At 68.5% G+C, this 43,397-nt stretch carries 37 protein-coding genes; 11 read left to right on the forward strand and 26 right to left on the reverse strand.

Features of this window, described 5'->3' with window-relative positions:
• A partial coding sequence (locus tag IBL25_RS08140; RefSeq protein WP_238940284.1) for a thiamine pyrophosphate-binding protein occupies positions 1 to 1,220 on the reverse strand: 1,220 nt, incomplete at its 3' end.
• Positions 1,221 to 1,360: 140 nt separating this feature from the next.
• Here IBL25_RS08140 and IBL25_RS08145 point away from each other — a divergent pair.
• Positions 1,361 to 2,308, forward strand: a complete 948-nt coding sequence (locus IBL25_RS08145) for a LysR family transcriptional regulator (RefSeq protein WP_187778056.1) — start codon at positions 1,361 to 1,363, stop codon at positions 2,306 to 2,308.
• Between the two features lie 2 nt (positions 2,309 to 2,310).
• Here IBL25_RS08145 and IBL25_RS08150 read toward each other — a convergent pair whose 3' ends face one another.
• From IBL25_RS08150 to IBL25_RS08245, 20 genes are all read right to left on the reverse strand, one after another.
• On the reverse strand, positions 2,311 to 3,327 hold the full coding sequence (locus IBL25_RS08150; protein WP_187778057.1) for a Bug family tripartite tricarboxylate transporter substrate binding protein: 1,017 nt from the start codon (positions 3,325 to 3,327) through the stop codon (positions 2,311 to 2,313).
• Between the two features lie 178 nt (positions 3,328 to 3,505).
• Complete coding sequence (locus tag IBL25_RS08155) at positions 3,506 to 4,468, reverse strand: Bug family tripartite tricarboxylate transporter substrate binding protein (RefSeq protein ID WP_187778058.1); 963 nt, start codon at positions 4,466 to 4,468, stop codon at positions 3,506 to 3,508.
• Between the two features lie 29 nt (positions 4,469 to 4,497).
• Positions 4,498 to 5,217 (reverse strand): class II aldolase/adducin family protein, encoded by a 720-nt coding sequence (locus IBL25_RS08160; protein WP_187778059.1) that lies wholly within the window; start codon positions 5,215 to 5,217, stop codon positions 4,498 to 4,500.
• A gap of 144 nt (positions 5,218 to 5,361) precedes the next feature.
• Positions 5,362 to 7,296, reverse strand: coding sequence for an FAD-binding monooxygenase (locus IBL25_RS08165; protein ID WP_187778060.1), 1,935 nt, complete (start codon positions 7,294 to 7,296; stop codon positions 5,362 to 5,364).
• Positions 7,297 to 7,432: 136 nt separating this feature from the next.
• On the reverse strand, positions 7,433 to 7,870 hold the full coding sequence (locus IBL25_RS08170) for a MarR family winged helix-turn-helix transcriptional regulator (RefSeq protein ID WP_187778061.1): 438 nt from the start codon (positions 7,868 to 7,870) through the stop codon (positions 7,433 to 7,435).
• A gap of 100 nt (positions 7,871 to 7,970) precedes the next feature.
• Complete coding sequence (locus IBL25_RS08175; RefSeq protein WP_187778062.1) at positions 7,971 to 8,951, reverse strand: CobW family GTP-binding protein; 981 nt, start codon at positions 8,949 to 8,951, stop codon at positions 7,971 to 7,973.
• A complete protein-coding gene (locus IBL25_RS08180) occupies positions 8,948 to 10,549 on the reverse strand; it encodes an amidohydrolase family protein (RefSeq protein ID WP_187778063.1) in 1,602 nt (533 codons plus the stop codon). Before IBL25_RS08180 ends, IBL25_RS08175 begins: the two co-directional genes overlap by 4 nt.
• Before the next feature lie 14 nt (positions 10,550 to 10,563).
• Positions 10,564 to 11,391, reverse strand: coding sequence for an ABC transporter permease (locus tag IBL25_RS08185; RefSeq protein WP_187778064.1), 828 nt, complete (start codon positions 11,389 to 11,391; stop codon positions 10,564 to 10,566).
• A 4-nt stretch (positions 11,392 to 11,395) separates the two neighbouring features.
• Complete coding sequence (locus tag IBL25_RS08190; protein WP_194433648.1) at positions 11,396 to 12,430, reverse strand: extracellular solute-binding protein; 1,035 nt, start codon at positions 12,428 to 12,430, stop codon at positions 11,396 to 11,398.
• A gap of 3 nt (positions 12,431 to 12,433) precedes the next feature.
• Positions 12,434 to 13,495 carry an ABC transporter ATP-binding protein gene (locus IBL25_RS08195; RefSeq protein WP_187778065.1) on the reverse strand — a complete coding sequence of 354 codons (1,062 nt, stop codon included), beginning with the start codon at positions 13,493 to 13,495 and terminating at the stop codon, positions 12,434 to 12,436.
• 19 nt (positions 13,496 to 13,514) lie between these two features.
• Positions 13,515 to 14,324, reverse strand: coding sequence for an ABC transporter permease (locus IBL25_RS08200; protein ID WP_187778066.1), 810 nt, complete (start codon positions 14,322 to 14,324; stop codon positions 13,515 to 13,517).
• 15 nt (positions 14,325 to 14,339) lie between these two features.
• Positions 14,340 to 15,062 (reverse strand): haloacid dehalogenase type II, encoded by a 723-nt coding sequence (locus IBL25_RS08205; RefSeq protein ID WP_187778067.1) that lies wholly within the window; start codon positions 15,060 to 15,062, stop codon positions 14,340 to 14,342.
• Between the two features lie 13 nt (positions 15,063 to 15,075).
• The gene (locus tag IBL25_RS08210) at positions 15,076 to 16,314 is read right to left on the reverse strand and encodes a metal-dependent hydrolase family protein (RefSeq protein WP_187778068.1); all 1,239 of its coding nucleotides are present in this window, start codon (positions 16,312 to 16,314) and stop codon (positions 15,076 to 15,078) included.
• Positions 16,315 to 16,317: 3 nt separating this feature from the next.
• On the reverse strand, positions 16,318 to 16,812 hold the full coding sequence (locus tag IBL25_RS08215) for a GAF domain-containing protein (RefSeq protein ID WP_202986719.1): 495 nt from the start codon (positions 16,810 to 16,812) through the stop codon (positions 16,318 to 16,320).
• Complete coding sequence (locus tag IBL25_RS08220) at positions 16,809 to 17,708, reverse strand: branched-chain amino acid ABC transporter permease (RefSeq protein ID WP_187778069.1); 900 nt, start codon at positions 17,706 to 17,708, stop codon at positions 16,809 to 16,811. Before IBL25_RS08220 ends, IBL25_RS08215 begins: the two co-directional genes overlap by 4 nt.
• Complete coding sequence (locus tag IBL25_RS08225; RefSeq protein WP_187778070.1) at positions 17,705 to 18,571, reverse strand: branched-chain amino acid ABC transporter permease; 867 nt, start codon at positions 18,569 to 18,571, stop codon at positions 17,705 to 17,707. Before IBL25_RS08225 ends, IBL25_RS08220 begins: the two co-directional genes overlap by 4 nt.
• On the reverse strand, positions 18,571 to 19,770 hold the full coding sequence (locus IBL25_RS08230; RefSeq protein WP_187778071.1) for an ABC transporter substrate-binding protein: 1,200 nt from the start codon (positions 19,768 to 19,770) through the stop codon (positions 18,571 to 18,573). Before IBL25_RS08230 ends, IBL25_RS08225 begins: the two co-directional genes overlap by 1 nt.
• A gap of 1 nt (position 19,771) precedes the next feature.
• Positions 19,772 to 20,506 carry an ABC transporter ATP-binding protein gene (locus IBL25_RS08235; RefSeq protein WP_187778072.1) on the reverse strand — a complete coding sequence of 245 codons (735 nt, stop codon included), beginning with the start codon at positions 20,504 to 20,506 and terminating at the stop codon, positions 19,772 to 19,774.
• Positions 20,503 to 21,273, reverse strand: a complete 771-nt coding sequence (locus IBL25_RS08240; RefSeq protein WP_187778073.1) for an ABC transporter ATP-binding protein — start codon at positions 21,271 to 21,273, stop codon at positions 20,503 to 20,505. The genes IBL25_RS08235 and IBL25_RS08240 overlap by 4 nt, the downstream gene beginning before the upstream one ends.
• On the reverse strand, positions 21,270 to 21,866 hold the full coding sequence (locus IBL25_RS08245; protein WP_187778074.1) for a TetR/AcrR family transcriptional regulator: 597 nt from the start codon (positions 21,864 to 21,866) through the stop codon (positions 21,270 to 21,272). The genes IBL25_RS08240 and IBL25_RS08245 overlap by 4 nt, the downstream gene beginning before the upstream one ends.
• Before the next feature lie 1,247 nt (positions 21,867 to 23,113).
• Here IBL25_RS08245 and IBL25_RS08250 point away from each other — a divergent pair.
• From IBL25_RS08250 to IBL25_RS08275, 6 genes are all read left to right on the forward strand, one after another.
• Entirely contained in the window at positions 23,114 to 24,385 is a 1,272-nt protein-coding gene (locus IBL25_RS08250) for a right-handed parallel beta-helix repeat-containing protein (RefSeq protein ID WP_194433650.1), read from the forward strand.
• A 343-nt stretch (positions 24,386 to 24,728) separates the two neighbouring features.
• Positions 24,729 to 25,568: a WecB/TagA/CpsF family glycosyltransferase gene (locus IBL25_RS08255; RefSeq protein WP_187778091.1), complete on the forward strand. Its 840-nt coding sequence runs from the start codon at positions 24,729 to 24,731 to the stop codon at positions 25,566 to 25,568.
• Between the two features lie 593 nt (positions 25,569 to 26,161).
• Positions 26,162 to 27,136: a LuxR C-terminal-related transcriptional regulator gene (locus tag IBL25_RS27525; protein ID WP_187778076.1), complete on the forward strand. Its 975-nt coding sequence runs from the start codon at positions 26,162 to 26,164 to the stop codon at positions 27,134 to 27,136.
• Positions 27,137 to 27,155: 19 nt separating this feature from the next.
• Entirely contained in the window at positions 27,156 to 28,490 is a 1,335-nt protein-coding gene (locus tag IBL25_RS08265) for an outer membrane beta-barrel protein (RefSeq protein ID WP_187778077.1), read from the forward strand.
• 113 nt (positions 28,491 to 28,603) lie between these two features.
• Positions 28,604 to 29,215: a polysaccharide biosynthesis/export family protein gene (locus tag IBL25_RS08270; RefSeq protein ID WP_187778078.1), complete on the forward strand. Its 612-nt coding sequence runs from the start codon at positions 28,604 to 28,606 to the stop codon at positions 29,213 to 29,215.
• 50 nt (positions 29,216 to 29,265) lie between these two features.
• Entirely contained in the window at positions 29,266 to 30,081 is an 816-nt protein-coding gene (locus tag IBL25_RS08275; protein ID WP_187778092.1) for a transglycosylase SLT domain-containing protein, read from the forward strand.
• 65 nt (positions 30,082 to 30,146) lie between these two features.
• Here the strand turns inward: IBL25_RS08275 and IBL25_RS08280 are convergent, their stop codons facing one another.
• The 4 genes from IBL25_RS08280 to IBL25_RS08295 form a co-directional block, all read right to left on the reverse strand.
• Positions 30,147 to 31,487: a UDP-glucose dehydrogenase family protein gene (locus tag IBL25_RS08280; protein WP_187778079.1), complete on the reverse strand. Its 1,341-nt coding sequence runs from the start codon at positions 31,485 to 31,487 to the stop codon at positions 30,147 to 30,149.
• A gap of 205 nt (positions 31,488 to 31,692) precedes the next feature.
• Entirely contained in the window at positions 31,693 to 32,790 is a 1,098-nt protein-coding gene (locus IBL25_RS08285) for an NAD-dependent epimerase/dehydratase family protein (protein ID WP_187778080.1), read from the reverse strand.
• A 36-nt stretch (positions 32,791 to 32,826) separates the two neighbouring features.
• Complete coding sequence (locus IBL25_RS08290) at positions 32,827 to 33,969, reverse strand: UDP-glucuronic acid decarboxylase family protein (protein ID WP_187778081.1); 1,143 nt, start codon at positions 33,967 to 33,969, stop codon at positions 32,827 to 32,829.
• A 53-nt stretch (positions 33,970 to 34,022) separates the two neighbouring features.
• Entirely contained in the window at positions 34,023 to 35,489 is a 1,467-nt protein-coding gene (locus IBL25_RS08295; protein WP_187778082.1) for an exopolysaccharide biosynthesis polyprenyl glycosylphosphotransferase, read from the reverse strand.
• A 649-nt stretch (positions 35,490 to 36,138) separates the two neighbouring features.
• Between IBL25_RS08295 and IBL25_RS08300 the strand changes: the two genes are divergently transcribed.
• The 4 genes from IBL25_RS08300 to IBL25_RS08315 are packed head-to-tail and all read left to right on the forward strand — an operon-like array spanning position 36,139 to position 41,913.
• Positions 36,139 to 38,397 (forward strand): GumC family protein, encoded by a 2,259-nt coding sequence (locus IBL25_RS08300; RefSeq protein WP_187778083.1) that lies wholly within the window; start codon positions 36,139 to 36,141, stop codon positions 38,395 to 38,397.
• 3 nt (positions 38,398 to 38,400) lie between these two features.
• On the forward strand, positions 38,401 to 39,378 hold the full coding sequence (locus tag IBL25_RS08305; protein ID WP_187778084.1) for an NAD-dependent epimerase/dehydratase family protein: 978 nt from the start codon (positions 38,401 to 38,403) through the stop codon (positions 39,376 to 39,378).
• Complete coding sequence (locus IBL25_RS08310) at positions 39,375 to 40,637, forward strand: glycosyltransferase family 4 protein (RefSeq protein WP_187778085.1); 1,263 nt, start codon at positions 39,375 to 39,377, stop codon at positions 40,635 to 40,637. The genes IBL25_RS08305 and IBL25_RS08310 overlap by 4 nt, the downstream gene beginning before the upstream one ends.
• Positions 40,627 to 41,913 (forward strand): MATE family efflux transporter, encoded by a 1,287-nt coding sequence (locus tag IBL25_RS08315; protein ID WP_187778086.1) that lies wholly within the window; start codon positions 40,627 to 40,629, stop codon positions 41,911 to 41,913. The genes IBL25_RS08310 and IBL25_RS08315 overlap by 11 nt, the downstream gene beginning before the upstream one ends.
• Positions 41,914 to 42,018: 105 nt before the next feature.
• On the opposite strand, the gene IBL25_RS08320 is transcribed toward IBL25_RS08315, so the two are convergent.
• A partial coding sequence (locus tag IBL25_RS08320; RefSeq protein WP_187778087.1) for a right-handed parallel beta-helix repeat-containing protein occupies positions 42,019 to 43,397 on the reverse strand: 1,379 nt, incomplete at its 5' end.

Raw genomic sequence — 43,397 nt, forward strand, 5'->3', positions numbered from 1 at the left:
CGCAGGGAGGCGGCGAGGCCGGCAATGGTCAGCGCCCCCTCCCCCACCGGCGGCGGCGCCTCATCGCCGGCCGGTGCGGCGGTGCCTGGCGCGGCACGCTCCGGCAGCAGGCTCAGCAGCCCGCCCACCACCACATCCGGCTCATTGTCGAAATAGAGGTCGGCCGGCGGCAGGCCGCCGTGGTCGAAGCTCCAGCCATTGTGGATGCGCTGGTCAGGCGAGACCTGCACCACCCTGGGCCCGTTGTTCTCGGCTCCGGCGGCGCGCAGCGTGCCGCCCAGGTCGATCCAGTCCAGCGCCAGCACCACATCGGCCTCCCGCAGAGCCTCCTGCAAGGCGGGCGAGGCGAAGGTGCCGGGGGCGCCGATATGCAGCGGATGGTCGGTGGGAAAGGTGGCGCCGCATTTCAGGTCGGTCGCCACGCGGGCGCCCAGGCGCTCGGCCAGGTGCACGCGCGCATCCCATTCGGCTTCCGTGCGGCCGGTGCGGCCCATCAGGATCACTAGGCGCTGCGCGCCGGACAGCAGCGTGGCGGCCCGGGCCAGCAGCGCCGGGTTGGGCGCGGGTGGCGGCGGCGGGGCGTAGCGGCCAGGGTCCGGCGGCGGCGGCAGGGCCTCCAGCGGCGCTTCCTGCAAGGCGGCGTCGAGATTGACATAGACAGGGCCGCGCGGCGCGCTGTCCATGATCTGCTGCGCCCGCAGCAGCGCCTCCCGCGCCGCAGGCACGGAGGCCGGCTGCGCGTCCCATTTCACATAGGGCCGCACCAGCGCGCCCTGGTCCTGCGCGGAATGGATCCAGTCGATCCAGGGCCGCCGCTTCGCCGCGTCCACCGGCCCGGTGGCGCCGATCACCAGCACCGGCACGCGGTCGCACCAGGCGTTGAAGATGGCCATGGTGCCATGCATCAGGCCAACATTGCTGTGCAGCGCGGCAGCGATCGGGCGGCCGCTGGCCTTGTAGTAGCCATGCGCCAGCGCGACCGCGTGTTCCTCGTGCAGGCAGACCAGCATCTGCGGCGCGGTATTGCCCAGGCGGTTGACCAGGCTGTCATGCAGCCCGCGATAGCTGGCGCCGGGGTTGAGCGCGATGAAGGGAATCTCCAGCGCACGCAGCACATCGGCGATGGCGTCGCTGCCCCAGGCGCGGTTGTCGCTGGCTGCCGGTGGCAGCGGCCGGTCCATCGCCTCGGCCCGGTCCAGCATCTGTTCGTCGCGCGGCATGGCCCGCCTCCTTCCCGTGTTGCTGGCAGGGTGGCAGGGACAGGGCGGCAGACCAGAACCGATCCGGTCTGGCAGCCCAAGCATTCGTTTACGTGACGCCCGCCCTGGCTGTAGCGTCTGGGATAGGGAGAAACGAAACCTTGGCCGATATCCGGCAATTGCGCTACTTCGTTGCGGCCGTGGAATGCGCCAGCCTCACCAGCGCCTCCGAGCGCCTGTCCGTGGCGCAGCCCGCGCTGGGCCTGGCCATCCGCAAGCTGGAAGCAGAATTCGGCGTGGCCCTGCTGGTCCGCCATTCACGCGGCATCGCGCCTACCGAGGCCGGGCGCGAATTGCTGCGCCGCGCGCAGAGCGTTCTGCAGGAATTCGACGGGCTGCGGCTGGCGATGCGCGAGCTGGGCAATGGCACCACGCCGCGCGGCCGGGTGGTGCTGGGCGCGACCCCCAGCATCGGCAACCTGCTGGGCGCCGACCTGCTCTCCCATGCCGCGGAAAGCCTGCCGGAAGTCCGCATCGCGCTGATCGAGGCGCTGAGCGACCCGCTGGTGGAGCGGGTGGCGGAAGGCGCCTGCGACCTTGCCCTGCTGCGCGACCTGCCGGAGGCGCACCGCGCCGTGCGCGGTGAGGCCCTGGCGCGCGAGGCCATGCACCTGGTCGAGCGCGGGCCGGCGGCAGGGGGCACTGCGCGCCCGGGCGGCGTGGTGCGGCTGGGCGAACTGACGGCCATGCCCCTGGCCCTGCCCTGCCTGACCAACGAGCCGCTGGCCCGCCGCCTGCTGAACGCGGCCAGGACCGCCGGCCATGAGCTGAACGTGGCCTATGAGGTGCCGGCGATGGCCATGATGCGGCCGCTGCTGCTGGAAGGCCGCTGCGCCGGTATCCTGCCCTATGGCACCTTCCTGCCCGAGATCCGCGCGGGGCTGCTGACGGCGGCGCGCATCATCGACCCGCCCATCGAGCGCGTGGTGTTTCTGGCCTATTCCAGCGGGCGGCCGCTGACGCGGGCGGAACATGCGCTGCGCGGGTTGATCCGGGCCGAGGTGGCGGCGCTGTCCAGGACCAGCCCCGCGCCCTGGCGGATCGACTGACCTCAGCCGAGTTCGATCTTCGCCTCCCGCACCAGCTTTTCCGCCTCCACCCGGCCTTCCTGCAGGAAGCGGGCGAAATCCGCCGGGGTGCTGCCGATCGGCTCAGCCCCAAGCTGCGCGAGGCGGGAGAGCACCTCGGGGTCGCGCAACACCTCCGCCAGGGCGGCCTGCACGCGGTTCACGAAATCGGGCGGCGTGCCGGCGGGGGCGAAAAGCCCGGTCCATTCATCCAGCGCGGTATTCGGATAGGTTTCAGAAAGCGTCGGCACATCCGGCTGCAGGGCGGTGCGGGTAGGGCTCGCCACAGCCAGCATCCGGGCGCGGCCGGATTGCACCACCGGCGCCACCGAGAGCAGCGCCACGAAGACCGCGTCCAGCGTGCCGGAAGCGAGGTCCCGCGACGCCTCGGCGCCGCCGCGATAGGGCGTGTCGTTCAACTGGATACCGGCGCGGAGTTGCAGCAGGGCACTGGCCAGATGCGCGGCGGTGGCATTGCCGGCATGGCCGCAGCTGATCTGGCCCGGTGCCGCTTTGGCCATGGCCACGAAGCCCGCCAGGTCCCGCGCCGGGGAATCCGCCTTCACCGCCAGCGCCAGGGGAATGCGCGTCACCTGCGAGATGGGCGTGAAGGCGGTGCGGTAATCCAGCGGCAGGCCGCGCAGCACCAGCGGATTGACCAGATGCACGATGGTGTCGAGCAGCAGCGTATTGCCGTCCGGCCGCGCCTGCGCCGCCGCCGCGGCACCGATGGAGCCGCCGCCGCCCGAGCGGTTCTCCACCACGATGGAACGGCCCAGCACGGCGGAAAGCCTGTCGCTCATGGCGCGGGCGGAACTGTCGGTGGCACCGCCCGGCGCGAAGGGCACAATCAGGCGGATGCTGCCCGAGCCCTGCGCCTGGCTGGCGGAGATCAGGCCCGGCATGGCCAGCGGCGCCAGCACGGCACCGGTGAGCAGGGCGCGGCGGCGCAGGATGGCGGGTTTCTCGGCGCGCGCGTCAGGGGGCGGCGTATCGGTCATGGCTCGTTTCCTTGGCGGTCGCGGTTCCGCGTGTTCTGCCAGCGTCATGCTAACCCCGCCGCGCCGGGTGCTGCTAAACCGTTCCTGTCTGGCTGATCGCCTGCGCCCGTGCTGGCTCGCGTGCGGGTGGCAGGGCGCCAGCCGCCATCCGGCTGGCGCCCTGGTGGCGGGAAGCGCCTTACTCCGGCTCGATCCCGGCAAGCTGGGCAATGCGGCCGTTGCGCTCGTACTCGGCCTGGATGAAGCGCGCGAAGGCCGCGCGGTCCTCGGCCACCGGCTCGGCGGATTGGTCGGCGACACGCGCGCGGATCTCGGGGTCGCGCGAGAGGGCCTGCACGGCGGCGTTCAGGCGCTCTGCCTCCGCTTCCGGCAATCCCTTCGGTGCCCAGAGCGCATACCACAGGGTGAAGTCCAGCCCCGGCATGCCCTGTTCCGCGATGGTCGGGATCTGCGGCGCGCGGGCCGAGCGCTGCGGCCCCATGATGGCGAAGGCGCGCAACTGCCCGCCCTCGATCTGCGCCAGCGCCGAGCCCAGCGGCGCCACCATCAGCGTGGCATTGCCGGAGACCACATCCGTCAGCGCCGGCGCCGTGCCGCGATAGGACACCACCAGCGCCTCCACCCCGGCCTCGCGCTTGAAGCTTTCCGTCGCCAGGTGCCCCATGGAGCCCAGGGCGGAATTGGCGAAGGTGAACTTGTCCGGCTGCGCCCGCATGGCCGCGACCAGCGCGGCGACCCCACCTTCCGGCGTCTGGCGCGGATGGCCCACCAGCACCATCGGCGCCACGGCGATGCGCGCGACCGGCGTGAAATCGGCGACGGGGTCATAGGGCACGTTCCGCATCACCCGGCGCGCCATCAGGTGAATATCGGCATTCACCAGCAACGTCTGCCCATCCGGCGCCGTGCGGGCGACCTCGGCGGCGCCCAGCGTGTTGCTGGCGCCGGAGCGGTTCTCAACAACCCAGGTCTGTTGCAGTGCCTCGGCCAGCTTGGTGGCATAGATGCGGCCGAGCACGTCGATGGCACCGCCCGGCGCGGCCGGGACGATGAGGCGGACAAGGCGGCGCTGCGCGCGCGCCACGCCCGGAAGGCCCAGCAGCAGCGCCGCTGCGCCGAGAGCCCGGCGTTGAAGGAGCATGGACGTTCATCCCTGGTTCTTTTTCTGGTTCAGATTCCGGAGAAGCCGGCGCGCGCCCGCCAATAGGCCCAGGCCCGGTCCAGAGGGCGCTCTCCCATCAGCATCTCGGAGGTCAGGCGCGTCTCGCCTTCCGTCAGGTAGCGCGGCGTGCCCATGGCCATGGCGCGCGTCTGCAGCTCGGCATTGTCCTTCATGCGGACGCAGACAAAGACAACGGCAGGCAGGGAATAGGCGGCGCAGCTGGCGCCATGGTTCCGCAGCAGCACGGAGGTGCCATCGCCCAGCGCCCGGGCGAGGCTGTCGGCGCGCGGCACATCGTCGATCAGCATATTGGTGTCGCCGAATTCGTCGCGGCTGTCCCAGACCGGCACCGGGCCACCGAGAACGGAGGCCATGTGGAAGACCGGACGCAGCGGCACATCCACCACCGTATAGGGCAGCACCGCCGGGCAGTGGTGATGCACCGTGGCCTGCACATCCGGACGCGCGGCGAAGATGCGGGCGTGCAGCACACTTTCCAGATAGGGCCTCAGCCCTTTCGGATCGACCGGCACGCCGTCGAGGGTGAATTCCAGCAGGTCGTCGCGGCTGACCAGCTCCGGCGAGCGGGAGCGAGAGACAAAGAAGCGGTCCGGCCGCTCCGGGTGCCGCACGGCCACATGGCCGAAGTCATCGAGCACGCCTTCATGCGCCAGGATGCGGTTGGCGATCACCAGATCGCCGAGCAGCGCGTGCAGGTCGCGCGTCATGCAGCCGGCCCTTGATCCGCATAGGTCGAACGGCGCTTCATGAACAATTCCTCCTGTGTTTTGCGAAGATCGTATGCACCGGCCCGGCGAAGGGTCAATGACCTTACGTCATCGTTCTGATTGTGTCAGGTCATGGAAGGCGCCTCAGGCATCCAGCATGAACCTGGCAAAGAACTCCGCGAGCCCCGCGTGGTCGTCCAGCGGCAGGACATGCGCCACATGCTGGTCCGGCCGCACAATCACCACGCATCCACGCGCGCGGTCGATGCCGCGAAGCGCGAAGATATTCGGACCGTTCTTCAGGTCCGGGCAGAAGATCTTCTCGTAATCCGTCAGGCCGTGGCGCCCCTTGGCCGGGCGCAGCAGGGCGGGCATGGCGCCGTAGTCGATATCGCGGTGCGGCTGCTGCAGCACGGCGCGCAGGTCGATCACCGCATCGATATCCGCGCCGGCCGGCGTGTGGCGCCGCAGCGGCGAGGCGGCATCCTGCTCCAGGAAGCGGCAGAGGGCCTGGAGGCGAGAAGTCGGGTCCGCCGGGTCCTCCGCCGCGGCGAAGGCAAAGAGGCGCCAGCGGCCATCGGCCTTGATTGCATGGCCGAGATGCATCGGCTTGGCATCCGCCAGCCGGATCACCGGCGCGGAATGGAAGCGCATGCCGATGGTGAAGCCTTCCGCCAGATGCTGGTGCGTCCCCTCGCCCGTGATCAACGAGGGCGTGTAGCGCATGGCCGTGCCGGCGGTGAAACGCCCCTGCTGGATGAAGTACTTCTGGAATTCCGCCGGATCGACGCCTTCGCTGTTCGGGTCGTTGGGGTCCTTGGGCGGGGCGGAGAACATCTCCGCCAGCTTGCGGTCGAAGGCGATCAGCTCGGCGGCTATGGCATGGCGCTCGGCGGAATAGGTGGCGAGCAGTGCGGGCGCGGCCTGCCCGCGCAGCACGGCGGCCAGCTTCCAGCCCAGGTTGAAACTGTCCTGCATGGACACGTTCATGCCCTGGCCAGCCTTGGGGCTATGGGTATGGCAGGCATCGCCGGCGATGAAGACGCGCGGCACCTGCCCGCCCGCCCGCTCCTCGGGCACATCGTCGAAGCGGTCGCACATGCGCTGGCCGATCTCATAGACCGACCACCAAGCCACTTCCTTCACCTCCAGCGTATAAGGCCGCAGGATGCGCTGCGCGGCGGCGATCAGGTGCTGGACGTCGATCTTGCGGCTGGCGACACGCTCATTCTCGTTCAGCTTGTCCAGCTCGATATAGAAGCGCGCGAGATAGCCGCCCTCGCGCGGGATGATCAGCATATTGCCTTCATGGGCGGAATGGATCACCGACTTCAGCCGCAGATCGGGGAAGTCGCTGACGGCGAGCACATCCATCACACCCCAGGCCTGATTGGCGGAATCGCCCTTCAGCGCGACGCCCAGCGCGTTGCGCACGGCGCTGCGGGCGCCGTCGCAGCCCACCACGTAGCGGGCGCGGATGGTCTCCACCTCGCCTTCATGGCCGGCATCCAGGCGCTCGAAGCGCAGGGTGACGGGGTGGGAATCCGCCTGCCCAGCGGGCGCCACCTCCAGCCCGATCAGGCGGCGCTGGTAATCCGGCAAGACTGGCGCCGCGCCGCGCCGCATCACATCCAGGTAGAAGTCATGCACCCGTGCCTGGTTGAGGATGACATGCGGAAATTCCGAGAGCCCGTCCTCCACATCCTGGATGCGGCCGCTGCGGCGGATGGCGGCGCGGGCGGTGTCGTCCGGCTTCCAGAAGACCGTCTCGTTCACCCAATAGGCTTCGCGCATCACCCGCTCGACGAAGCCGAAGGCGTTGAACATCTCCATGGTGCGGCAGGCGATGCCATCGGCCTGGCCCAGCATCAGCGGCCCCGGCTTCTGTTCCACAATGCGCGTCGAGATATCGGGGAAAGCGGAGAGCTGCGCCGCCAGCGTCAGCCCGGCCGGGCCGCAGCCGACGATCAGGACATCCGTGGCCTCCGGCAGGGGCGTGAGCGCGGCGGCGGAAGCCGGCGCCTCGGCCGGCGACATTTCCGGGTCCCCGGCGCGGAAGCCATCGAGGTGGAACTGCATGCTCGTCTCCCTGCACAGCCGTCATGGCGGAGGGCGAGCGGCGCCGGATGCGGCCAGGGTATCGGCGGGCGGCACATCATCCTCCTGCGCGCTTGCTCTCCGCGCAACAGGATGAATACATAAAGTATGTATACGGTCAATCTTCCGGAGAAGCACGGCCCACGAATTTCTTGAGCAGGGCGACGAACTGCGCCTGCTCGGTCGCCGAAAGGGGGCGCATCATTTCCACCTGCGCGGCCACCACGCGCGGGGTGACGCTTTCCAGCAGCGCCTTCCCGGCCCCGGTCAGGGTCACGCTCTTCACCCGCCGGTCCTGGCGGGAAGGCTGGCGCGCGATGAGCTTCTTGGCCTCCAGCCGGTCCAGCACCCCGCCCAGCGTGGCCTTGTCGAAGGCGATCAGGTCTGAAAGGCGGGTGGCGTCGATGCCGGGCTGGGAGGCAATGGCCTCCATCGCCGCATATTGCACCGAGGTGAGGTCGAAGCCGGCAAGGTTCGCGGCGAAGACGGCGCCCGAGATCTGGTGCGCCCGGCGGATCAGGTGGCCGGGCATCTCATGCATGGCATCGACGGACATCAGGCGTTCCACAGCGAGGGGGCGGGCGAGCAGAGCCTCTAGAACAGATGGCGTCAGGAGGGAAACCGTGGCGGCGCGCCCTGCCCCCTGGAGGCTGTGCTCAGCCCGGCACGCAGGTCAGTGCCTTGCCGGGGCGATAGGGGGCGACCAGGACTGGCGCAGCGGGATTGACCACGCGGAGGTCCTGCGCCGAGAGGTCCCGGGCGATCACGACCAGCGCTTCCGGCAGGTCCTGGCCGCCGCTCATCGGCGCGGGGGGGCTGAAGAGGGTGCCGACAGCCTGGACCAGCAGGGTGGCGCCCGTTCCGGGATGCCGGATAAAGCCCTTCACCCGCAGCAGGCGGTCGCCACAGAAGGCGGCGAGGTCCTCCATCCAGTCCAGCCGGTCTTCCCAACCGGCTTCCGGAGCGAAGGCAACGCGCAGCACGGAGACGCGGGGATGCGCCCGCTCCGGCGCCATGGGGCCCGCTGGCAGGGCGGCTGGGGGCGCGGGGGCGAAGGCGGCGCGGGCGCGGGCCGCGCGGTCCTGCTCCAGCACCAGGGTGGCGAGGGGATTGATGGCGCCGGCCAGCGCCTCGGCCGCGCCGGTCCCGGCGAGGTCCGGCTTGGTGATGACAATGGTGCTGGCGGCGGCGAGCTGGCTGGCCACCTCGTCGAAGTGCCGCGCCTGCTCCGCCGCCTGGCTGGCATCGCAGGTGGTGACGACCCGCACCGCGAGGTTGAGCGGCGCCAGCGGCGCCAGGGAGCGCAGGATCGGCCCCGGGCGCGACAGGCCCGAGCCTTCCAGCACGATGCGGCGGAAGGGCGGCAGGCCGGCCTTCTCGCGTTCCTCCACCAGGGCGCGGATGGTGAAGACGAGGTCATTGGTCAGGGAGCAGCAGACACAGCCATTGGCCAGCATGGCCATGGGGATGGTGCCGCTTTCCGCGATGATGGCGCCATCCACGTCGATCTCGCCCGCCTCGTTGACGATGACGGCGGTTTGCGCGGCTTCCGGCAGGGCGAGCCAGTCCACCAGCAGCGAGGTCTTGCCGCTGCCCAGGAAGCCGGCGAGCAGGATGAACTCGGTGCGCGCGGTCATGGCGCCGCCGCCTCCCGCTCCTTCTGCGCCGCCACCATGGCGCGGATATCGGCCAGCAGTTCCTCGACATCGAAAACCAGCCCGGCGCGGATGGTGTGGCGCAGCGCGCGGCGCCATTCGGCCTGGCCGGTCTCGTCGTTCAGCCGCAGCGCGCCGGTGCCGTAGAGCAGCTTCCAGTCCTCCAGCGGGTTCTCGTCCAGCACCAGCAGGTCCGCCAGCTTGCCGACCTCGATGCTGCCGGTCTCGCCATCGATGCCCAGAAGCTCGGCGCCGAGGATGGAGGCGGAGCGCAGCACCTCCAGCGCGTTGAAGCCGGCTTCCTGCAACAGCTCCAGTTCCCGGATGAAGCCGTAGCCGAAGATCTGGAAGATGAAGCCGGAATCGCTGCCGGTGCAGACGCGGCCGCCCCGGTTCTTGTAGGCGTTGAGGAACTGCATCCAGAGCCGGTAATGCGCCTTCCATTCCACCTCGTTGGTGACGGACCAGCGGTACCAATAGGCGCCATGGCCTCCGCGCGCGGGCTGGAAATAGCGCCACATGCTGGGCCAGGTGAAATCGTCGTGCCAATCCGCGCGCCGGAAGCGCATCAGGTCGCGGTTGGCGTCGTAGATCGTCATGGTCGGGACGAAGGTGAAGCCGATCTCCAGGAACTTCTCCAGCACCTCGTTCCACTTGGCGCTGCCGGGCTCGGCGGCCTGCAGAAAGGTCTGCCCGGCGGAGGAGAAGCGGAAATACTCGTCGTTGTAATTGTAGCCGGGGGGGTAGTTCTGCACCACGCGGTCGTCGTAGAGCGCTTCCGGCAGGCCGTAGTAATGCTCCGCGCTGGTCAGGCCCCATTGCGCCGTGGTCAGCGCGTTCATGCGCGTCACCGCCTGCTGCGCGTGGTGGCAGCCGGAGCGCAGGCCGAGCCTGCCGCATTCCTCCAGCGCCGCGCGCATGATGGCGGGGGGCGCGCCGAAGAACTTCACGCCATCCGCGCCGGCATCCTTGGCGCGGCGCAGCCAGTCCCGCGCCTCCTCCGGCGTGTGGATGGTCTTGAGCATGTCGTTGACGGCGGGAAAATAGGGATGCGCCAGGATGCGCGGCGCGGCGATGCGATTGGCCGCCGAGGCTTCCCGCTGCTCCACCACCCAGTCCAGCCCGCTGAAGCAGCCCATCTCCCGCACCGTGGTGACGCCATGGGCCAGCCAGAGCTTGTAGACGTAATCCGCCGGCGCGACATCGCCATGCAACGCGTGATAGGGCACGCCGATATGGGTGTGGCAGTCGATCAGCCCGGGCGTGACGAACTTGCCGTGGCAGTCGATCTCATGGTCCCCGGCGGGCGGGCGGCGGGAAGGGTTGATGGGCTTGCCCGGCGTGCCGACCGGCGTGATGGCGGTGATGCGGTCGCCCTCCACCACGATATCGGCCGGGCCCCAGGGCGGCGCGCCGGTGCCGTCGATCACCGTGGCGCCGCGCAGCACCAGGCGGCGGTAGGGGCCGGTGCCGCGGTCGCGCCCCGTGGCGGCGGGCACCGGCGGCATGCCGAGCTTGGCATTCTTGGCCGTGATCTCGGTGCCGACTTTCGGCGCTTCCGCCGCGCTCTTGTCAGACATGGTGTTTCCTTCCCTTAACGACGGTAGCGGCGGCCCAGCACAGCGCTGCCGAGCACGGTCAGCACCAGCGTGAAGCCGAGCAGGATGAAGGCCAGCGCGGCGCCGAAGGGCCAGTTGTTGCCGCGCACGAACTGGTCGTAGACAGCGGGGGCCATCATCTTGAACTGTGGCCCGCCCAGCAGCACGGCGCTGGCATAGGTGTTCATGCAGAGCACGAAGACCAGCACGCAGCCCGCCACCACGCCCGGCAGCGCCAGCGGCAGCACCACGCGGCGGAAGACGGTGAGCGGCTTTGCACCGAGGTTGGAGGCCGCTTCCTCCGCCTGGCGCGGAATGCCCTCGATCACCGCCGAGAGGGTCAGGATCATATAGGGCAGCACCACCGCGACGATGCCCGCCACCACGGCGCCGGTGTTGTAGAGCAGCGGCAGGGGTGCCGCGATGATGCCGAGGCCCAGCAGCGCCGCATTGATGGCCCCGCCATTGCCCAGCAGCGCCAGCCAGCCGGCCGCGCGCACCACATTGCCCACCAGCAGCGGAAAGATGGTGAGGATGGTGAAGATGCTCTTCGCCCGCCCCTGCATCCGCGCCAGCCAATAGGCGGCGGGAAAGCCCAGGCCGAGGGTGAGCAGCGTGCTGCCCGTCGCCACGGCCAGGGTGGTCAGCAGCACCTGCCGGTAATATGGGTCCCGCACCGCCTGCAGGTAATTGGCCGCGGTGGTTGCCTCCACCATCATCTCGGTGGGGCTGAACTGGTTCAGCGAGATGCGGAACAACAGCAGCATCGGCGCCACCAGCAGCAGCACCACGAGGATTCCAGCAGGAAGGACCAGCGCGGCCAAAGCCTTAAGCCTTGAACTGCTTGTTCCAGAAATCCAGGATCTCGCCATGGGCGCGCAGCAGGTAGTCGTAGTCGGGCGCCCGCAGCCGCGCCTGCTCCGCTTCCGTCAGGCTGATCTGCTTCGCGATCTCCGGCGGCAGGGAGGCATCCGCCACGGTGGGCAGGTAGCCCATGCGGTCGGCGAAGGCGGTCTGCGCCTGCGGCTGCAACATGGCGTCGAGATAGGCGTAGGCCTGGTCCTTGTTGCGGCTGTTCTTCGGGATGCCGGCCTCGAAGACAATGGCATAGGCGCCTTCCTTCGGCACCGCATGGCGCAGCGGGATGCCGGCCTTCTGCCACATGAAGCCACGCGCCAGCCACATGGGCGTGATCCAGACTTCCTCGCCCTTCAGCGCGGCGGCCAGCGCCTCGTTGGAGGGATAGACCTTGGCATCGAGGGAGCGCAGCTCCATCAGCTTGGCCTGGGCGGGCCTGTAGTCGCTGAAGCCGCCGCCGCCGGCCATCGCGGCGGCGAAGGTATTGGTGGAATAGAGGATGTCCGAGAAGCCGACGCGGCCGCGATACTTCGGGTCCCACATATCGGCGAAGGATGTGGGCGGCGTGGTCACCTTGTCCGGATTGTAGAGCAGCACCAGCGCCGAATAGATATGCGGGATGGCATAGGGCTTGCGCAGCGCCTGCACGATGCTCTCCGCCCGCTTCAGGCGGCCGGTCTCCAGCGTGTCCAGCGTGTTCTGCGCCGCCATCATGTGCATGTCGGTGTCGGAAAGGCAGGACACGTCCATGGTGCCGCGCCGCGCCTGACGCTCCGCCAGCATCTTGGTCTTGCGCGGGTCGGCATTGGCGACATCCTGCAGGATCTCGATGCCCTGCGGCTGCATCAGCGGCACGTCAATGTTCTGCCGCAGCAGCTCGCCGTAATCCCCACCCCAGGTGCCGACCACGGCCTGTTTGGACTGGGCGCGGGCGAGGCCGGGAAGGCCGGCGGCAGCGGCGGCGATGGCGGCGCCGGACAGGGTAGCGCGTCGGGAGATGATCATGTGTCAGGCTCCTTTGTCGTTCGGCGTGGCCGGCAGCAGCCGGGCGGTGGCGATGTCCCAGGTGAGGCTCACGGCATCCCCAGGCGAAAGGCGGCGCAGCGGGTCGGCGGGGCCGGGCGTCGGGCGGATGGCGACCAGCGGCGTGCCCTCCAGCTCCGCATGATACTCCGTTTGCGGGCCGAGATAGGTGACGGCATGCAGGCGGGCGGGCCCCTCGGGGGCGATGGCGACATGTTCCGGCCGCAGGGCCAGGATGGCATCGCCGGTCGGGGTGGCAGCCGCCGCGCAGGGCAGCAGGGCACCGCTGCGGGCGCGGAAGCGGCCCGGCCCCTCCACCCGTCCCTCCACAAGGTTGCAGCGGCCGACGAAGCCGGCGACGAAGGGGTCCGCCGGCTGTTCGTAAAGCTCCTCCGCCGTGCCGACCTGCCGCACCCGGCCGCGCTCCATCACCACCAGACGGTCGGCCATGGTCAGCGCCTCCTCCTGGTCATGCGTGACGATCAGGGTGGTCAGGCCCAGGCGCTGTTGCAGGGCCCGGATCTCCATCCGCACCTCCCCGCGCAGCTTGGCATCGAGGTTGGAGAGCGGCTCGTCCAGCAGAAAGACGGCGGGCTTTACCACCAGGGCGCGGGCCAGCGCCACGCGCTGCTGCTGGCCGCCTGAGAGCTGGCGGGGCAGCCGGTCCTCCAGCCCCTCGAGCCGCACCATGCGCAGGGCCTCGCGCGCGCGGGCCTCGCGGTCGGCGCGGTTGACGCGGCGCATCTCCAGCCCGAAGGCGACATTCTGCCCCACCGTCATATGCGGAAACAGCGCATAGGACTGGAAGACCATGCCGGTGTCGCGCGCATGCGGCGGCGCCCGCGTCACGTCCTTGCCGCCGATCACCACCCGCCCGCCGCTGGGCGGCACGAAGCCCGCCACCATGCGCAGCGTGGTGGTCTTGCCGCAGCCGGAGGGGCCGAGCAGCGCCACCATCTCACCCTGCCGCACATCGAGGTCCACGCGCTCCACCGCCATGGAGGCGCCGTAGCGCTTGCTCAGGGCATCAAGAAGAAGGCTGCCCATCAGGCACTGGCTCCCGGCATCAGACAGTTCTCGCGATGGATACGAAGCGGTCGGTGACCAGCATCAGCACGGCGACGATGAGGATCTGGACGGTGGCCACGGCGGCCAGCGTCGGGTCCACGCGGAATTCGAGGTAGTTGAGCATGGCCACCGGCAGCGTGGTGCGGCCGGGGCCCACCAGCAGCAGGCTCAGTTCCAGGTTCTCGAAGCTTTGGATAAAGGAGAACAGGCAGGCCGCGATGATGCCGGGCCGCATGGCCGGCAGCGTCACGCGGCGGAAGACGGTGAAGGGACGCGCGCCGAGATTGGCGGCGGCTTCCTCGGCCGACTGGTCCATGCCCTGCAGGCTGGCGGTCACCAGCCGCACCGTCCAGGGAATGGTCAGCAGCACATGCGCCGCCACCAGCCCTTCCAGGGTGGAGGTGATGTCGCGGTCCAGCCAGAATTCCGCGCGCAGGTAGAACATGTACAGCGCCGTGCCCGCCACCACGCCGGGCACGGCCAGCGGCCCCAGCAGCAGCGTGTTCAGCGCGCCGGCGCCGCGCGGCTGGCCGCGCACCAGCGCATAGGCGGCGGCGGTGCCGAGCGGCACGCCAATCAGCGTCGCCATCAGCGCCACCTGTGCGCTGGTGACCAAGCCGCGCGCGAATTCCTGCCGCGCCCAGGCATTGACATACCAGCCGAGCGTGAAGCCGGAAGGCGGAAAGGAGACGATCTCCTGGCGGAAGACGCTGATCACCATCACCATCGCGACGGGCGCGAGGATGAGGGTGAAGGCGGCGGCGACCAGGGCGCCGAAGGCGATGCGGCCGGGGGATGGCAGGGTCAAGAAACCATCGTCCTTTCAGCCACGCTGTTCCTCGGCGTGAGCTTTCGCCATCTCGGCCATGCTGGTAAAGCGGAAATCGTATCTGGGGCGCGAGCCGGGGTCCATGGTGGCGCCGAAGCCTTCATCGCCATGGCGCCGATGAATCCAGCAGGAAGCGAGGCCCATCTCATTGGCCGGCTTGTGGTCGTGGAAGAGGCTTTCGGCCGTGTGCAGGATATCGCCCTTCGTGATGCCCATGCTGGAAAGCCGGTCCAGCATGTAATGGAAATTGGCGAGGCTCGGCTTGTAGGAACCGGCATCCTCCGCCGTCACCACCGCGTCGAAATCCACGCCGAGGCGCGCATTGCTCATGGCGAAGGTGGCGTTGTCCACATTGGACAGGATCACCAGCTTGTAGAAACGCTTGAGGTAGCGCAAGGCCTCCATCGAATCCGGAAAGGCCGGCCAGGCGCGGACGGAGCGGCCATAGGCCAGGCATTCCTCATGGCTGGCCACCACACCCCATTGCTCAGCCAGCCGCTTATAGACGATGGCCAGCAACTGGTCGTAGGGCTTGGCCGGCGTCTGCGCCTGCTGCGCGGATTCATGTTGCGCATGGGCCTGCAGGATCTCGTTGCGGCTCAGCGGGCGCTCCACCCGTTGCGTCAGCGGGCGCAGCGCGGCGAACATGCCGCTTTCCCAGTCGATCAGCGTGCCGTAGCAGTCGAAGGTCAGGACCTTGTAGTCGCTCAGGCGCATGGCGGCTTGTCCTTCAGTTATCCAGCAGGTTCTTGACGAAGTGGCCGGCCTTCATGATGGCCGGCATATGCCGCCCCTGGCCGGTGAGGAGGGAGAGATCGGCCAGCGGGTCGCCATCCACCACGATCAGGTCGGCATGGGCGCCAGGGGCGATGATGCCGAGCTTCCCCTCCTGCTGCACCACCCGTGCGGCATGGATCGTGGCGGAGCGGATGACCTCGATAGCCGGCAGCACCTGGCCGCGCAGGGTGAATTCATCCGACTGGTGGCGGTGCATCTCCCCCAGCAGGTCGGAGCCATAGGCCATCATCACGCCGGCCTCGTGCAGGATCTTCAGCGCCTCCATGCCCTGCGCCCGCACATCCTCGATCTTGGCGATGGAGGGCGGCGGCAGGCCGAGGGAGGCACCTTCCTTGGCCAGGGCATCGAAGGTGACATTGGTGGGAACGACAAAGGCCCCCTTCTCCTTCACCAGCCGCGCCGTCTCGGGCGTGATGAGGTTGCCGTGCTCGACAGAAAGCACGCCGCATTCCACCGCGCGGCGGATGGCTTCATCCGTGTAGAGATGCGCGGCGACATAGGTGCGGGCATTGCGTGCCTCCTCCACCGCCGCGCGCACCTCGTCATCGGAGAAACCGAGGAAGGCGATGGGATCGGTGGGCGAGGAGACACCGCCATTGGCCATGATCTTGATGAACTGTGCGCCGGCCTTGATCTCTTCCCGCGCCACGCGGCGCACGGCATCCACGCCATCCACCACGCGGCCCATGGCACCGGCCCGGTCACCGTAATAATCCACGTCCCGGTGATGGAAGCGGCCGCGGTAGTCGGTATGGCCGCCGGTCTGGGAGAGCGCCTTGCCGCAGATCACCAGGCGCGGCGCCTCGATCAGTTCCTCCTCGATTGCCATGACCAGCCCGTGGTCGGCGCCGCCGAGGTCGCGGACAGTGGTGAAGCCGCGCATCAGCATCTCGCGCATGATCTTCGCCGAGCGCAGCGCCACCAGGGTGTTCGGCAGTTCCGCATTGGCGCCGAGATTGGCCATGGTGGCGATGACATGCACGTGGCAGTCGATCAGCCCCGGCATCAGCGTGCGGCCGCGCAGGTCCACCACCCGGGCGGAGGAAGCGGTGATCGGGCGGTCCGAGACCTCGCGGATCGTGCCGTTCTCGACCAGCACGTGGCGGTCGACCAGCGCGGTCTCGGCGGTGCCGTCGAGGATGGCGGCGTTCTGAAAGAGGATGCTGCTCATGGTTCAGGCGCGCTTCTGCAACAGGGCGGGGATCAGGAAGGGCGTGAAGGCGCGGGCGATGTCCACCTGCTCCTGCACCGTATAGGCGCCCTCGGCATCCAGCAGGTTGAGCGTGCCCAGCACCTCCCCGCCCCGGATGGCGGTGACATTGATGACGGCGCCGAGGCCGAGGCTCTCGATCAGTTCATGGTCCGGGAAGGCCCAGCGGATGGCGGATCTGTCCGGGCCCAGGAAGGTCTGCTTCTGCTCCAGCACCAGCGCGCCCCAGGGCGTCGGGCCCATGCGCTTGCGGCCCTGCACCGGATAGGCCTCGGGATTGGAGGAATAGACGCGCTCCACCTCCTCCCCGCCCTCGCGCCGCACCAGGATGGTGAAGAGCTTGTGGCCGATCAGCTCGCGCGTCGCGGCCTCCACCGCGCGGAAGGCGGCCTCGGGCGCGGCGTCCCGCGCGATGGCGTCGGTGACGGAGAGCAGGCTTCGGAGAAGGCGGTCGTTCATCGGCCGGGTGCTTTCTGCGGACGTTCGGGAAGGAGGCCGTCGGGCCGCAGGCTCAGCACGAGCACCAGGCCGAGGCCGACAAGGATCTCGCGCAGCGCCGCCTGTTGCAGGGCGGAGACGCCGGGGGCGAGTTCCGTGAGGAAGCGCGTGGATTCCAGGAAGGCGACGAGAAGATAGGCGCCGATCACCGCGCCCGCCGGCCGCGCATTGCCGCCGGCGGTGACGGCGAGGAAGATGTAGATGGTGATCAGCGGCTGGAACTGGTCCGGCGCCACGTAGCTGGTGTAATGGCCATAGATGGCGCCCGCGAGCCCGGCGATGCCGGCGGCCAGCGAGAAGGCCTGGGCCTTGAAGCGCACCACGTTCTTGCCGGCGACGGCGGCCACCGTCTCATCCTCCCGCACCGCGCGCAGGCTGCGGCCCCAGGGGGAATGCAGCAGGCGCCGTTGCAGCCCATAGACGGCGCCCACGGCCACCAGCGCGACGGCCAGCGTGCCCAGGTGGAACCACAGGCCGGTGTCACGCGGCAGGAAGCTGGGCACGCCGGAGATACCATCCGTGCCATTGGTCAGCCAGACCTCGTTGGAGGCGACGAGGCGCACGACCTCCGCGAAGCCGAGGGTGACGATGGCCAGGTAGTCGTCCCGCAGCCGCAGGGTGGAGAAGCAGACCACCAGCCCGGCGCCGCTGGCCACCAGCACGGCGAGCAGGAGGCCAACCGGGACCGGCACATGCGCCCAGCTCGTGCTCATGGCCGAGGCATAGGCGCCCAGCGCGAAGAAGCCGGCGAGGCCGAGATTGACCAGCCCCGCCAGCCCCCAGGAGAGCATCAGGCTCTGCGCCAGCAGCGCATAGACGGAGCCCACGACCAGCGCGAAAAGGAGATAGGTGATCATGCCGCGCGGCTGCCCAGCAGGCCGGCGGGCCGCACGGTCAGCACGGCCAGGATGACCAGGAAGCTGACGGCGAGGCGATAGGAGGGTGCGAGGGCCAGCACGGTGAGTTCCTCGGCGATGCCGATGACAAAGGCGCCCGCCACGGCGCCGGGAATGCTGCCCAGCCCGCCCAGCACGGCGGCGGCGAAGACGGAGAGCAGGATGCGCCCGCCGGTCATGGGGTCGATGGAGGTGTCGAGCCCGATCAGCGTGCCGCCGATGCCGCAGAGCCCGCCGCCAAGCGCCACGGTGAGCAGCGCGATGAGGCGGGGATCAACGCCTTTCAGCCGCGCCAGGTCCGGATTGTCGGCCACCGCGCGCATGGAGCGGCCCAGCGGCGTCAGCGCCAGAAAGGCCCAGAGCGCCGCCATGACACCGAGCGCCACCAGAAGGTTGTTGATCTGCTGTGGCCCGATGCGGATGGGGCCGAAGGCCACGTCGCGCGCCAACGGCAGGTCGAAGGCCTGAAGGTCATTGCCGAAGGCGAAGCGCAGCGCATTCTCGATCACCATGGCCAGGGCGAGGGAGCCAATGGCCTTCATGAGCGCGCCGCCCCGGCCGAGCCTGTCCAGCGCGGCATATTCCAGAAAGGCACCCAGGACCGCCGCCACGACGAAGGCGGCGGCGACGCCGGCGGCGATGGGCAGGCCCAGCCGTGCATTCACCACCCAGGCCCCATAGGCGCCGGCCGTGGCCAGGGCGCCGATGGCGAAATTCGGGAAACGCAGCACGGCGAAGATGGCACTGAAGCCCAGCGCCGGCAGCGCCAGCAGCGATCCCGAGATGACGCCATTGACGAGAGCCTGGAGAAGCGCCTCGGGCATCAGGCGATCTTCAGCAGCGTGACCTTGCCGGCCTTGACCTGCTCGTAGCGGAACTTGGCATCGGTGATGTCGCCCACCTCGGTGAAGTCGCAGGGGCCGGAAGCGCCGTCGTAATCCACCTTGGTGCCAGCGGCGATCAGCTTGAGCCCGTCCACCGCATTGTCCACGCGCTCCCCACCACCCTGGGCCACCTTGCGGAGATTGTCCTTGATGACGGCGCCCGTGGTGCCCTTGCCCGCCGCCATCGCCATGGCGATCAGGCTGAGGTGGTCGTAGCACTGGGCGCTGTAGGTATCCGGCGCATCCACGCCCAGCAGCCGGGCAACGCGGCCATAGGCGCCGGAACCGGCGGCGGTGGAGGGCGAGAGGGTATAGATGCCCTCGCTGACATCGGCGGGCAGCGCATCCACAAGCTGCTTGTTCACGGCATAGCCGAAGCCGATCAGCTTGCCGCGGAAGCTGGCGCGGTAGAGGTCGCGCACCAGCACGGCGGTGTCATTGGTATAGCCGCCCATGACGATCACGTCCGGCCGGCCGCGCAGCACCTGGTCCACCTCGGTGCGCAGCGTGGTCTTCTTGTCGTCATAGATCAGGGAAGAGGTCTTGCCGCCGGCCTTGGTCACGGCCTCGGTGATGAACCTGAACTGCGCCTCGGTGAAAGGCGTCTGCGGCGACATGAAGGCGACGGTCTTGGCGCCCATCTCCACCGCGAATTCGCCGAACTTGGTGCCCTGCAGGCTGGTATTGGGCTGGGTGCGGATGATGAAGCCCTGGTGCGGCAGTTGCGTGATGGAATCCGCGCCGGAAACGGTGGCCAGGAACACGCCGGATTGCCAGCAGACCGGCGCCACGGCGGTGGTGACCGAGGAAGCCCAGGTGCCGATGATGGCCGAGACGCCATCCACATCGATCAGCTTGCGCGCGGCGCGCAGCCCGGCTTCCGGGTTGGTCTGGTCGTCTTCCGAGATGACCTGGATCTGGCGGCCCAGCACGCCACCGGCGGCGTTGATCTCGGCGGCGGCGCGCTTCACCACCTCCGCCATGCTGGGGCCGTAGGAGCCGCCGGAGCCGGTCAGCGGCGTCAGCGTGCCGAGCTTGATAGGGCCGCTCCCCTGCGCGCGCAGGATGCGCGGCATGGCCAGGGAGCCGGTGGCAAGCGCGGCGGCGGCAAGGATCTGCCTGCGCGACAGGTCGGTCATGTCACTCTCCTGCGGGGTGGTGGGCACGGCCGCCGAGGAACAGACGGCGGATATCGGGATCGTCGGCAACCGCGCGGGCCGGGCCTTCCAGATGGTTGCGGCCATCCACCAGCACATAGGCACGGTCGGAGACCGAAAGGGATTCCAGCGCGTTCTGCTCCACCATCAGCACGGCGATGCCGCCCGTGGCGATGGTGCGCACCAGCGCGAAGAGCTCGCTCGCGGCCCGGGGGCTGAGGCCCGCCGTGGGCTCATCCAGCAGCAGGGCGCGCGGGCGGCCCATCAGCGCCATGGCGACGGCCAGCACCTGCCGCTGGCCGCCGGACAGGCTGCGCGCGGCGGCACGGCGCTTCTCGGCCAGCATGGGGAAGCGCGCGAAGGCCTCCTCCATGCGCTGGCGCGTCGCGCGGCGCTCGAAGAGGCAGCCCATCTCCAGGTTCTCGGCGATGGTGAGGCTGCCGAAGATGTTGCGCTCCTGCGGCACGAAGCCGAGGCCGGCCCTGGCGATGGATTGCGGCGAGCGCCCCGCGACATCCTCGCCGCCGATGCGGACCTGCCCGCGCGAGGGCCGCAGCAGCCCCGCCACCAGCTTCAGCGCGGTGGACTTGCCGGCGCCATTGGGGCCGATCACCGTCACCAGTTCCCCGGCATCGGCGGTGAGCGTGACGCCCTTCACCACCTGCTCGGCGGAGGCATAGCCACCGACGATATCCTCCGCCGAGAGCAGCGCGCTCATCGTCGCCCCCCGAGATAGGCATCCTGCACGGCCGGGTCGGCGCGCACCTCGTCGAAACTGCCTTCCATCAGCGTGCGGCCCTGGGCCATGACAATGACGCGCTGGCAGATGCGCTCGATCAGCGCCATGTCATGCTCGACGATCAGGATGGTCAGCCCTTCCCGCGCCAGGGACAGGAGTTGGTCGCCGATCTCCTCCGCCAGGGTTGGATTCACGCCGGCCGCCGGTTCGTCGAAGAGGATCATGCGCGGCTCGGCCATCAAAGCCCGGCCGATCTCCAGCAGCTTCTTCTGCCCACCGGACAGCGCGGTGACCTGGCTATCGACGAGGTGCGAGAGGCGCAGCCGTGCGGCCACGGCCAGCGCGCGTTCCGCCAGCTCCGCCTCCCGCCGCCGGGCCGCCGCGGAACCAAGGATGGCAGCGCCGAGCCGCTCGCCCGGCTGGCGCGGGCCATAGACCATCAGATGCTCAAAGACTGTCAGGCGCGGAAAGCCGCGCGCGATCTGGAAGGAACGGACCAGGCCACGCCGGGCGATGCGGTGCGGCCGCTCCCGCTCAATGCGCTCGCCCATGAAACTGATGCGGCCGGATTGGCAGCGCATGAGTCCGGAGAGCACGTTGAACATTGTGGTCTTGCCGGCGCCATTGGGCCCGATCAGCCCGGTGACGAGGCCCCGGCGCACGCTGAAGCCGGCACCATCCAGCGCCTTCAGCCCGCCGAAGGCGAGATGCACATTCTCGGCCAGCAGCGGAGGCGCCGTGTTCATGGCAGGCGCACCGCCGCCGGCGTCTCGGTGGAACGGCCGCCGCGGAACTCGCGCCTGACCTGCTCCTTCCAGAAATCCAGCAAGGTGGCGAAATAGTCCGGGTCGTCCTTCACCGTGCTCTGCGCGATCATGCCGCGCATCATGCACATGGTGGCATTCATCAGCACCAGCGCCCGCGCGACCTCGACGCCGGATTTCTCGGCCAGCTCGCCCCACACGGCATTCAGCCCCTCGTGGAATTCCTTCACCACGGGCAGGATGCGGCTGCGGAAGTCAGGGTTGTGGCGCGCTTCCGGCAGATACTCCATCGTCACGTAGAAGAGCCGGTCGTTCATCATCTTCCAGATGTAGTCGACCAAGTCGTCACTGCTGCCACCGGACCCACGGATGGCCACCGCATGGCGGTGCAAGGCAGCGGTGCAGACGCGCAACTGCCGGCTGACCGCATCGGCGATGATGGCTTCCTTGCTGTCGAAGTGATGCGTCAGCGCCCCACGCGACACGCCCGCGCTTTCCGCGATGTCGGCGGTGGAAAGGCGCGCCAGGCCGCGATCGTGCAACAGGTCCACCGTGGCATCGAGCAGCTTTGCCACGGTCTCCGCGCTGCGCCGGTGTTGCGGAACTCGCGTCACGACCAAGCCGCCCTGAGATGCCGCGAAAGAGTGCACAGCCTGTTTGAAAACCGTCAAGCCGGTTTGTTTCCGAACAAAAGCCCTTAGTTTGTGCAATGCAGCGGTGCAGCTTTCAGCATGCCTGCGTCGCGCAAATGCATTCCCCCGGAACCTTCCGCCGCGCAGCGGGCCGCCTTATGAAATCGGCGCGTTAATATTTCTGCCGCCAATGCGCGTTTCCGTCCTACTCAGCGCCAGACCGCCCGGTCATGGCGCGAAAAGCAAATGGTGAACTACCTCGCCGGTTTATTCGGAATGGTTGAGCGGAGTGGACAGCCGCTAGCCAGCAAAGCTTTTCATCCCGCTTTCTCGCAATAAATTTGTGAAAAGCTGTAATGCTGGGCAGCCTTTTTCCGTCAGGACGTTACTGCTTCCTACCCGCAGAAGCGCAGGGCGTTTTACGTTTCTATACACGCTTTCTCGCAAGCTTAAAGCGGAATTCTGTTGCTCAAGCTTGAATTTCCGCTGATTTCACGAGCATATGATTCGTGGACAGCAAAGCGGGTTTCCTGAGTGGTAAGGGCGGATTTCACGGCGGCAGGTTGCGTGGCAGGACAGGCGAGGCGGCAAAGCCATTCCTGGCCGGCAGAAAGCAGGAAGCCCCATGAGATGCTTGACAGCCACTGGAAGGTTCCCGGACTGCGATCCTCGGCTCCTGGTGCTTCGGAGGCGGAGAAAGAGCTTCCAGCATGCCCCCGCCCCCGTGTGCCAGAGGCGTTACGCGGCGCTGTCCCAGGGCGGGACCGGCGGTGCTGACCTGATGATGTTCTGAAACTCGGTTGGGTAGGATGTCTCTGGTGCTTCGAGGCCGCGGCTCCTTTGCCGCTCCTCGCCGGCAGGTCCGGCGAAGCATCTCTGCGTCCCGCCCTCTGTTCCTGCCCTGCCATTCGTATCGTCGTGGCCGGCCCTGACGGACCCTGTCAGGCGCCGGAATGTAGAGGCACGACTCAAGGACTTCAGAATACATCGAGACGACCTGAGCCGGATAGAAAAAATCCAGTCCTTGCTTCTTTATGTTCAGATAATGAGAAGCAATTGACTATTATTGCATGAGACTCGGAGTAGATATTATGGCTATTCTTTCTTCTGTTGATCAGCCGGAAAACGCGATTGTTCTGAATCCTGGCGATAACATCCAGGAAGCGGTGCGGGCTGGCGGCGAAGGCGCCGTGTTCTGGCTGGAAGCCGGCGTCTACCGCATGCAGCAGATCGAGCCGCTCGAAGGGCAGACCATCCTAGGTGCCAGCGGCGCCGTCCTGAACGGCTCCCGGCTGCTGACCGAGTTCACCGAGGTCGATGGGCACTGGGTCGCGGAAGGCCAGACCCAGCAGGGCGTGCGCCACGAGACGGATGAAAGCGCGGAAGGTGCCCAGCGCCCCGGCTACCCCGATGCCGTCTATGTCAACGACCAGCCGCTGACGCCGGTGGATTCCCTCGACCAGCTGCGGTCGGGCACCTATTTCTTCGACTACGACGCCGACCGCATCTTCCTCGGCGATGATCCCCATGGCCAGACGGTGGAAGCCGCAGTCAGCCCCTTCGCCATCGCCAGCGGCGCCAATGGCGTCACGGTGAGCGGCCTGACCGTCGAGAAGTATGCCACCCCGACCCAGGAAGCCGCCATCAGCGGCAACGGCGAGGGCTGGGTGATCAGCAATAACGAGGTGCGGCTCAACTACGGCGTCGGCATCAACATCGGCGGGAACGGCCAGATCCTGGACAACCACGTCCATGACAACGGCCAGATGGGCCTGAATGCCGGCGGCGGCGGCATCCTGATCGAAGGCAACGAGATCGCCTCCAACGGCTTCTGGTCCGGCATCGATGTTCTCTGGGAAGGCGGCGGCGGCAAGTTCACCGAGACCGACGGGTTGATGGTGCGGAACAACTATTCGCACGACAACAACGGCTATGGCCTCTGGACCGATATCGACAACGTCAACACCACCTATGAGGGCAACCGGATCGAGTACAACTCGGCCGGCGGCATCAACCACGAGATCAGCTATTCCGCCAGCATCCACGACAACAGCTTTGTCGGCAACGGCGGCAATGGCCTGACCTGGCTCTGGGGCAGCGCCATACAGGTGCAGAACAGCCAGGATGTCGAGATCTTCAACAACTTCATCGACGCCAGCAGCGGCGGCAACGGCATTGGCCTGATCCAGCAGGATCGTGGCGAGGGCGCTTTCGGCGACTATGTCACCGTCAATAACAGCGTTCACGACAATACGCTGATCCTCACCTCCGAGGGCGGCGTCGGCGCCGTGGCCGACTATGACGAGGAGCGGATGCTGGCCGGCGGCAACAGCTTCGACAACAACGTGTACCATGTGTCGGAGGGGGGCGAGGACCAGTTCGCCTTCGGTGACTACTACACCTTCGAGAACTTCGGCGCCGTCGTCGGCCAGGACCTGGGCAGCTCGCTGCTGATCGGCTGACCCTCCGGCCTCAGATGAGCCAAAAGCTCCGGGCGTGATTTGTCACGTCCGGAGGATGCGCCGGGCGTGGCCAACCGCGCCCGGCGGCCCGGCGCGCTCCGGTGAATCCGCGCCTCTTGTTCCGGTCCTGGCATTGGCATGCTGCCTGTTCCGAAAGGACAGGGGTACTCCCATTGCACCAAAGGGCGATCCCCTGCCCTCATGCTAAAGCCCTGGAAGAGGAGCGAAGGAAGCAGGCCGCTCCGCCTTGCCGGAGGTGGCAGGGGGAGTTCCGGGCCGGCTCCGCGCGGCGGGGCGCTTCCGGCCATGCCCAAGGGAAGACCAGGAGCGACCAATGCAGGGAATGTCTGTGCCGCTTCAAGGCGAAGGAACAGGAAGCGCCGCGGCGCCGCCACGCCACGAGGTGCTCGGCGTGCGGATCTCCGCGACGGATTACAACAGCGCCTGCGCCGCCGTGCGGCAGGCCGCGCAGGCCGGGCGGCCGCTGACGGTGACCGCGCTGGCGGTGCACGGCGTCATGACCGGTGCGCTGGATGCCGAGCACCGGCGCAGGCTCAACGCGCTCGACCTCGTGGTGCCGGATGGCCAGCCTGTCCGCTGGGCGCTGAACCTCCTCTTCGGGGCCGGGCTCCCCGACCGCGTCTATGGCCCGGAGCTGACCCTGCGGGTCTGCCGGATGGCCGCCGCGGAGGGCCTGCCGGTCGCCTTCTACGGCAGCCAGCAGGTGGTGCTGGACGACTTGCGCGAGAAACTCCTGCAGCGCATCCCGGGGCTGAAGATCGTGGCCATGGTGCCTTCGCGCTTCCGCCGCGTGGACCGCGCGGAGCAGGCGGAGATCGCCGCCTCGCTCTCCGCCAGCGGCGCGCGCATTCTCTTTGTGGGGCTCGGCTGCCCGCGGCAGGAAACCTGGCTCTATGAACATCGGGACCTGATCCGGATGCCGATGCTGGCTGTCGGGGCCGCTTTCGACTTCCATGCGGGGCGGCTGCCGCAGGCCCCACCCGCCATGCAGCGGCGCGGCCTTGAATGGCTGTTCCGCCTGGCCAGCGAGCCACGGCGGCTCTGGCGCCGTTACCTGTTCCTTAACCCGCTCTACATTACCTTGCTGCTGCTGCAGGCCGCCGGGTTGCGCCGGCCCGTGGCGCCGGACACGCCCGCCCCGAAGCACCTGGGCTACGCCTGAACCTCAGATAACGCGGCGGCCTCTCGGCAGGCCGTGACGGCCCTGCCCCCAGGAACCGGCCTGGGGCGGGGCCAGCCGCTTCAAGCCGCCCAGGGAGCCCCCTGAACGGCGCCTGCCCTGCCATGCCCTGCCGCCAGCAGGCAGTGCCCGCGGCACAATGGTGCAGTTGCAGACAATGCCGATTTCATCACGGCTTCTGTCCGTATATTTGCAGTAACGCGAATAGTATTGACGTTGCACGGAAGGCAGCGCGCCTCACGCATCTTGGCGCAAAACCGGAAAACTTCCGCTCCGGCGCACCGAAACAAGCGACCTGAAGTCCGGTTGTTCAAGGTTACCTTCAAATTTCCGTGTGAACTTTGGAGGCAGCTTTGTTTTGCCTTGGAATCGTTCAGTAATGGTGATGCAATTCATAGAACCTTCGAGAGACCAACAAAGGTCTGAATTTACGGAACGCAGAGTTACACAACCATGACGGGTATTTTTACTGGAATTTTCGTTGCAGGAGAATGCTTCAACGGCAGTGTTTATTGAATGCTTCTCCGATTTTCTTGCCAGGCTTTCCCGCTTCAGCGCCTCGGAGGGAGACCACCGTGTATATAACCGAGAGCAGCGTCGCGACCGTGAACCTCCAAGCGCAGGTGGCGGTCGTCAGCCCTCAGCAACTCTACCTCGACGCCCTGCGGCGCCTCCTCACCTCGTCTGCCTATACGATCGTGGGGGCAGGACGGACGCTGGAGGAGGCGCTGCAGGACAAGACCCCGGACAGCCCCCTGGCCCTGATCGTGTACAACCTGGGCGCGGATGAGGATGTCGAGCAGGAACTCGACAACATCAAAGCCATCCACAGGCGGTTTCCCCACGCCAAGTCGGTGCTGCTGACCGATTGCCGCCGCGTCTCGACCAAGCTGAAAGTCATGCAGGCGGGCATCGAGGCCATCCTTTCGCGCGACATTTCGATCGATGTGCTGCGGAGCGCGCTGGAACTCGTGCTGCTCGGCAAGTGCATCATGCCGGCGGAGCTGACGCGGCCGCTGCTGCGGCAGGAGCCGACGGATGCCGCCGGAGCCGAGGTGCCGCCCCCGCCCCCTCCCGCCGAGATCATGCCGCGGCAGGTGGCGCGCGAGAGCGCTCTGCTCTCCAGCCGCGAGCACCAGATCCTGCAATGCCTGATCAATGGCCTCACCAACAAGGCCATTGCCCGCGACCTGGACATCTCCGAGGCCACGGTGAAGGTGCATGTCAAGGCGCTGCTGCGGAAGACGCGCCTGGCGAACCGGACGCAGGCCGCCATCTGGGCCCTGAACAACGCGCCGGAAAGCAAGCTCCTCTCCGCCGCCGCCGCCGCCGATGATGGCAGCGCCGCGTCCTGGCTGGGCGAGGAAGCAGACAGCGCGCGCCCCCGCCCCCTGACCGTCCCGCACGATGTGGATGTGGAGCGCATCGCCGCCCCCCGCTGGCGCGACCGCGAGCCCGGGCATGACAGCCGCGCCGCTGGAACCGGCCCGCAGGGTATGGGCGCCCCGGCCCGAGGGAATGGATACATGATCGCCGATGACATTCCGTAACCGCAGGAAGACACGGCGAATGCGGCCATCGCCCGCGCCAGCCGCGGGCCCCGCGCCGGCGGTCAGGCCGGCCTGTATAGTTCCGGCCGGGGCGGGCGCCATCGCCGCCGTCCTTGCCGCGCTCTGCTCCTTCCCGGCCCTGGCGCAGACCAGCCTGCCGGAAGTCACCCTGCGCTCTCCCACGGTCATTGGCCGGCTGCGGCCGGATTACGAGCCTGCCGGGGTGCGCCTCGGCGGCTTCAGGCTGGATGGCAGGGCCGAGGCGGGGCTGGGCTACAGCGACAACCTCGCCCCCACGGCGCCGGAACGCCTGACCGGCATCTTTCTGCAGGAATCCACGCAGCTTTCCCTGGCCAGCGACTGGACGCGGCATGCCGTTGCCGTAAGCGCCTCCCAGGCCACGCGCCGCCACCCGGACGCCGGCAGCCTGGACTGGACGGACTACCAAGTGGGGCTGATGGGCCGCTACGACATCGGCCGCGCTTCCTCCGTCAGCCTCGGCTATTCCCATATCCGCGGCCATCTGGAGGTCACGGATTTCGACGTGCAGCAAAGCACGCTGAATCGCCCGCTGCCCTTCGATTCCGATGTGCTCTCCGTCGCCGGCACCGCCGCCTTCAACAGGATCACGCTGGGCGCATCGGCGGAATACAGGACCGTCCGCTACGAAGGGAACGACGCCGCCTTCCTGGACGACACGGCCTTTCCTTTCCGCGCGGCCGGCGACGGGCGGGACTACGACCGCACCACCGGTGAAGTCTCCGCCGCCTACAGCTTCCTGCCCGGCCGCGACGTGATGGTGATCGCGCGCGTGACCGATATCTCCTACCTCCACACGGCGCAGGAAAGCCGCGACTCCCTGACCTGGGAGGCCCTGGCCGGCATCCGCTACGACCTCACCGGGCTCTGGGGCTTCCGCATCGCGGTCGGCTACCGGCACCGGGATTACGAGGACCCCACCCTCCGCAACCGCTCCAGCCCGGCCTTCGAGGGGCAGATCCTCTACCTGCCCACGCAGCTCACCACGGTGACGCTCACCGCGCAGCGCAGCATCGAGGAATCCACCCGCGCCACCAATGTCAGCTACACGCGCACGCTGGTGCGGCTGAACGTGGACCATGAGCTGCTGCGCAATGTCATCCTGAGCGCCGAGCTGCGGGGCGAACACCGGAAATACGACCGGGAGAGCCAGAGCGTCACCGATGCCGTGGGCATTCTCTCCGCGCAGTTCATCCTCAATCGCCGCGTGTCCCTGCTGGCCAGCTACCAGCGCTACGAGCGGCTGCAGGCTTCGGCCGGCATCCAGGAATTCGACCAGAACCTGTTTCTGATGCGGCTGAGGTTCACCCTGTGAGCCCGCCGCGCATCCCCGCACGGCGAGGCCGCGCCCCGCTTGGCTCCGGGCCCGGCGGCATATCACCGCAGGGCGGGGCAACCGCGTGCCTTGATCAGGCAAATGGAGGATCTATGCAGGCCCGACCTATCCATCGTGGCATCCCGCCGCTTTCCCCGCTGGGCCGCCGGGCGGCGCTGGGTGCGGCGCTCTCCCTCGCCCTGCTGGGGGGATGCACCTCGGTCGGCGCGGACCTGCCGCCCATGCCGGAGGAAACGGCCGGCCCCTACCGGCTGGGCGCCGGCGACCAGGTCCGGGTCACGGTCTTCAACGACCCCCGCCTCACCGGCGATTTCCGTGTTGGCGATACCGGCTCCCTGGCCCTGCCGCTGGTCGGCCTGGTGCCGGTGCAGGGGCGCACCACCGAGCAGGCCGCACGGCAGATCGAGGAAGCCCTCCGCTCCCGCGACCTGTTCAACGATCCCTCCGTGGCGCTGGAGATCCTGACCTATCGCCCGGTCTTCGTGCTAGGCATGGTGGAGCGCGGCGGGCAGACCCCTTACCAGCCGGGCATGACAGTGCTGTCGGCGGTGGCCACGGTCGGCGGCTTCAATTACCGCGCCGTGACCAGTTACGTCGGGCTCACCCGCATCGGGGAAGATGGCCAGGCCCACGAATACCGCGCCGGACGTTCCGCGCTGCTGCAGCCGGGGGATGTCGTGAACGTCTTCGAACGGCGTTTCTGACCATGGCGCCGCCATGCCCCGGGGGGCCGGCCCGCCGCTGGCGCCACGGCATGGCCGTGCTCGGCTTCATCCTCCTGCAGCAGGGGGCGGCGCTCGCCGCATCGCCCCCGCCCCGGAAGATGGAGGACCTGTGCCGGCCGGCGGCCATGGCGGCGGAAATCGATGCCGAGCTGCCGCAGGGCATCCTGATGGCGATCGCACGGGTGGAATCGGGCCGCATGGACCCTGCCTCCGGCGCCGCCATCCCCTGGCCCTGGACCATCAACGCCGAGGGCGTGCCGATGGTCTTCAACACGCGCGAGGAAGCCGTGGCGGCGGTCGAGGCATTGCAGGCCAGGAACGTCCGGTTGATCGACGTGGGATGCATGCAGGTCAACCTGCATCATCATCCGGATGCCTTCGGCTCGCTGGCCGAGGCTTTCGACCCCGCCGCCAATGCCCGCTACGCCGCCCGCTTCCTGATCCGGCTGCGCGGCAGCAGCGGCACCTGGGAGACGGCCATTGGCCGCTACCATTCCTCGACGCCGGGCCTGTCCGAAGCCTATCGCGACCGCGTGCTCGCTGCCTGGACGAAGACCAGCCGGAGGTCGCTGGCCGATCTCCGGCGCGACCGGGTGGCCGCCGCCTGGGCCGATGCGCGCAGGGGAGAAGGCCGCGCGGGCCAGGCCACCGCCACGGATCAGGAGAGGCCCCGCGCCTCCCGTGACCCGGTGGAGCAGATCGCGGCGCTCTGGCAGCGCAGCCGCCCGGATGACGGGGCGGAGCGGCTGCCGGCCGCTTCGATGCCCCGTGCCCGGCTGGTGCAGGGGCCGGCCTTTCCGGCCCGGACGCGGCTGGCGCGCAGCGAACGGATCACCGCGCGCTAGGAATCACGGCACGAAGGCCGCGAAAGGGAGACCTGCGGATGGCCGCAGGTCTCCCGCCATGCCGGTCAGCTCGTGGCGATCAGGGGCAGCAAGGGCCGCGAGCGGCCATTGCCGATGCAGGTATAAAGGAAGCCCGCCGCCTCCACCTCACCGCTCGAATAGATGTTGCGGAGGTCCACCATGATCGGCCAGCGCATGCCGTCGCGCAGCCGCTTCAGGTCCAGCCTGCGGAAGACATCCCAGTCCGTGACGAGCACCAGCGCATCGGTGCCCAGCGCGGCCTCATAGGGATCGCTGGCATATTCGACCTCGTTCAGGATCAGCGCGGCCTGCTCCATCCCTTCCGGGTCATAGGCACGGACCCAGGCTCCCGCATCCTCCAGCGCCTGGACAAGCGCGATGGCCGGCGAATCCCGCATGTCGTCGGTATTGGGCTTGAAGGTCAGGCCGAGCAGGCAGATGGTCTTGCCACGCACGCTGCCGCCGCAGGCGGCGATGACGCGGCGGCTCATGGCCCGCTTGCGGCGCTCGTTCACCTCCGCCACGGTTTCGGCGATGCGGAGGGAGGTGCCGTGATCATGCGCCGTCTTGATCAGCGCTGACACATCCTTGGGGAAGCATGAACCGCCGAAGCCTGGCCCGGCATCGAGGAACTTCTGCCCGATGCGGCTGTCCAGCCCGATTCCCTTTGAGACGTCGCGCACATCCGCGCCCACCATCTCGCAAAGATCGGCCATCTCGTTGATGAAGGTGATCTTCGTGGCCAGGAAAGCATTGGCCGCGTATTTCGTCAGCTCCGCGGTGCGGCGCGTGGTGAAGATCAAGGGAGCATGCCCGGCGCAGAGAGGCCGGTAGATATCCGCCATCACCACGCGGGCGCTGTCATCCTCGACACCGATGATGATGCGGTCCGGCCGCTTGAAATCCTCGATCGCCGCGCCCTCACGCAGGAACTCCGGGTTGGAGGCGACGGAGAAATGCAGGTCCGGCCGCGCCTCGCGGATCATCCGCTCCACCTCGTCGCCCGTACCCACCGGCACGGTGGACTTCGTCACCACCACGGCATAGCCCGTCAGGGCCTGCGCGATGCCGCGCGCCGCCTGGTAGACATAGGTGAGGTCCGCATGCCCGTCGCCACGGCGGGACGGGGTGCCCACCGCGATGAACACCGCATCGGCGCCGGCCACCGCCCAGTTGATGTCGCTGTCGAAGGACAGGCGCCCTTCCGCCATGTTCCGGGCCACCAGGTCGTCGAGACCCGGCTCGTAGATCGGGATCCGCCCGCGCTGCAAGGCATCGATCTTGGCGGGATCCTTGTCAGCACAGCGGACGCTGTGACCAAAATCGGCCAGGCATGCACCTGTGACCAAGCCGACATAACCGGCTCCGATGATGGCGATCCTCATGTCAGGCTTCCTCCTGAGGGAATGGTTGCGGCGGGAGCGCGGCGGTATCGGGCAGCGCCCCGGCTAGGCGATCGGGCCGGAGTTTCATGGCCATACCCGCTGATCTCTCGTAGGCGTTTCTCGTGCATCACATCATGGAGCCGGCATCGCGTAGTGCGCCTTCGCCTGCGGTCCCGGCCTGGAAAGCGCGCCCTGCCCCGCATGCCTAGCCTGCCGCCGCCACTTCCCGGGGGCGCGCCTCGCCCAGGCGCTCCACCAGGCCCGCATGGATGTCTTCCATCACCTCGCGGATGCCGTAGCGATAGTTCCATTCGGGATACATGTTGCGGAACTTCCGCACATCGCTGATCCACCAGATGTGGTCGCCGGTGCGTGCTTCATCGCTATAGGTGTAGTTCATCGGGCGCCCGGCGATCTCCTCGGCCATGGCAATGGCTTCCTGCATCGAGCAATTGGCGTGGCGGCCGCCGCCGATGTTGAAGACCTCGCCGGAAGCCGGGCGGCGGAAGAAGCACCAGAAGGCTTCCGCCAGGTCCCTCGAATGGATGTTGTCGCGCACCTGCTTCCCGCCATGGCCAAAGACCGTGTAGGGAGAGCCCGTGACGGCGCATTTCATCAGATAGGCCAGGAAGCCGTGCAGCTGCGCGCCGGAATGCCCGGGGCCGGTCAGGCAGCCGCCACGGAAGCAGGCCGTGCGCATGCCGAAGTAGCGGCCATATTCCTGCACCACCACATCCGCCGCGACCTTGGAGGCGCCGAAGATGCTGTGCAGCGTGCCGTCGATGGACATCTGCTCCGGCACGCCATGGGCCGCCCATTCATGCGCGGGGTCCAGTTCCATTCGGGTGGGAAGCTCGACCAAGGGCAGGTAATTGGGCCGGTCGCCATAAACCTTGTTGGTGCTCACGAAGATGAAGACGGCATCGGGCGCGTGGCGCCGTGTCGCCTCCAGCAGGTTCAAGGTGCCATTGGCATTGACGGTGAAGTCGGTGAGCGGCTCCCGCGCCGCCCAGTCATGGGAAGGTTGCGCCGCGCAATGGATGACCACGCCGATGTCGCGCCCATAGCGCGCGAAGACGGCGTCGATCTCCTCCGCGCTGCGGATATCGGCATTCACGTGCGTATAGTTCGGCTGGGCGGCGCGCAGCTGCTCCACCTGCCAGTGCGTACTCGCGCCTTCCCCAAAGAAGTACTTCCGCATGTCATTGTCGATACCGACGACATCCAGGCCGCGCTCGGAAAAGAGCCGGGCGCATTCCGCGCCGACGAGGCCGCCTGATCCGGTAACGATTGCAACGGTCATATCATCTCTCCAAAAGGATATCCGCCGGCGCGGCCCTTACAGGCCGATCTTGCCGGCGCCATTTCCGTTCTTCAGCGGCACGCCGGACGGCACGGCCTCCGCACCGTTGTTGAAGATCACGCCGGCGCCGGGCTGCAGCCCCACCACCGGGGGCGCCACGATCGGATGCACGACAGGGGCCAGGGCGGCCTCGTAGATCCGCTTGGCCTTCTCGCCCTGCACGCCGCTCTTCTCGGCCAGCTCGTCCTGGAAATAGGCGATGGTGCGGCGGAGGCCTTCCTCCAGGCTCACCTTGGGAGACCAGTTGAGCAGGCCGCGGGCCAAGGTGATATCCGGGCAGCGCTGCACAGGGTCGTCCTGCGGCAGCGGCCGCCGCACGATGCCGGAGCTGGAGCGGGTCAGCTCCACCACGCGCTCCGCCAGGGTGAGCACCGGGATCTCGTGCGGATTGCCGAGATTGACCGGGCCGGTGACCGAATCGTCGGCGTCCATCATGGCGATGAAGCCGTCGATCAGGTCATCCACGTAGCAGAAGGCGCGGGTCTGGCTGCCGTCACCATAGATCGTCAGGTCCTCCCCGCGCAGGGCCTGCGCGATGAAGTTGGAGACAACTCGCCCGTCGCTGGGATGCAGGCGCGGGCCATAGGTGTTGAAGATGCGGACAACGCGGATCTTCACCTTGTGCTGCCGCGCGTAATCGAAGAACAGCGTCTCCGCGCAGCGCTTGCCTTCGTCGTAGCAGGCGCGTGGCCCAAGCGGATTGACGTTGCCGCGGTAGTCCTCCCGCTGCGGGTGCACCGTCGGGTCGCCATAGATCTCGCTGGTGGAGGCCTGCAGGATGCGGGCGCCGACACGCTTGGCCAGGCCCAGCATATTGATGGCGCCGATGACGCTCACCTTGGTCGTCTGCACCGGGTCGAACTGGTAGTGCACCGGCGAGGCGGGGCAGGCGAGATTGTAGATCTCGTCGACCTCCACATAAAGGGGGAAGGTGATGTCGTGGCGCATCACCTCGAAGCGGGGCTGGCCCATGAGATGGGCGATGTTGCTCTTGCGGCCGGTGAAGAAGTTATCGACACAGAGCACGTCATGGCCATCCCTCAGGAGGCGTTCGCAGAGGTGCGATCCCAGGAATCCGGCCCCGCCCGTGACCAGAACGCGCTTTCTCAGTGACGTCATCTGCAGTCTCCTTCGGTTGAAGCCAGATCTCCGCCCGTGTCTCGGACAATGCCCTAGCGGGCGCCGCGTGCCCTCAGCATGGCGGGTAGCGTGTTGATGACGATGTAGAAGTCGAGCCACAGCGACCAATTCCGGATGTAGAAGGTATCGATCGCCTGCTGCTGCCGGAGGTCGGCGTCGCTGCGTTCGGAGATCTGCCAGAGGCCGGTGAGGCCTGGCTTCACGCTCGCCCGCAGCGCCTGGAACTCGGGGTCGAACCGGTCGATGTGATAGGCGGGAAAAGGCCGTGGTCCCACGAGGCTGAGGTCGCCGCGCACCACGTTCCAGAGTTGCGGCAGCTCGTCGAGGCTCGTGCGGCGCAGGAAGGGGCCAACCACCGGCAGGACGCGCGGGTCCCGCGTCAGCTTCACGCAACGCTCCCATTCGCGCCGTGCTTCCGGGTCACGCTCCAGCAGGTCCTTCAGCCGTTGCTCGGCATCCACATGCATGGTGCGGAGCTTGAGCACGGAGACCGAGCCGTCGCGCATCCCGACACGGCGCTGCACATAGAAGGCGGGGCCGGGGCTGGTGGCCTTGATCGCCATGGCCAGCAGCGCGATGAGCGGCAGGCTGACGAGCAGCGCCGGCACCGCGATGCAAAGATCGAAGATACGCTTGGCCAGGGCCGCCGCCTCCCGCCGCGAGGGATTGGAGAACTCGACGCCCGAGGCGTCGCCCAGCCCGCGCGGGTACAGCCAAAGCGCCGGCACGCCGCCCAGCTCGGGCAGGACAATGACCCGCCGGAAGGGCAGGCGCGTCGGGTCGGGCGGCGAAAGCCCTGGCGAGAGCACGATGATCGCCACTTCCGCCGAGCCTGCTAGGTGTTCCGCTGCCGCCGGGGAGCCGAGGCGGGTGAGCGGATGCGCCTCCGCATCGGGCTCCGCTTCGGCCACATAGCCGACCGGGCGCAGGCCGAATTCCGGGCGCATCGCCAGATGGGATGCGAGGCGTGCCGTGGCGCTGCGCGAGCCGATGAGCACGGCCGTCCTGCCCCAGGCCGACCTGCGGATAAGATACTGCCGCAGCAGCGTCTCGGAGAGCAGCATCAGGGGCAGCGCCAGGAGGCCGGCGGGCACCAGCACCAGGAAGGCCGGCAGGGCGGCGAGCCCGGCCAGCGCGGCCAGGGCCAGCGCCAGCCAGGGCAGCAGCGCGGCGCCTAAGACGCGCAAGCGGAAGCGCTCGATCGGGCCGCTGCCGGCGGTGTCGTAAAGGCCGAGCGACGAATTCGCGACAATGGCGGCCAGCGCGGCCGCGATGCCGAGGGCCGGGGTCCATTCCCCCAGCCATCCGGCGGCGGGGTCGAGGAAGGCGACGGCCACCGCCGCCGCCAGCACCGCCGCCTGCACCACCAGGATATCGCCCAGGGCCAGGATCAGGACGCTGATGCCGGGGATGCGGGCCTGCCGCCAGGCCGGCGAGGCCGGCGGGACCAGCGGTGCGGGGGCCGGCGCCTCCAGGATCTTGGAGGAGGTGTCAGCCATGATCAGGCCTCCACACATGGTCTGTGGCGGATGCGAGAGGAAACGCCACGGCTTCCCGCCGGCAGGCGAGCACCGCGGGCCGCCCAGCCCTGGGGGCTGCCCATCCGTCGATGGGACTGCTCGCGACCGTGTCGGCCGCCGATCGGTTCTGCGCCGGTACCATGGGGCTCCCAGCTGCCTCCGCTTTCATGACCCTCATGCAACCGGTACAAGCCATGCGGCCCGGGGCAGTAGGGCGCAGACGGATATCCTCCACTTTCGCCAGCAATACCGGGGCTTCTCCCCGAATGGGCGAGGAGCAGCGGCGGACGAGGACCCTGTCTTGCCGTTTTACGGCGAGAGGGCTGGCTCTTTTGCCAGCATTGGCGGAACCGTTGGCGAAAAGGGAGATGAGAACCGGCGCCGCGCGGCCCGGCATGGCGGCCAGCGCCGCTGCTTCAGGCCCGGCTGCGGGCCATTTCCTGCGCTGGTCTGCGGCTTTTCACGCGCCGCCATGACGCGGCGCAGAAGAGGTAGGCGCCAGGCCGCCCCAAAGGCCAGCCGACTACCACCAAATTCCACTCGGGAGAGCGCAGCCTCGTCCTCAGAATAAGGCCCAGGGGTTGGTGAACGCCCGCCAGCCAAGGTCTGCAGCAGGGGCACGCGCCACGTGGATCGGTTCACCTTCGACACGTCGCTTGGGAAAAGTCTGCCGGCGCTGCCGGCCCGCGAATATCGCGAGAATGTCGCTGTGGCGACGATCCTCTCGCTCTGGCGCCGCCGCTATCTCATCGTCTCGGCGGCCGCGCTGTCGGTGCTGGTCGCCGCCGGCGTGCTGACGCAGCTGGAGAAGCGATACGCCGCCGAGGCGGTCGTGAAGCTGGACCTGCAGCGGCCCGAGCCCGCATCCGGCGGCGACCAGGCCCTGGCCGTGGCGGTGGACCTCAATGCCGTGGCCCAGAGCGAGGCGCGCATCGCCCGCTCCCGCGCCGTCGTGCGCGCCGTGGTGGATCGCCTGGGCCTGGCATCGGACCCGCGCTATGCCGCCAGGGAATCCCGCATGGCGCTGGTGCGCACCGCCCTGCTGCGCGAGCTGGACTGGGTCCGGCGCATGGTGCTGGGCCATCAGCCGGAGCCCGCCGCCACGGTGGAGGAACCTGAGCCCGCCGACGCGGTGCCGGAGGATGACGCCCGCAGCCGGGCCGTCCGCGACGTGATGCAGCGGCTGAACGTGGCGCCCGACAGCCGCTCCTATCTCATCACCATCTCCTACCAGTCCTATGATCCTGTGCTGGCCTCGCGCGTCGCGAATGCCGTGGCGCAGGAATACCTCGCGCGGCAGAGCATCTCCGTGCACGACCCCGCCCGCCGGCGCGCCGAATGGCTGGCCGGGCGCGTCGAGGAGATGACGGCTGCCCTGCGCGCGGCGGAGGCCGAGGTGGCGGCCTTCCGCGAGCGCAACGGCCTGCTCGGCTCCGCGTCCGACACGAACACGCCGGAGAATGTCTCACAGCAGCAGCTTCAGGAGGTCACGGCCCAGCTCGGGGCCGCCAATCTGGCCCGCATGAACGAGGAGCGGCGGCTGGCGCGGGTGCAGGACCTGCTGCGCTCCGGCCAGCTTCCTTCCGCTGCCGACCTGCAAAGTTCGCCGCTGATCGCCACGCTCCTGGAGCGTGAGGCCACCGCGCGGCGCGAGCTGGGCGAGAAGCAGCTCCGCTTCGGCGCCCGCCATCCCAGCGTGCTGGAGCAGCAGGCGGGCATCGCCGACCTGCGCGGGCGGATCGACGCTGAGCTGCGGCGCACCGTGCGCGTCATCGCTGGCGACCTTGCCGCCGCGCGCGACACCGAGGCCGATCTCAGCCGGCGGCTGGAAGCCCTGAAGCGCACGCTGCTCGACGGCAAGTCGCATGAAGGCGAGCTGCGCGTCCTGATGCGCGAGGTGCAGACCACCCGGGACCGCCTGGCGACGCTGGAGCAGAGCTACGACCAGGCCCTGGCCGCGCGCGACCTGCGGCCGGTGGCGGCCTCGCTGGTGCTGCCGGCCGAGCCGGACCAGATCCCGGTCTTCCCCCGCCCCTTCCTGGTGCTGGCGCTCGGGCTGCTGGGCGGGCTCGGCCTCGGCACCTCCAGCGCGCTGCTGCTGGAGCGCCGTGACCAGGGCCTGCGCACCAGCAGCGACCTGTCGCCCAATGCGGGCACGCGCTGCCTCGCCATGGTGCCGGAAGTGCCGATGCCGACCCTGTCCCGCGTCGCGCGGCGCACCAAGGGCCACGCGGCCTTCGAGGAAGCGGTCTATTCGGCGGGTGCCGGCGCCGGCCTCTTCAACAGCGCGCATGGCTGCCGCACCGTGCTGGTGACCTCCTCCATCGCGGGGGAAGGCAAATCCACGCTCTGCCGTGCCCTGGCGCGGGCACTGACCGCATCCGGCAAGCGCGTGCTGCTCATCGAGGGCGCGCCGCTGCGGGAGCAGGGTCAGGAGGGGACACGCTGGGAAGCGAAGGCGGAGCAGGCGGCCCCCGGCACGGCGGGCACGCGGACCAACATCGCGCCCCTGACCTACAACTTCGCCATGTCGGCCCTGGAGGCGAAGCTTGAGGAGGCGCGCAAGTCCTTCGACCTCATCATCCTCGAAGGCGCGCCCGTCATGCTGGTGGCCGACAGCATCGTGCTGGGCCGGCAGGCGGATGTCGTGATCCATGTCGCGCGCTGGGCCCATACGCGGCGCCGCGTCGTGGAAGCGGCGCTGCGGCGCATGAGCGAGAATTCCCTGGTGGTCGATGGCGTGGTGCTGATGCGGGTGAACCTGCGCCGGCACCGCCGCCTCCACCTCTTCGATGACTGCTCCTTCTACGTGAGGGAGCGCCGTCTTTATGAGCGCATGGCCAGGCATGCCGGCCTGCGCTCGCCTTCCCTGCGCGAGAGGACGTAGCAAATGACGCATGCACGCATGCTGGTCACGGGTGGTAACGGCTATGTGGGGCGTCAGCTCACGCGCCGGTTGTGCCAGAGCGGCGAGGTCGGCGTCGCCGACAATCTCCGCTACGGCCCCTGGCGGTTCACGCCCGAGGAAAGGACACAGCTTCAGCTCTTCCGTTGCGACATCCGCCAGTCGGAGGAAGTCGAGGGGCTGATGGAGGATTTCGCGCCGGATGTCACGGTGCACCTGGCCGCGCTGCACTACATCCCGGAATGCGAGGACCATCCGAAGCTGGCCGTGGACACGAATGTGCTCGGCACGCTCAACCTGCTGCTCGCCTGCCCGCCGGGCTCCCGCTTTGTGCTGGCGAGCACCGGCGCGGTCTACCGGCCGGATGAGCGCCCGCACCACGAGGAGGAATCGGCTGTCGGGCCCAGCGACATCTATGGCTTTAGCAAGCTGCATGCGGAGAACTATGTCCGCATGATCGCGGCCAAGCGTGGGTTGCGGGCGGTGATCGTCCGGCTCTTCAATGTGGTGGGACCGGGCGAGACCAATCCGCATCTGCTGCCCGAGATCATGGCCCAGCTGAAGTCCGGCCGCCGTGTCATCGACCTCGGCAACCTCTCGCCACAGCGGGACTATATCAGCGTGGAGGACGCGGCACGCGGCTTCGAGGCCGCCGCGCTGGGCAATGCGGTGGAGCCGGGCGAGACGGTGGTGGTCAATCTCGGCACCTCCCAAACCTATTCCGTCGCGGAAGTGGTGGAGAAGCTGCGCCAGGTCTCCGGCATTGACTTCGAGATCCGCCAGGACGAAAGCCGCATCCGCAAGGTGGACCGCCCCGTGCTGCGCGCGGACAACCGGCGGATCGGCGAGTTGTTCGGCTGGCGCCCGCAGCAGACGCTGGACGAGGTGCTCGCCCAGATGTGGCAGAATGCCGACCTCGCACGCTGGCTGACGGAGCGCTACCAGAGCAAGGTGGTCACGTGATCCGCGTCCTGGCTGCGGTGGTGGTGCCGCCGCATCTCTCGGTCAGTGGTGGCGCCCGCGCCGCCGAGCAGCTGAGCGCGGCCCTGGCGCCCCATTGCGACATCACCGTCGCCAGCATGATGAATGGCACGGGCGCTGGCACGGCCTCCTTCGCCCCCGGCGGGGTGCGGCGGCTGCCGGTGCGGAGCTGGCGGCCGCGCGGCATTCCCTGGTCACGGCTGGCGGACCGCTACAGCACGCTCTTCTACCGCTCCGACCTCAGTGAGATCGTCGCGCGCGGCGGCTATGACCTTGTGCATCTGCACAATCCGCTGCCCGCACTGGAGATGGAGCGCGTGGCGCGGGCCTGCATCGCGCGCCGCATTCCCTATGTGGTCTCCACCCACGGCATCAATGAAGTGGCGAATGGCGCGCGCATCTATGGCTTCGACCGCCTGCGGCGCCTCGCCTGGGAGAATCTGGTGGTGCGGCCGGTGAGTCGGGTGGTGCGGCAGGCCAATGCCGTCTTCGCGCTCTCCCCGGCGGATGTGCCTATCGTCCGCGGCATGGGCTTCCATGACGAGCCCGACATCGTCTGCAACGGCGTGCCCATGCCCGCCCCGGCAGCGCCGGGCGCCGATGCGGCGGCCTTGCGCCGCCTGGGCATTCCGGTGGAACGCCAGCCCGGTCAGATCACCTGCATGTTCCTGGCCAACCACACGCCCAACAAGGGCCTGCCGCAATTGCTGGAGGCCATCACCCGCCTGCGCCGCCCCTGCCTGCTGATCGTCGGCGGGGAGCGGCGCGACACGATCGACTACGAGCGCTACCTGCGCGCCTGCGCGCCGGGGCAGCAGATCGTGATCACCGGCCGCGTGGGCGACGAGGATGTCGCCGCCATGTACCGGCGCTCGGACCTCTTTGTCTTCCCGACACTGGCGGATACCTTTCCGCTGGTGGTGCTGGAGGCCATGTCGCATGGCCTGCCGGTGCTCGCCACGCGCGTCGGCGGCATTCCGTATCAGGTGGACGCGAGCTGCGGCGCGCTGGTGGACCCCGACGATCCGGGGCAGCTCGCGGCGGCCATCGACCGGCTGGGGGCCGATCCGGGCGGGCTGCGGCAGCTTGGCGTGAATGCCCGCGCGCGCGTCGCCACCGAATTCACCTGGGAACACGCGGCGGAACGGGCGATGGATGGCTATCACCGCGTGCTCGGGCTGAAGCCGGCGGGCAGGCGGTCCCTCCGGCAGAGGGCGGCGGAGCAGGCGAATGCGGATTAGCCTGATCCTGAATCGCGGCTCCTGGACCATGGCTGACCAGATGGTGGTCAGCGGCGGAACCTTTCTCGTCAACCTCCTGCTGGCGCGCCAGCTTCCGCAGGAGGAATACGGCGTCTTCGCCGTGCTGCTCGGCGGCATGCTGACCCTGCAACTGCCCTGTGGCGCATTGCTGCTCTACCCGCTGTCCGTCCAGCTACAAGCCCTGGACGGCAAGGCGGAGCGGAGCATGCTGATGCGCTCCACGCTGGTGCTCGTCCTGCTCCTGGCCCTGGTGCTGGGCATGGTCCTGGCCCCGGTGCTGCTCGCCTTCGGCCGGGCGGAGCTGGCGATACCCGCCCTGCTGTGCTTCGTCTTCTGGCAATTGCAGGAAGCGACGCGCCGCAGCCTCTTCTCCACCTTCCGCCACCGGGGGGCGATCCTTGGCGACAGCATCAGCTATGCCGGCCAGGCGCTGATCGTCATCGGCCTCGCCACGCAGGGCAGGCTGACACTGCCCGAGGTCTATCTCGGCATGGCGGCGACCTCGCTCTTCGCGGCGGCGGTGCAATGGGTGCAGCTCGGACTCACGCTGCGGGGGCCGCTGCCGCTGCGGCGGGTGGCCAGGGAATTCTGGGCCTTCGGCGCCGGCTGGTCGCTGGTGAACGGCATCCTGTCGCAGCTACGCGGCCAGATCCTGGCCTGGACGGTCGCCTTCGAGGGCGGCATCGCGGCGGCGGCCGCGTTGCAGGCAGCCGCCAATGTCGTGAACATGGCCAACCCACTGCTGATCAGCCTCGGCAACATCATTCCCCAGGCCGTGGCGCGCGCGGCCCGGCAGGGCATGGCCGAGGGCTGGCGGGCGGCGCGCTCCTATGCCTATCTCGCGCTGCCCTTCTTCCTGGGCTATGCGGCGCTGGTGCTGGCGGTGCCGGGACCGATCCTGCAGCTCTTCTATGGCTCCAGCTCGGGCTATACGGATCTCGCCACCGTGCTGCGGCTGCTCGTGCTGGGCGCCCTGCTGGGCTATGTGGCCGATATCTTCGTCAGCTTCCTCCATGGCGTGGTGGCCTTGCGCCTGGCCACCTTCATCAATGCCACGGGCCTGGTGGCGACGGTGATCCTCTCCTGGCTGCTGGTCGGGCAACTCGGCCTTGTCGGCGGCTGCCTCGTGGGCATCGGCGCCAATATGGTGCGGCTGGCGGCCTGCCGGAGCGCGATGGCGAAGCTGATGGGCAGCCCGGCCTCACCGCTGCCCCCACCGGGCCTCGCCGCCGCGGCCCAGCCCCGGGGCAAGTGAGCAGGAGGGCGCGGACCGGGTTTCCGAATCCCCCGTCCGCGCCCGCCGGTTTCATGTTTTGGACGCAGCCCGCGGGCTCCTCCCGCCAGCGCGGGGCTCAGGCGATTACTTCACCGCCTCGACCCGGCTGGCCGCATCCTGCCCCGAGTGCCGCCGGTGCTCGGCCCAGTTCCGGAAGCCATCCACCCAGGCCCAGTGCTCATCCCCGGCGTCGCGGACACGGTAGAGGTTGCGGTCGAAGCGGTTGTTGCCGGCGCGCAGTCCTTCCAGGTCGTGGTCGGCCAGCGCACCGGAGGCGCCATGGTCCGGCGTCCCGCTGAACAGCGTGTTGTCATGGACATGGTTGTTGACCGTGACATAGGCGCCGCGGTCCTGCTGCACGAGGCTGATGCCATTGCCCCGGCCTGTCATGTCCACGCTGTTGCCATAGACCTCCACGTCGCGGGAATTTTGCACCAGGATCGCGGCGCCCCAGAGCCAGACGGGCCGGGCGGGGCCGTTCCGGCGGAAGACATTGCGGCGGATGGTGGCGGAGAAGCTGATCTCATGCGTGATGCCGCCCGCGAGGTTGTCCTCCACCAGGTTGTCCTCGTAGAGCGAGCCTGTATTGTCGATATCCGTCCAGAAGCCATAGCCGTTGTTGTGGTGGAAATGGTTGCCGCGCACGACCAGCCCGCGCGTCAGGGCGCATTTCCCGCCGCCGCCTTCCCAATTGGGATCGACACCCGAGAAATAGCCGTTGGAGGCGATCTCGTTCCGCTCGAAGAGGATGTCCTGGCCGACGCAGCCCGCCCCCATCTCCCCATTCCCATGGATGTGGTTGCCCAGCACGCGGCTGCCTGAGCCGACACTGATGCCGAGGCCGTAGTTCAGCCGGATCTCGTTGTCGCGGAGCAGCCAGCCGGGCGAGGGAACATTGTAGCCCACCGCGCCATATTGCACCGGCGGCGCGTATTTCTCGATGGTGAGGTTCTCGATCATCACCCCGCGCGCGCCGCCGCGGAAGGCATAGGGCGCGACGCTGGCCTCGACTTTCCGGCCGCGCGGGTCGTCCAGGAAGTAGGCGCGGCTGCGGCTGTAGTCGAAGAAGAAGCGGCCCGGCGCCAGCTCCCGCAAGTGGGACACATGCTGCAAGGGCCTGTTGTCGATGAAGAAGGCCTCGGGATAGGAGCAGCGCTCCCGCCCGGGCAGGCAGATCACCTCGGGCCGGTGCTCGCCACGCTGGCCCTGGCCGCGCGCGACCCAGTATGGCCCCTCCCGCACGAAGTCCGTCACCAGGCGGGCACCGTTCAGCAGCGCACCGGCCTCGCCGTGGAAGCGCTGGCCCTCCTTGGGGATGGCCGCCTGCAACCGGTGCTCCCCCGCCCCGATGCAGAAGCTGGCGCCGGGTGGCGCGGCATCGATGGCGGCCTGGAGCGACATGCCGGGCTGGACGCGGAGGGCGCCGGCCGGGCAGGCCGCGCCCGGCCGCGGGCCGGATGCCA

The sequence above is a fragment of the Pseudoroseomonas ludipueritiae genome, assembly GCF_014490445.1.
In the GTDB taxonomy this organism is placed as follows: domain Bacteria; phylum Pseudomonadota; class Alphaproteobacteria; order Acetobacterales; family Acetobacteraceae; genus Pseudoroseomonas; species Pseudoroseomonas ludipueritiae.

Bases quoted from the DNA above. Each gene is read 5' to 3' on its own strand.
- IBL25_RS08150 (WP_187778057.1), bottom strand. From the start codon at position 3,327: ATGACCGATACGCCGCCCCCTGACGCGCGCGCCGAGAAACCCGCCATC.
- IBL25_RS08155 (WP_187778058.1), bottom strand. From the start codon at position 4,468: ATGCTCCTTCAACGCCGGGCTCTCGGCGCAGCGGCGCTGCTGCTGGGC.
- IBL25_RS08160 (WP_187778059.1), bottom strand. From the start codon at position 5,217: ATGACGCGCGACCTGCACGCGCTGCTCGGCGATCTGGTGATCGCCAAC.
- IBL25_RS08165 (WP_187778060.1), bottom strand. From the start codon at position 7,296: ATGCAGTTCCACCTCGATGGCTTCCGCGCCGGGGACCCGGAAATGTCG.
- IBL25_RS08170 (WP_187778061.1), bottom strand. From the start codon at position 7,870: ATGTCCGTCGATGCCATGCATGAGATGCCCGGCCACCTGATCCGCCGG.
- IBL25_RS08175 (WP_187778062.1), bottom strand. From the start codon at position 8,951: ATGACCGCGCGCACCGAGTTCATCCTGCTCGCCGGCTTCCTGGGCAGC.
- IBL25_RS08180 (WP_187778063.1), bottom strand. From the start codon at position 10,549: ATGTCTGACAAGAGCGCGGCGGAAGCGCCGAAAGTCGGCACCGAGATC.
- IBL25_RS08190 (WP_194433648.1), bottom strand. From the start codon at position 12,430: ATGATCATCTCCCGACGCGCTACCCTGTCCGGCGCCGCCATCGCCGCC.
- IBL25_RS08195 (WP_187778065.1), bottom strand. From the start codon at position 13,495: ATGGGCAGCCTTCTTCTTGATGCCCTGAGCAAGCGCTACGGCGCCTCC.
- IBL25_RS08205 (WP_187778067.1), bottom strand. From the start codon at position 15,062: ATGCGCCTGAGCGACTACAAGGTCCTGACCTTCGACTGCTACGGCACG.
- IBL25_RS08210 (WP_187778068.1), bottom strand. From the start codon at position 16,314: ATGAGCAGCATCCTCTTTCAGAACGCCGCCATCCTCGACGGCACCGCC.
- IBL25_RS08215 (WP_202986719.1), bottom strand. From the start codon at position 16,812: ATGAACGACCGCCTTCTCCGAAGCCTGCTCTCCGTCACCGACGCCATC.
- IBL25_RS08220 (WP_187778069.1), bottom strand. From the start codon at position 17,708: ATGATCACCTATCTCCTTTTCGCGCTGGTCGTGGGCTCCGTCTATGCG.
- IBL25_RS08225 (WP_187778070.1), bottom strand. From the start codon at position 18,571: ATGCCCGAGGCGCTTCTCCAGGCTCTCGTCAATGGCGTCATCTCGGGA.
- IBL25_RS08230 (WP_187778071.1), bottom strand. From the start codon at position 19,770: ATGACCGACCTGTCGCGCAGGCAGATCCTTGCCGCCGCCGCGCTTGCC.
- IBL25_RS08235 (WP_187778072.1), bottom strand. From the start codon at position 20,506: ATGAGCGCGCTGCTCTCGGCGGAGGATATCGTCGGTGGCTATGCCTCC.
- IBL25_RS08240 (WP_187778073.1), bottom strand. From the start codon at position 21,273: ATGAACACGGCGCCTCCGCTGCTGGCCGAGAATGTGCATCTCGCCTTC.
- IBL25_RS08255 (WP_187778091.1), top strand. From the start codon at position 24,729: ATGTCTGTGCCGCTTCAAGGCGAAGGAACAGGAAGCGCCGCGGCGCCG.
- IBL25_RS08265 (WP_187778077.1), top strand. From the start codon at position 27,156: ATGCGGCCATCGCCCGCGCCAGCCGCGGGCCCCGCGCCGGCGGTCAGG.
- IBL25_RS08270 (WP_187778078.1), top strand. From the start codon at position 28,604: ATGCAGGCCCGACCTATCCATCGTGGCATCCCGCCGCTTTCCCCGCTG.
- IBL25_RS08275 (WP_187778092.1), top strand. From the start codon at position 29,266: ATGGCCGTGCTCGGCTTCATCCTCCTGCAGCAGGGGGCGGCGCTCGCC.
- IBL25_RS08280 (WP_187778079.1), bottom strand. From the start codon at position 31,487: ATGAGGATCGCCATCATCGGAGCCGGTTATGTCGGCTTGGTCACAGGT.
- IBL25_RS08285 (WP_187778080.1), bottom strand. From the start codon at position 32,790: ATGACCGTTGCAATCGTTACCGGATCAGGCGGCCTCGTCGGCGCGGAA.
- IBL25_RS08290 (WP_187778081.1), bottom strand. From the start codon at position 33,969: ATGACGTCACTGAGAAAGCGCGTTCTGGTCACGGGCGGGGCCGGATTC.
- IBL25_RS08295 (WP_187778082.1), bottom strand. From the start codon at position 35,489: ATGGCTGACACCTCCTCCAAGATCCTGGAGGCGCCGGCCCCCGCACCG.
- IBL25_RS08305 (WP_187778084.1), top strand. From the start codon at position 38,401: ATGACGCATGCACGCATGCTGGTCACGGGTGGTAACGGCTATGTGGGG.
- IBL25_RS08315 (WP_187778086.1), top strand. From the start codon at position 40,627: ATGCGGATTAGCCTGATCCTGAATCGCGGCTCCTGGACCATGGCTGAC.